Origin of the sequence: Nonomuraea salmonea, from assembly GCF_042428605.1 — a bacterium.
GTDB lineage: Bacteria > Actinomycetota > Actinomycetes > Streptosporangiales > Streptosporangiaceae > Nonomuraea > Nonomuraea salmonea.
Map to the genome: position 1 here is coordinate 54,474 of NZ_JBHMCF010000061.1, position 55,094 is coordinate 109,567.

54 protein-coding genes and 1 pseudogene (2 of these 55 cut by a window edge) are annotated in these 55,094 nt (G+C 73.3%); 22 read left to right on the forward strand and 33 right to left on the reverse strand.

Translation table 11 applies throughout. The features are described from left to right. A protein-coding gene (locus ACFFR3_RS47640; protein ID WP_379485333.1) for a MerR family transcriptional regulator crosses the window boundary here: on the reverse strand, positions 1 to 58 show its 5' portion. It extends 374 nt beyond the left edge of the window; the window shows 58 of its 432 coding nt (coding positions 1-58); its start codon is at positions 56 to 58; the stop codon falls past the left edge of the window. Positions 59 to 95: 37 nt separating this feature from the next. On the opposite strand from ACFFR3_RS47640, the pseudogene ACFFR3_RS47645 reads away from it, so the two are divergent. After that, positions 96 to 560: pseudogene (locus tag ACFFR3_RS47645) on the forward strand (class I SAM-dependent methyltransferase); the annotation flags it as partial. 57 nt (positions 561 to 617) lie between these two features. Here ACFFR3_RS47645 and ACFFR3_RS47650 read toward each other — a convergent pair. Continuing rightward, positions 618 to 1,739, reverse strand: coding sequence for a helix-turn-helix domain-containing protein (locus ACFFR3_RS47650; protein ID WP_379485334.1), 1,122 nt, complete (start codon positions 1,737 to 1,739; stop codon positions 618 to 620). Positions 1,740 to 1,835: 96 nt separating this feature from the next. Here ACFFR3_RS47650 and ACFFR3_RS47655 point away from each other — a divergent pair, with 96 nt between their 5' ends. Next, complete coding sequence (locus ACFFR3_RS47655) at positions 1,836 to 2,732, forward strand: alpha/beta hydrolase (protein WP_379485335.1); 897 nt, start codon at positions 1,836 to 1,838, stop codon at positions 2,730 to 2,732. Between the two features lie 159 nt (positions 2,733 to 2,891). Here ACFFR3_RS47655 and ACFFR3_RS47660 read toward each other — a convergent pair whose 3' ends face one another. Then, the gene (locus tag ACFFR3_RS47660; protein ID WP_379485336.1) at positions 2,892 to 3,875 is read right to left on the reverse strand and encodes a helix-turn-helix domain-containing protein; all 984 of its coding nucleotides are present in this window, start codon (positions 3,873 to 3,875) and stop codon (positions 2,892 to 2,894) included. Between the two features lie 72 nt (positions 3,876 to 3,947). Here ACFFR3_RS47660 and ACFFR3_RS47665 point away from each other — a divergent pair, with 72 nt between their 5' ends. Further along, positions 3,948 to 4,280, forward strand: a complete 333-nt coding sequence (locus tag ACFFR3_RS47665) for a cupin domain-containing protein (protein WP_364374748.1) — start codon at positions 3,948 to 3,950, stop codon at positions 4,278 to 4,280. Here ACFFR3_RS47665 and ACFFR3_RS47670 read toward each other — a convergent pair. Further along, positions 4,265 to 4,651 carry a nitroreductase family deazaflavin-dependent oxidoreductase gene (locus ACFFR3_RS47670; protein ID WP_345406002.1) on the reverse strand — a complete coding sequence of 129 codons (387 nt, stop codon included), beginning with the start codon at positions 4,649 to 4,651 and terminating at the stop codon, positions 4,265 to 4,267. The two genes, ACFFR3_RS47665 and ACFFR3_RS47670, sit on opposite strands and share 16 nt — an antisense overlap. Positions 4,652 to 4,747: 96 nt before the next feature. Here ACFFR3_RS47670 and ACFFR3_RS47675 point away from each other — a divergent pair, with 96 nt between their 5' ends. The 6 genes from ACFFR3_RS47675 to ACFFR3_RS47700 all read left to right on the forward strand — a co-directional run bounded on the left by ACFFR3_RS47675 (position 4,748) and on the right by ACFFR3_RS47700 (position 11,981). After that, positions 4,748 to 5,395, forward strand: a complete 648-nt coding sequence (locus ACFFR3_RS47675) for a TetR/AcrR family transcriptional regulator C-terminal domain-containing protein (protein ID WP_364374754.1) — start codon at positions 4,748 to 4,750, stop codon at positions 5,393 to 5,395. 36 nt (positions 5,396 to 5,431) lie between these two features. After that, positions 5,432 to 6,736: an aspartate aminotransferase family protein gene (locus tag ACFFR3_RS47680; protein ID WP_345406005.1), complete on the forward strand. Its 1,305-nt coding sequence runs from the start codon at positions 5,432 to 5,434 to the stop codon at positions 6,734 to 6,736. A 139-nt stretch (positions 6,737 to 6,875) separates the two neighbouring features. Beyond that, positions 6,876 to 8,204, forward strand: a complete 1,329-nt coding sequence (locus ACFFR3_RS47685) for a purine-cytosine permease family protein (protein WP_379485337.1) — start codon at positions 6,876 to 6,878, stop codon at positions 8,202 to 8,204. 35 nt (positions 8,205 to 8,239) lie between these two features. Further along, the gene (locus ACFFR3_RS47690) at positions 8,240 to 9,799 is read left to right on the forward strand and encodes a hydantoinase/oxoprolinase N-terminal domain-containing protein (RefSeq protein WP_379485338.1); all 1,560 of its coding nucleotides are present in this window, start codon (positions 8,240 to 8,242) and stop codon (positions 9,797 to 9,799) included. A 5-nt stretch (positions 9,800 to 9,804) separates the two neighbouring features. Continuing rightward, positions 9,805 to 10,869 (forward strand): S-methyl thiohydantoin desulfurase family protein, encoded by a 1,065-nt coding sequence (locus ACFFR3_RS47695; RefSeq protein WP_364374766.1) that lies wholly within the window; start codon positions 9,805 to 9,807, stop codon positions 10,867 to 10,869. Then, positions 10,866 to 11,981, forward strand: coding sequence for an S-methyl thiohydantoin desulfurase family protein (locus tag ACFFR3_RS47700; protein ID WP_345406020.1), 1,116 nt, complete (start codon positions 10,866 to 10,868; stop codon positions 11,979 to 11,981). Before ACFFR3_RS47695 ends, ACFFR3_RS47700 begins: the two co-directional genes overlap by 4 nt. On the opposite strand, the gene ACFFR3_RS47705 is transcribed toward ACFFR3_RS47700, so the two are convergent. Continuing rightward, positions 11,968 to 13,221, reverse strand: coding sequence for an MFS transporter (locus ACFFR3_RS47705; RefSeq protein WP_345406023.1), 1,254 nt, complete (start codon positions 13,219 to 13,221; stop codon positions 11,968 to 11,970). The two genes, ACFFR3_RS47700 and ACFFR3_RS47705, sit on opposite strands and share 14 nt — an antisense overlap. Further along, positions 13,218 to 13,820, reverse strand: a complete 603-nt coding sequence (locus ACFFR3_RS47710) for an ArsR/SmtB family transcription factor (RefSeq protein WP_345406026.1) — start codon at positions 13,818 to 13,820, stop codon at positions 13,218 to 13,220. Before ACFFR3_RS47710 ends, ACFFR3_RS47705 begins: the two co-directional genes overlap by 4 nt. A gap of 167 nt (positions 13,821 to 13,987) precedes the next feature. Between ACFFR3_RS47710 and ACFFR3_RS47715 the strand changes: the two genes are divergently transcribed. Beyond that, positions 13,988 to 15,058, forward strand: a complete 1,071-nt coding sequence (locus ACFFR3_RS47715; protein WP_379485339.1) for an S-methyl thiohydantoin desulfurase family protein — start codon at positions 13,988 to 13,990, stop codon at positions 15,056 to 15,058. Then, a complete protein-coding gene (locus tag ACFFR3_RS47720) occupies positions 15,055 to 16,647 on the forward strand; it encodes a PucR family transcriptional regulator (protein WP_379485340.1) in 1,593 nt (530 codons plus the stop codon). Before ACFFR3_RS47715 ends, ACFFR3_RS47720 begins: the two co-directional genes overlap by 4 nt. On the opposite strand, the gene ACFFR3_RS47725 is transcribed toward ACFFR3_RS47720, so the two are convergent. The 3 genes from ACFFR3_RS47725 to ACFFR3_RS47735 all read right to left on the reverse strand — a co-directional run bounded on the left by ACFFR3_RS47725 (position 16,628) and on the right by ACFFR3_RS47735 (position 20,934). Next, positions 16,628 to 17,455: an alpha/beta fold hydrolase gene (locus ACFFR3_RS47725; protein ID WP_379485341.1), complete on the reverse strand. Its 828-nt coding sequence runs from the start codon at positions 17,453 to 17,455 to the stop codon at positions 16,628 to 16,630. The two genes, ACFFR3_RS47720 and ACFFR3_RS47725, sit on opposite strands and share 20 nt — an antisense overlap. A gap of 133 nt (positions 17,456 to 17,588) precedes the next feature. Further along, positions 17,589 to 19,907, reverse strand: coding sequence for a M20/M25/M40 family metallo-hydrolase (locus ACFFR3_RS47730; RefSeq protein WP_379485342.1), 2,319 nt, complete (start codon positions 19,905 to 19,907; stop codon positions 17,589 to 17,591). A gap of 46 nt (positions 19,908 to 19,953) precedes the next feature. Next, entirely contained in the window at positions 19,954 to 20,934 is a 981-nt protein-coding gene (locus tag ACFFR3_RS47735; protein WP_379485343.1) for a helix-turn-helix transcriptional regulator, read from the reverse strand. A 95-nt stretch (positions 20,935 to 21,029) separates the two neighbouring features. On the opposite strand from ACFFR3_RS47735, the gene ACFFR3_RS47740 reads away from it, so the two are divergent. Beyond that, on the forward strand, positions 21,030 to 21,425 hold the full coding sequence (locus ACFFR3_RS47740) for a VOC family protein (RefSeq protein WP_364374792.1): 396 nt from the start codon (positions 21,030 to 21,032) through the stop codon (positions 21,423 to 21,425). 3 nt (positions 21,426 to 21,428) lie between these two features. On the opposite strand, the gene ACFFR3_RS47745 is transcribed toward ACFFR3_RS47740, so the two are convergent. Next, positions 21,429 to 22,046, reverse strand: a complete 618-nt coding sequence (locus ACFFR3_RS47745) for a TetR/AcrR family transcriptional regulator (RefSeq protein ID WP_345406049.1) — start codon at positions 22,044 to 22,046, stop codon at positions 21,429 to 21,431. Between the two features lie 101 nt (positions 22,047 to 22,147). Here ACFFR3_RS47745 and ACFFR3_RS47750 point away from each other — a divergent pair, with 101 nt between their 5' ends. Next, the gene (locus ACFFR3_RS47750; protein WP_345406052.1) at positions 22,148 to 22,861 is read left to right on the forward strand and encodes an SDR family oxidoreductase; all 714 of its coding nucleotides are present in this window, start codon (positions 22,148 to 22,150) and stop codon (positions 22,859 to 22,861) included. Here the strand turns inward: ACFFR3_RS47750 and ACFFR3_RS47755 are convergent. The 7 genes from ACFFR3_RS47755 to ACFFR3_RS47785 all read right to left on the reverse strand — a co-directional run bounded on the left by ACFFR3_RS47755 (position 22,830) and on the right by ACFFR3_RS47785 (position 32,147). Then, positions 22,830 to 26,276, reverse strand: a complete 3,447-nt coding sequence (locus tag ACFFR3_RS47755; protein WP_379485344.1) for a glycosyl hydrolase family 95 catalytic domain-containing protein — start codon at positions 26,274 to 26,276, stop codon at positions 22,830 to 22,832. The two genes, ACFFR3_RS47750 and ACFFR3_RS47755, sit on opposite strands and share 32 nt — an antisense overlap. A gap of 155 nt (positions 26,277 to 26,431) precedes the next feature. Beyond that, positions 26,432 to 27,688 (reverse strand): MFS transporter, encoded by a 1,257-nt coding sequence (locus ACFFR3_RS47760; RefSeq protein WP_379485345.1) that lies wholly within the window; start codon positions 27,686 to 27,688, stop codon positions 26,432 to 26,434. Continuing rightward, positions 27,685 to 28,242, reverse strand: coding sequence for a helix-turn-helix domain-containing protein (locus ACFFR3_RS47765; protein WP_345406061.1), 558 nt, complete (start codon positions 28,240 to 28,242; stop codon positions 27,685 to 27,687). The genes ACFFR3_RS47760 and ACFFR3_RS47765 overlap by 4 nt, the downstream gene beginning before the upstream one ends. A 60-nt stretch (positions 28,243 to 28,302) precedes the next feature. Then, positions 28,303 to 29,061 carry an NAD(P)-binding domain-containing protein gene (locus ACFFR3_RS47770; RefSeq protein ID WP_379485346.1) on the reverse strand — a complete coding sequence of 253 codons (759 nt, stop codon included), beginning with the start codon at positions 29,059 to 29,061 and terminating at the stop codon, positions 28,303 to 28,305. Between the two features lie 60 nt (positions 29,062 to 29,121). Then, positions 29,122 to 30,627 (reverse strand): tripartite tricarboxylate transporter permease, encoded by a 1,506-nt coding sequence (locus tag ACFFR3_RS47775; protein WP_364374806.1) that lies wholly within the window; start codon positions 30,625 to 30,627, stop codon positions 29,122 to 29,124. Positions 30,628 to 30,648: 21 nt separating this feature from the next. Beyond that, the gene (locus tag ACFFR3_RS47780) at positions 30,649 to 31,107 is read right to left on the reverse strand and encodes a tripartite tricarboxylate transporter TctB family protein (RefSeq protein ID WP_345406070.1); all 459 of its coding nucleotides are present in this window, start codon (positions 31,105 to 31,107) and stop codon (positions 30,649 to 30,651) included. 2 nt (positions 31,108 to 31,109) lie between these two features. Next, entirely contained in the window at positions 31,110 to 32,147 is a 1,038-nt protein-coding gene (locus tag ACFFR3_RS47785; RefSeq protein ID WP_345406073.1) for a tripartite tricarboxylate transporter substrate-binding protein, read from the reverse strand. A gap of 371 nt (positions 32,148 to 32,518) precedes the next feature. Between ACFFR3_RS47785 and ACFFR3_RS47790 the strand changes: the two genes are divergently transcribed. Together ACFFR3_RS47790 and ACFFR3_RS47795 are read left to right on the forward strand one after the other, a co-directional pair. Next, a complete protein-coding gene (locus tag ACFFR3_RS47790) occupies positions 32,519 to 32,971 on the forward strand; it encodes a hypothetical protein (protein ID WP_345406076.1) in 453 nt (150 codons plus the stop codon). A gap of 61 nt (positions 32,972 to 33,032) precedes the next feature. Then, positions 33,033 to 34,358 carry an MFS transporter gene (locus ACFFR3_RS47795; RefSeq protein ID WP_379485347.1) on the forward strand — a complete coding sequence of 442 codons (1,326 nt, stop codon included), beginning with the start codon at positions 33,033 to 33,035 and terminating at the stop codon, positions 34,356 to 34,358. A gap of 41 nt (positions 34,359 to 34,399) precedes the next feature. On the opposite strand, the gene ACFFR3_RS47800 is transcribed toward ACFFR3_RS47795, so the two are convergent. The 3 genes from ACFFR3_RS47800 to ACFFR3_RS47810 all read right to left on the reverse strand — a co-directional run bounded on the left by ACFFR3_RS47800 (position 34,400) and on the right by ACFFR3_RS47810 (position 36,683). Further along, the gene (locus ACFFR3_RS47800) at positions 34,400 to 35,128 is read right to left on the reverse strand and encodes an rRNA methyltransferase (RefSeq protein ID WP_345409855.1); all 729 of its coding nucleotides are present in this window, start codon (positions 35,126 to 35,128) and stop codon (positions 34,400 to 34,402) included. A gap of 70 nt (positions 35,129 to 35,198) precedes the next feature. Next, a complete protein-coding gene (locus ACFFR3_RS47805) occupies positions 35,199 to 36,056 on the reverse strand; it encodes a TrmH family RNA methyltransferase (protein ID WP_364374817.1) in 858 nt (285 codons plus the stop codon). A 69-nt stretch (positions 36,057 to 36,125) separates the two neighbouring features. Continuing rightward, positions 36,126 to 36,683, reverse strand: coding sequence for a TetR/AcrR family transcriptional regulator (locus ACFFR3_RS47810; protein WP_345406085.1), 558 nt, complete (start codon positions 36,681 to 36,683; stop codon positions 36,126 to 36,128). Between the two features lie 96 nt (positions 36,684 to 36,779). Between ACFFR3_RS47810 and ACFFR3_RS47815 the strand changes: the two genes are divergently transcribed. Continuing rightward, positions 36,780 to 37,673, forward strand: coding sequence for an SDR family oxidoreductase (locus tag ACFFR3_RS47815; RefSeq protein ID WP_379485348.1), 894 nt, complete (start codon positions 36,780 to 36,782; stop codon positions 37,671 to 37,673). On the opposite strand, the gene ACFFR3_RS47820 is transcribed toward ACFFR3_RS47815, so the two are convergent. From ACFFR3_RS47820 to ACFFR3_RS47835, 4 genes are all read right to left on the reverse strand, one after another. Continuing rightward, positions 37,670 to 38,314, reverse strand: coding sequence for an ABC-2 membrane transporter-related protein (locus ACFFR3_RS47820; RefSeq protein ID WP_379485349.1), 645 nt, complete (start codon positions 38,312 to 38,314; stop codon positions 37,670 to 37,672). The genes ACFFR3_RS47815 and ACFFR3_RS47820 overlap by 4 nt on opposite strands. Then, positions 38,311 to 39,006 (reverse strand): ATP-binding cassette domain-containing protein, encoded by a 696-nt coding sequence (locus tag ACFFR3_RS47825; RefSeq protein ID WP_345406088.1) that lies wholly within the window; start codon positions 39,004 to 39,006, stop codon positions 38,311 to 38,313. The genes ACFFR3_RS47820 and ACFFR3_RS47825 overlap by 4 nt, the downstream gene beginning before the upstream one ends. Then, a complete protein-coding gene (locus ACFFR3_RS47830; protein ID WP_345406091.1) occupies positions 39,003 to 39,230 on the reverse strand; it encodes a hypothetical protein in 228 nt (75 codons plus the stop codon). The genes ACFFR3_RS47825 and ACFFR3_RS47830 overlap by 4 nt, the downstream gene beginning before the upstream one ends. 237 nt (positions 39,231 to 39,467) lie before the next feature. Then, complete coding sequence (locus tag ACFFR3_RS47835; protein ID WP_364374832.1) at positions 39,468 to 40,310, reverse strand: helix-turn-helix transcriptional regulator; 843 nt, start codon at positions 40,308 to 40,310, stop codon at positions 39,468 to 39,470. A gap of 132 nt (positions 40,311 to 40,442) precedes the next feature. On the opposite strand from ACFFR3_RS47835, the gene ACFFR3_RS47840 reads away from it, so the two are divergent. Beyond that, the gene (locus tag ACFFR3_RS47840; protein ID WP_379485350.1) at positions 40,443 to 41,447 is read left to right on the forward strand and encodes an aldo/keto reductase; all 1,005 of its coding nucleotides are present in this window, start codon (positions 40,443 to 40,445) and stop codon (positions 41,445 to 41,447) included. Positions 41,448 to 41,452: 5 nt separating this feature from the next. Here the strand turns inward: ACFFR3_RS47840 and ACFFR3_RS47845 are convergent, their stop codons facing one another. Then, positions 41,453 to 42,916, reverse strand: a complete 1,464-nt coding sequence (locus tag ACFFR3_RS47845; protein WP_345406097.1) for a hypothetical protein — start codon at positions 42,914 to 42,916, stop codon at positions 41,453 to 41,455. A 172-nt stretch (positions 42,917 to 43,088) separates the two neighbouring features. Here ACFFR3_RS47845 and ACFFR3_RS47850 point away from each other — a divergent pair, with 172 nt between their 5' ends. Together ACFFR3_RS47850 and ACFFR3_RS47855 are read left to right on the forward strand one after the other, a co-directional pair. Continuing rightward, positions 43,089 to 44,432, forward strand: a complete 1,344-nt coding sequence (locus ACFFR3_RS47850; RefSeq protein ID WP_345406100.1) for a cytochrome ubiquinol oxidase subunit I — start codon at positions 43,089 to 43,091, stop codon at positions 44,430 to 44,432. After that, positions 44,425 to 45,639 (forward strand): cytochrome d ubiquinol oxidase subunit II, encoded by a 1,215-nt coding sequence (locus tag ACFFR3_RS47855; protein WP_345406103.1) that lies wholly within the window; start codon positions 44,425 to 44,427, stop codon positions 45,637 to 45,639. The genes ACFFR3_RS47850 and ACFFR3_RS47855 overlap by 8 nt, the downstream gene beginning before the upstream one ends. A gap of 1 nt (position 45,640) precedes the next feature. On the opposite strand, the gene ACFFR3_RS47860 is transcribed toward ACFFR3_RS47855, so the two are convergent. From ACFFR3_RS47860 to ACFFR3_RS47870, 3 genes are all read right to left on the reverse strand, one after another. Continuing rightward, a complete protein-coding gene (locus ACFFR3_RS47860; protein ID WP_379485351.1) occupies positions 45,641 to 47,380 on the reverse strand; it encodes a hypothetical protein in 1,740 nt (579 codons plus the stop codon). After that, positions 47,365 to 48,120, reverse strand: a complete 756-nt coding sequence (locus ACFFR3_RS47865; protein ID WP_364374847.1) for an ABC transporter ATP-binding protein — start codon at positions 48,118 to 48,120, stop codon at positions 47,365 to 47,367. Before ACFFR3_RS47865 ends, ACFFR3_RS47860 begins: the two co-directional genes overlap by 16 nt. A gap of 206 nt (positions 48,121 to 48,326) precedes the next feature. Then, positions 48,327 to 48,488: a hypothetical protein gene (locus ACFFR3_RS47870; protein WP_345406113.1), complete on the reverse strand. Its 162-nt coding sequence runs from the start codon at positions 48,486 to 48,488 to the stop codon at positions 48,327 to 48,329. Positions 48,489 to 48,574: 86 nt separating this feature from the next. Here ACFFR3_RS47870 and ACFFR3_RS47875 point away from each other — a divergent pair, with 86 nt between their 5' ends. Beyond that, entirely contained in the window at positions 48,575 to 48,829 is a 255-nt protein-coding gene (locus tag ACFFR3_RS47875) for a hypothetical protein (RefSeq protein ID WP_345406115.1), read from the forward strand. Between the two features lie 304 nt (positions 48,830 to 49,133). Here the strand turns inward: ACFFR3_RS47875 and ACFFR3_RS47880 are convergent, their stop codons facing one another. After that, positions 49,134 to 49,826 (reverse strand): restriction endonuclease, encoded by a 693-nt coding sequence (locus tag ACFFR3_RS47880; RefSeq protein ID WP_364374852.1) that lies wholly within the window; start codon positions 49,824 to 49,826, stop codon positions 49,134 to 49,136. 71 nt (positions 49,827 to 49,897) lie between these two features. After that, entirely contained in the window at positions 49,898 to 50,920 is a 1,023-nt protein-coding gene (locus tag ACFFR3_RS47885) for an LLM class flavin-dependent oxidoreductase (RefSeq protein WP_345406124.1), read from the reverse strand. A gap of 82 nt (positions 50,921 to 51,002) precedes the next feature. On the opposite strand from ACFFR3_RS47885, the gene ACFFR3_RS47890 reads away from it, so the two are divergent. After that, a complete protein-coding gene (locus tag ACFFR3_RS47890) occupies positions 51,003 to 51,581 on the forward strand; it encodes a TetR/AcrR family transcriptional regulator (RefSeq protein ID WP_364374855.1) in 579 nt (192 codons plus the stop codon). A 52-nt stretch (positions 51,582 to 51,633) separates the two neighbouring features. After that, positions 51,634 to 52,518, forward strand: coding sequence for an alpha/beta fold hydrolase (locus ACFFR3_RS47895; protein WP_364374858.1), 885 nt, complete (start codon positions 51,634 to 51,636; stop codon positions 52,516 to 52,518). Between the two features lie 2 nt (positions 52,519 to 52,520). On the opposite strand, the gene ACFFR3_RS47900 is transcribed toward ACFFR3_RS47895, so the two are convergent. The 3 genes in view from ACFFR3_RS47900 to ACFFR3_RS47910 are tightly spaced (at most 32 nt apart) and all read right to left on the reverse strand, a layout consistent with a single transcriptional unit that may run on beyond the window. Further along, positions 52,521 to 53,309, reverse strand: coding sequence for an SDR family oxidoreductase (locus ACFFR3_RS47900; RefSeq protein WP_345406131.1), 789 nt, complete (start codon positions 53,307 to 53,309; stop codon positions 52,521 to 52,523). Between the two features lie 2 nt (positions 53,310 to 53,311). Next, entirely contained in the window at positions 53,312 to 53,899 is a 588-nt protein-coding gene (locus ACFFR3_RS47905; protein WP_345406134.1) for a TetR/AcrR family transcriptional regulator, read from the reverse strand. 32 nt (positions 53,900 to 53,931) lie between these two features. Beyond that, positions 53,932 to 55,094, reverse strand: partial view of a serine hydrolase domain-containing protein gene (locus ACFFR3_RS47910; RefSeq protein WP_379485352.1) — the 3' portion only. Its footprint extends 442 nt past the window's final position; the window shows 1,163 of its 1,605 coding nt (coding positions 443-1,605); its start codon lies beyond the right edge, outside the window — the gene reads right to left on this strand; the stop codon is at positions 53,932 to 53,934.

The window sequence follows — 55,094 nt, forward strand, 5'->3', positions numbered from 1 at the left end:
CGGAGGTGGCGACGCCGGTGCGGGCCGCCAGTTCGCCGATGGTCAGGTGCTGAGGCATTTGACTTCAAGCGTACTTGAAGTTGTTGACTTCGTTCATGGCGACTTTCAGGGATCGGGTGATCGCGGCGCTGGTGAGTCAGGCGCATCGCCCTCGGGGTGTGGTCGGGTGGTTGGAGGGGGCGCTGTTCGCGTACCGGCCTTCCAACAGGCGGCGGAATCGGTGGGCGGTGTCGTTGCTGGACGTGCGGCCTGCCGATCGGGTGCTGGAGATCGGGTTCGGGCCTGGGGTGGCGATCGCGGAGTTCGCGCGTCGTGCCGGCCGGGTGTTCGGGGTCGATCATTCGGCGACGATGGCGCGGCAGGCGGCGCGGCGTAATGCCGCGGCCGTGCGTGCCGGCCGGGTGCGGCTCGTGGTGGCTTCGGTGGAGCGGTTGCCGGATTTCGGCGGGCCGCTCGATGTGGTCCTCGCTGTGAACAGCGTGGGGTTCTGGCCCGATCCGGTGGATCGGCTGCGGGAGCTGCGGGGGCTGCTGCGGCCGGGTGGGCGGATCGCGCTGGTCAGCCAGCCCCGGTGCCCGGGCGCGACTCGGGAGACGACGGCACGGGCGGCGCAGGAGCTACAGGGCTTGCTGGCTGAGGCCGGTTTCGTGGGGTTCCGGGTGGAGACCCTGGAGCTGCGTCCGCCGGTGGCCTGCGTCCTCGCCGCTGCCCCGGGTGGTGAGGAGGCGCCAGGTGGTGAGGGCCAGGTGGGCGCGCATCAGGCCGGTCGGGGTGGTGAGGTCGAGGCCGAGCGTCCGGCCGAGGTGGTCGAGGCGGCGGGCGACGCTGCTGTGGTGAAGGTGGAGGAGGTCGGCGGCGCGACGGAGTGAGCCGGTGGCGCAGTAGGCGTCGAGGGTTTCGAGATCTTCTGGGGCGAGGGCGGCGACGGCGGTGACGTCGGGGTTGTCGCGGGCGGCGGCTTCCGGGATGTGGGCGAGCAGGGCCACGACGCCGAGGTCGTCGTGGTGGGTGATGGGCCGGCGGTGGGTGGTGAAGCGGAGGGCGGTGCGGGCTTCGTGCCAGGCGCGGGCGGGGTCGGGGGCGGTGCCGATGCCGGCGCGTACGCCTGCGGGGAAGCGGGTGGGGTCGAGGGTGGTGGCGAGGATGGCGCCGACGCCGGCGAGGGGTGCGGCTTTGACCGGGCGGATGGGGCAGATGGCGGTGCCGACCTGGTCGAGGGGGAGTGCGGTGTGGACGGCGGCGACGTGGAGGCGCAGGCCGGGGGCGAAGCCGAGCAGGCGCAGGGCGCGGGCTCTGGCGGCTTCGTCGGTGTCGGCGCTGATGGCGAGTTCGACGAGGGCGGGGTCGGCCATGGTGGTGCGGGCGGGGCCGTAGCGTTCGACGACGGCGGCCGCGGCGATGGCGAGGCGGTCGAGGAGGAGGTCGTCGAGGGTGCGGGGGGTGTCGTGGCGTTCGAGCCAGCAGGTGCCGATCTCTTCGTCGTCGAGGAGGATGGGGGTGCTGGTGGACGGGGGCTGCGGCGGGCCGGTGATCTGCTTGCCGTCGGGGCCGAAGCGGATGGCCTGGCCGGTGCCGTGCAGGCGGAGGCCGGTGACGCATTCGGCGAGGCCGGCTGAGGCGCGGGTGAGTGCGGGCAGGTCGACGCGGCGGCGCATGAGGGTGTCGTAGAACATGACGACCCTGATGGCGCCTCCGGCTTGGGAGTCGAGCTGGGACAGCCGTACGGCGAGAGCCTCCACGTCTGCCAGGGTATGCGCCGTTCGGTGCGTGGGGCGGGGGTGATGTGCGACGGATGGCGGATGATGCGAAGGGGCGGGATCGCGAGGATGGCTGGCATGGATCCCGAACTCGAACCATTCATCCCGTTGTTTCCGCGGGCCGACCTGTCGGACCCGGTGGCGGAGCGGAAGAACTTCACGGCGCTGGCCACGTCGCTGCCCGCGCCCGATCTCAAGGACATGGAGGTGGCGGACCATACGGTGCCGGCCGATCCGGACGTTCCTGTGCGGGTCTATCGCCCGCGTGACGCGCAGGGCGGGATCGTGTGGCTGCACGGCGGCGGGTTCGTCATGGGCGACCTGGACACCGAGCATCCGTGGGCCGGGCGGGTGGCGGAGGGGTCGGGCGCGGTGGTGATCTCGGTGGGGTACCGGCTGGCGCCGGAGCATCCGTACCCGGCGGCGCTGGACGATGTGTGGGCGGTGCTGCGGTGGGCCGCCGAGCACGCGGGCGAGCTGGGGTTCGACCCTGAGCGGCTGGCGGTGGGCGGTCACAGCGCGGGGGCGTGCCTGGCGGCGGCGGTGTCGTTGCGGGCGCGGGACGAGCAGGGGCCGCCGATCCGGTTCCAGCTGCTGAACCAGCCGGGGCTGGATGATCGGCAGGAGACCTGGTCGGGGCGGACGTTCACCGAGACGCCCTGGATGAACCGGGACAAGGTGTCTGCGATCTGGCGGCACTATCTGGGTGGGGCGCCGGCCACGCCGTACGCGGCTCCGAGCCGGGCCGAGGATCTGGCGGGGTTGCCGGCGGCGTACATCGCGACGGCGGAGTTCGACCCGAACAGGGACGAGGCCATCGAGTACGGGCTGCGGCTGCTGCGGGCGGGGGTGCCGGTGGAGTTGCACCAGTGGGCGGGCACCTTCCACGGTTCGCAGGCGTTGCTGTCGGCCGAGGTGTCCCAGCGGCAGCTCGGCGAGGCGGCGGCGGTGCTGCGCCGGGCGCTGGCTCGCTGACGGTGGCTCGCTGACGCTGGCCGGCTGACGGTGCCGGCTGACTGTGACGGCTGACGGTGGCCGGCCGACGGTGGTGCTGCGCCGCGCTTCGGCTCGCTTGACGGTCGTGCCGGGCCGGCCGGAGGGCGTCTCAAGGGGCCGGCTCTTCGGCAGGGCCGGTCAAGGGGCCGGCTCTTCGGCAGGGGCCGGTCCCTTCGCGGTGCGGCCGCGGAAGGCGCGGCGGTAGGCGCCCGGGGTGGTGCCGAGTGCGGTGTGGAAGCGGCGGCGCAGGTTGGTGGCCGAGGAGAGCCCTGAGCGGCGGGCGACCGCGTCGAGCGGCAGGTCGCTGGTTTCGAGCAGGTCCTGGGCGGCGGCGATGCGCTGCGCGAGCAGCCACTGGCCTGGGCTGATGCCGAGCTGGTCGATGAAGCGACGGGTGAGCGTGCGGGCGGACTGGCCGGCGCGGGCGGCCATGGTCTCGACGGTGAGGGGTTCGGCGAGACGGGCGGTGGCCCAGTCGAGGAGGGGGGCGAGGGTGCCGTCGATCTGGGCGGGGCGGGGTGGGGCGGTGTATTGGAGCTGGCCGCCTTCGCGGTGGGGCGGCATGACCATGGCGCGGGCGATGTGGGCGGCGTGGCGGGCGCCTTGGTCGCGGCGTACGAGGTGGATGCACAGGTCGATGCCGGCTCCCGCGCCGGCGCTGGTGGCGAGGTCGCCGTGGTCGACGTACAGGACGTCGGGGTCGACGTGGACGTGCGGGAAGCGGGCGGCGAGTTCGGCGGTCAGGCCCCAGTGGGTGGTGGCGGTGCGTCCGTCGAGGAGACCGGCGTGGGCGAGGGCGAAGGCGCCGGAGCAGATGCTGACGAGGCGGGCGCCGCGCGCGTGGGCGCGGCGCAGCGCGTCGGTGACGGCGGGGGAGGGTGGGTCGGCGGGTGGCAGCCAGCCGGGGATGATCACGGTGTCGGTGTGGGTGAGGGCGTCGAGGCCGTCGGTGACGAGCATGTCGTAGCCGGCGCGGGTGGGGACGGGGCCGGGGTGTTCTGCGCAGACGCCGAAGGTGTACGCGGCGGGCAGCTCGGGCCGCTGGATGCCGAAGACCTGGGCGGCGCAGGCGAGCTCGAAGGTGGACTGTCCTGGGCGGACGAGGGCGGTGACGCGGTGCATGTCTGAAAAGTAGCGCGGGATGTCTTTTCTGACACTCGGCGGGGGCGGTGGGCGGCTGTCAGGGTGGTGGGCATGACGACACAGAAGGACATGCCGGGCTACGTGTGGTCCTCCGTGGAGGACGCCCCGGTGCGCGAGGTGTTCCCCGGCATCCGGTTGCGCCCGTTGTGGCGCGGTGCGGGCGGGGCGGGGGCGTACGTGCTGGAGATGGACGCCGGGTCCTGCTGGGAGGGCGTGGACGTGCACGATCCTGGGCCGGAGGAGGTGTTCGTGGTCTCCGGTGTTTTCAACGACGGTGAGCGGGACTATCCGGCGGGGACGTTCATCCATGCTCCGGCGGGTTCGTCGCACGTGCCGCAGTCGGCGCAGGGGTGCACGTTGTTCCTGTTCTATCCGGAGGGCTGAGTGTCGGCGGTGTCCATGCGGAGGAACTCGGTGATGCGCAGCAGCCGGGGTGCGCGTTGGGCGTTGTCGGGCAGGTCGGGGAACGCCTCGTCGCGGCCGACGATGCGCGGGGCGGTCAGGTCGATGTCCTTGCCGTCGGCGTGTAAGCGGGCGTGGCCGGTGGCGAGGATGTTGCGCACCCAGTCCGAGCGTGAGCCGTAGACGAGGATGAACAGGTAGCCGCCGGGGACGGGGAAGGCGTCGAGCGGGGTGCGGTAGGCGCGGCCGGAGGTGCGTCCGACGTGGGTGAGCACCGGGTAGCTGCCGCGGCGGATGGACATGGGGTTGAAGATGCGCTTGTTGACGTGTCCCCACCAGAGCGGCATGGGCATGGAGGTCTCCTCAGGCTTACGAGCGTAAGGCTACTTACAGGTGTAAGGTTGGCTTACGCTCGTAAGGCTGTCAATCCCCCCGTACCGGAGCCGCCCGTGTCACCACCGCTGAGCCGCGACCGCGTGCTGGAGGCCGCGATCAGGGTCGCCGATCGCGGTGGCGAGGCCGCCATCACGATGCGGCGGGTGGCGCAGGAGCTGGGGGTGGAGGCGATGTCGCTCTACCACCACGTGCCGAACAAGGAGGCCATGCTCGACGGCGTGGTGGACAAGGTGTTCGCCATGATCGAGCTGCCCTCCGGCGGCGGCGACTGGCGGGCGGCCATCCGGGCGCGGGCCGTGTCCGCGCGGGCGGTGCTGGGCCGGCACAGCTGGGCGCTGAGCCTGCTCGACTCCCGCCGCGACCCGGGCCCTGCGACGCTGAGTCACCACGACGCGGTGCTCGGGGTGCTGCGGGGGGCGGGCTTCTCGGTGGCGATGGCCGCGCACGCGGTCTCGGCGATCGACGCCTACGTCTACGGATTCGTGCTGCAGGAGTCGGTCCTGCCGGTCACGACCCCCGACGACAGGGAGGAGGTCGCCGGCAACATCCTGCAGGGTGAGGCCGCGGCGCAGTGGCCGCATCTCGCCGAGCTGATCGTGGAGCACGCGCTGCGGCCCGGCTACGACTACGCCGAGGAGTTCGGTTACGGCCTCGACCTCATCCTCGACGGCCTCGAAGAGCGGCGGCGCGCCGGCGGGTGATGGACGGGCCAGGTCCGCGTCCCTACCGTCGATCACATGGCACACCAGACGCCCCCCGACCGCCACCTCATCCGCTACAGCGGCCACGCCGCGTTCTCCCCCGACGTCATCGCCCGCGCGTCGGGCACCTCGGTGTTCACCGAGAGCGGCCGGGAGCTGCTCGACTTCACCTCAGGCCAGATGAGCGCCATCCTCGGCCACTCCCATCCCGAGATCGTCGCCACCGTACGCGAGCAGATCGCCCGCCTCGACCACCTGCACAGCGCCATGCTCAGCCGCCCGGTCGTGGACCTGGCGGCGCGGCTGGCCGCGAGCGTGCCCGACCCGCTGGACAAGGCGCTGCTGCTGACCACCGGCGCCGAGTCGAACGAGGCCGCCGTCCGGCTGGCCAAGCTGGTGACCGGCCGGCACGAGATCGTGTCGTTCGCCCGGTCGTGGCACGGCATGACGCAGGCCGCCGCGAACGCCACCTACAGCGCCGGCCGCAAGGGGTACGGCCCTGCCGCGCCGGGCAACTTCGCGCTGCCCGTGCCCGACCGGTTCCGTCCCGCCGTCGTGGACGCCTCGGGCGAGCTGGACTGGCGCCGCCAGCTCGACCTCGGCTTCGACCTCATCGACGCCCAGTCGGTCGGCAGCCTGGCGGCCTGCCTGGTGGAGCCGATCCTCAGCTCGGGCGGCGTGGTCGAGCCGCCACCCGGCTATCTGCCGGCGCTGGCGGACAAGTGCAGGGAGCGGGGGATGCTGCTGATCCTGGACGAGGCGCAGACGGGGCTGTGCCGTACCGGCGACTGGTACGCCTTCCAGCACGAGGGCGTCGTGCCCGACATCCTCACGCTGTCCAAGACGCTCGGCGCGGGGCTGCCGCTGGCGGCGGTGCTGACCAGCGCGGAGATCGAGCGGCGCGCCCACGAGCGGGGCTTTTTGTTCTTCACCACGCACGTCAGCGACCCGCTGCCGGCCGCCGTCGGCAACACCGTGCTGGACGTGCTGGAGCGCGACCGGCTGGACGAGCGCGCCCGCCGGCTGGGCAAGCTGCTGCGCGGCCACCTGGAGGAGCTGGCCACGCGGCACGAGGTGGTGGGCGACGTGCGCGGGCGCGGGCTGCTGCTCGGCATGGAGCTGGTGGGCGACGACCTGCTGGGGCCGGGTGGCGCGGACCGGCTCGGCGCTGAGGTGACCCGCCGCTGCTACGAGCTGGGCCTGCACATGAACATCGTGCAGCTGCCCGGCATGGGCGGCACGTTCCGCATCGCGCCGCCGCTGACCGCGAGCGAGGACGAGCTGAGCCGCGGCGCCGCCATCCTGGACGAGGCGCTCACCGGAGCCGCGCGTACGCTGTGAAGGAGCCCCGACGGCCGCGACCGTGCACTATGCACAGTCGCGGCCCGCCGGCTGTGGAATGTCCACACTGACAGCCCGGCTGGCGCTTCCTACCGTTGGCGTCCAACCACAGGTCTCGCTTGAGGTAAGGGAGGTCGGCATGGCCTCGGCCGTCGGTGTCGACGATTACGCGCTGTCCAGGGTGCCCAGCGGCGCCCGCTACTCCTGGTGGTCGGTGGCCGTGCAGCGGTTCGGCCAGATCTCGGCGCTCAGCCAGTTCCTGCTGGGCGCCACGCTCGGGTTCGGGATGGGGTTCTGGCAGGCGTTCCTGGCGCTGACGCTGGGCGCGGTCATCCTCGAGGTGGTGGCGGTGTTCGTCGGCGTGATCGGCGTGCGCGAAGGGCTGTCGACCTCCATGCTGGCCCGCTGGACCGGGTTCGGCAGGGCCGGGTCGGCGGTGATCGGCCTGGCGATCGGGATCAGCCTCATCGGCTGGTTCGGCATCCAGTCGGCGGTCTCGGCGCAGGGCCTGGCGAGCCTGGTGGGCGTGCTGCCCGAGTGGGGATGGTCGCTGGTGTTCGGGCTGCTGGTGACCGCGATCGTGCTGTGGGGGTTCGGGTCGATGGCCTGGACCGCGTACATCACGGTGCCGGCGTTCCTCATCCTGGTCGGCTGGTCGATCATCAGTGAGCTGTCGCGGCACGACGTGGGCGCGCTGGTCGCCTCGGCGCCGCCGGGCCCGCAGCTGACCCTGTTGCAGGGGACGACGCTGGTGGCGGGCGGGTTCATCGTGGGGGCGATCGTCACCCCTGACATGACCCGCTTCAACAGGAGCGTGGCCGACGTGGTCAAGCAGACGCTGGTGGGCGTCACGCTCGGCGAGTACGTCATCGGCATGGCCGGTGTGCTGCTGGCGCACGCGGTCGGCACCAGCGAGATCACCACGATCGTGACCTCGTCGGTCGGCTGGGTCGGCATCCTCGTCATCGTCGCCGGCACCATCAAGATCAACGACTGGAACCTGTACTCCTCCGGCCTCGGCCTGGTGAACTTCGTCGGCACCGTCCTGGGCAGGAAGGTGCACCGCGGCGCCGCGACCGCCGTCATCGGCCTGCTGGGCAGCGTGCTGGCCGCGGCCGGCATCCTCGACGCGTTCGTGGACTTCCTGACGGTGCTCGGCGTCGTCTTCCCGCCGATCGCCGGGATCATGGTGGCCGAGTACTTCGTGGTGCGGCGCTGGCGCGGCGAGCTGGAGCAGGCCAGGCGGCGCGGCGCGGTGCCGGAGTCGGCGCCCGACTGGGTGCCGGCGACGCTGCTGATCTGGCTGGCCGCGGCGCTGGTGGGCCGCTTCGTGGAGGTGGGGCTCGGCAGCATCAACTCGCTGGTGCTGGCCTTCGTGCTCTACGTGGTGGCCGGGAAGCTGGGCTGGGTGCGCGGCGTGGGCTCGCACCGCACGGCCGAGGCCGTACCCGCCGGTTCGGCCGTCTGACGATCACCAAGCAACGACACACAGGGGAGTTCTTCGTGCGCATCGGCATCGACGTGGGCGGCACCAACACCGACGCCGTCCTGCTGGACGGGCGGCAGGTGCTGGCCGCCGTCAAGACCGGCACCACCGCCGACGTCACCTCCGGCATCGTCAGCGCCCTGCGGGGGCTGCAGGAGCAGCGGGCGTTCGACCCGGCGGACGTGCGCGCGGTGATGATCGGCACCACGCACTTCATCAACGCGCTCGTCGAGGCCCGCCGCCTGGCGCCCACCGCGGCGCTGCGGCTCAGCCTGCCCGCCGGGGCGTCGCTGCCGCCGATGGTGGACTGGCCGCAGCGGCTCGTCGACGCGGTGTCGGGGCGCGCCTACCTGGTGCACGGCGGGCACGAGTTCGACGGCCGGCACATCGCCGAGCTGGACGAGGCCGAGGTGCGCAAGGCCGCCGACGACATGGGACAGGCCGGGGTGCGCAGCGTCGCGATCACGTCGGTGTTCTCGCCGGTCAACGCCGAGTTCGAGGAGCGCGCCGCCGCGATCATCGCCGAGCGGCTGCCGGAGGCGGCGGTCTCGCTGTCGCACGAGATCGGCCGGGTGGGGCTGCTGGAGCGGGAGAACGCCACCATCGTCAACGCCGCCCTGCGCGAGCTGGCCGCGCACATCGTGGACGGGCTGTCCGCCTCGGTCACCGGCGCCGGCATCACCGCGCCCCTCTACCTCAGCCAGAACGACGGCACGCTCATGGACGTCGACTTCGCCCGGCGCTACCCGGTGGCCACGTTCGCCTCAGGGCCGACGAACTCGATGCGCGGCGCGGCCGTGCTGTCCGGCCTCGACACCTGCGCGGTGGTCGACGTGGGCGGCACGACCAGCGACGTCGGGGTGCTGCGGCACGGTTTCCCCCGCGAGGCCACCACCGACGTCACCGTGGCCGGCATCAGGACGAACTTCCGCATGCCGGACGTGCTGTCGATCGGCATCGGCGGCGGCAGCCGGGTCCGCCACGACGGCGCGGTGAGCGTCGGCCCGGACAGCGTCGGCTACGAGCTGACCTCCAAGGCGCTGGTGTTCGGCGGCGACACCCTGACCGCCACCGACATCGCCGTGGCCGCCGGTCGCGCCGAGATCGGCGACCCCGCCCTGGTCGCCCACATCGGCAAAGAGCTGGCCGAGGCCGCGCTGCGGCGCATCGCCTCCGACGTGGCCGACGCGGTCGAGCGCATGCGCACCTCCGCCGAGCCGCTGCCCGTCGTCGCGGTCGGCGGCGGCTCGATGCTGCTGCCCGACGAGCTGGCCGGCTCCGGCACCGTGCACCGGCCGGGACACTACGCCGTCGCCAACGCCATCGGCGCCGCCATCGCGCAGATCGGCGGCGAGGTCGACCGCGTCTACGCCGTGGAGCCGGGCCGCCGCGACGCCGTCGTGGACGCCGCCAAGCAGGAGGCCGTGGACCGCGCGGTCGCGGCCGGCGCCTCGCCCTCCAGCGTGCAGATCGTGGACTTCGACGAGGTGCCGATCCCGTACCTGCCGGGCAACGCCACCCGCATCAGAGCCAAGGCCGTCGGCGAGCTCCAGCTCACCGATGCGAAGGGACGGTGACCCAGGTGACCACGATCACCGCGGCCGATCTGGGCGACCTCGCAGCCGGCGCCGCCATCCTCGGCACCGGAGGCGGCGGCGACCCGCACATCGGCCGGCTGCTGGCCGCCTCCGCCGTCGCCGCGCACGGCCCCGTCGAGCTGTGCCCGCTGCAGGAGCTGCCGCCGGACGCGTCCGTGCTGCCCGTCGCGATGATGGGCGCGCCGACCGTGATGGTGGAGAAGCTGCCCTCGACCGAGCAGGTGGCCAAGGCCACCGAGGCGCTGTCGGGCTACCTCGGGCGCGGCGTCACCCACATCGCCTGCATCGAGGCCGGCGGCGTCAACTCGCTCATCCCCGTCGTCGCCGCCGCCCAGCTCGGGCTGCCGCTGGTGGACGGCGACGGCATGGGGCGCGCCTTCCCCGAGCTGCAGATGGTGCTGCCCACCCTGTACGGCGTCTCCACCACCCCCATGTCGGTCGCCGACGAGAAGGGCAACAAGGTCGTCCTGGACACCGCCGACAACCACTGGGCCGAGCGCCTGGCCCGCTCGGCCACCATCGACATGGGCTGCTCGACGATGATCGCCCTGTACGGCATGACCGGCGCGCAGGCCCGCGACTCGCTCGTGCCGGGCACGCTGAGCCTGTGCGCCGAGCTGGGCGCGCTGGTGCGCCGATCCCGCCACGGCGACCCGGTGGGGGCGGTGGCGGCGCGGCTGGGCGGGCGGCGGCTGTTCACCGGCAAGGTGATCGACGTCGAACGCCGCACCACGACCGGCTTCGCCCGCGGCACTGCCACCCTGTCGGGCATGGACGGCGACGCGGGGCGCGAGCTGGTGCTGCGTTTCCAGAACGAGTACCTGGTCGCCGAGCTGGACGGCGAGGTGCGCGGCACCGTACCGGACCTGATCTGCACCCTCGACCGCGACAGCGGCGAGGCCGTCACCACGGAGGCGCTGCGCTTCGGGCAGCGCGTCAGCGTCATCATCGCCCCGTGCGATCCGCGCTGGCACAGCGAGGCGGGGCTGGCGCTGGCCGGGCCGCGTTACTTCGGCTACGACCTCGACCCGGTGGGGGTGGGGCGGTGAGCTGGCTGCTGACCGAGGACGACCTGCCCGACCTGGCCCGCGGCGCGGCCCTGCTGGGCACGGGCGGCGGCGGCGACCCGTACGTGGGGCGGCTGCTGGTGCGGCAGGCGATCCGCGAGCACGGCCCGATCACCGTGCTCGACCCCGGCGACCTCGCCGACGACACCCTCGTCATCCCCACCGCGCAGATGGGCGCGCCGACCGTCGTGCACGAGAAGCTGCCGCGCGGCACCGAGCCGGTCGCCGCGCTGCGCGCCCTCGAACGCCACCTCGGCCGCCCGGCCGGGGCGACCATGCCGATCGAGTGCGGCGGCATCAACTCGATGATCCCGCTGGTGGTGGCCGCCGTCACGGGGCTGCCCGTCGTGGACGCCGACGGCATGGGACGCGCCTTCCCCGAGCTGCAGATGGAGACCTTCGGCGTGTACGGGGTGCCGGGCTCGCCCATGGCGGTGGCGGGGGAGCGGGGCGAGAGCACGATCATCGACACCGGCGCCGACAACCGGCGCATGGAGTGGCTGGCCAGAGGCGTGACCGTGCGGCTGGGCGGGGTGGCGCACATCGCCGAGTACGCCATGACCGGAGCGGAGGTCAAGCGGACGGCCGTGCCGCGCACGCTGTCGCTGGCCTTGGCCATCGGCCGGGCGATCCGGCAGGCCAGGCAGGCCGGCGCCGACCCCGTCGCCGCGCTCGCCGGCGCCCTGTCGGGCACCCTGTACGCGCACCTGCGGGTGCTGTTCCGCGGCAAGGTGTCGGACGTGGAGCGGCGCACGGAGGCGGGCTTCGCGCGCGGGCGGGCGACGGCGGTGTCGTTCGACGGGCGGCACGAGCTGGAGCTGGCTTTCCAGAACGAGCACCTGGTGGCGCTGGTGGACGGCGAGGTGCGGTGCGTGGTGCCCGACCTGGTGTGCGTGCTGGAGTCGGAGCTGGCCGAGCCGATCACCACCGAGAACCTGCGCTACGGGCAGCGGGTGACCGTCGTCGGCATCTCCACGCCCGCTCTCATGCGCACGCCTGAGGCGCTGGAGGTGTTCGGGCCGGCCGCGTTCGGGCTGCCGCACCCGTTCACCCCTGTCGAGGAGTGCAACCCGGTCACCGTCAGCCGACCGTGACCGGCACGGCTTCAGGACGGGCGTCGGCGAGGGCCGCTTCGACGCGGCGGTTGCTGGTCATGGTCGCGGTGACGGCGGTCATGGTGAGCAGCAGGCCGGCGGCGGCGTACAGCGGGGTGCGCAGGTCGTAGGCGGTGGCCAGCCAGCCGCCGAGCACGGCGCCGAGCGGGGCGGCGCACATGGCGAGCATGCGGGAGGTGGAGGCGACGCGGCCCATCAGGTGGGCCGGGACGATGGCCTGCCGCAGCGAGGGCGCGAGCACCATGGTGGCGCCCATGCCCGCCCCGCAGACGGCGAGCGCCAGCCCGGCCACGTACGCGTTCGGCGCCGCGGCGAGACCGAGGATGGCCAGCCCTTCGATGGCGGCGGTGCAGGTCAGCGCGGTCCCGGTGCCCAGGAGCCGGCCGAGGAACGTGGCGATGCCGGCCCCGAGCAGGCCGCCGGCCGCTTCGGCGGTCAGCAGCAGGCCGAACCCGAACGTACCGATGCCGAGACGCTCGTGGGCGAACAGGGCCAGCACGGTCTCCACGGCGAGGAAGGCGACGTTCCCGACGGCGGGCCGCAGCGCGAGCCCGAGCAGCAGCCGATCCTTGAACACGTAGGACGCGCCCGCCCGCGCCTGGCGCAGCAGCGATTCACGGGCGCCGGCGACCGGCCGCGGCACCGCGGGCAGCGACCGCACCAGCACCGCCGACACCGCGAACGACACCGCGTCGGCGACCAGCGGCACCGACCGTCCGAGCGCCAGCAGGGCACTGCCCGCCGGCGGCCCGGCGAACCCGGACGCCGCGGTCTGGGCGCCGCGCAGGCGCGCGTTGGCCCGCTCCAGCCGGGCCGGGTCGCGGCCGAGCAGATCCGGCAGGTACGCCGTGGCGGCCGTGTCGAAGAACAACCCGCCCAGCGCCAGCAGGAACGCCACCACCGCCAGCAGCGGAACGGTCAGCACGTCGAACGCCGCGGCGACGGCCGGGACGGCCAGCAGCGCGGCACGCCCGGCATCCGTGATCCACATCGTGCGCCGGCGATCCCACCGGTCCACCAGCGCCCCGCCGAGCACCCCGAACAGGACCCACGGCAGCGTCCCCGCGGCCGTGACGACGGCCAGCGCCATCGGATCCCGGGTCAGCGTCAACGCCAGCAGTGGCAGCGCGGCATGCGTCACACCGTCGCCCAGCGACGACACCGTCTGCGCCGTCCACAACCGCCCGAACCCGGCCGGCAAGCTCACCTTCGCCGTCATTCCGCACTCTCCTCAGCCCGCTCAACCTGTTCGTCCTCTTCGGCCCGCTCAGGCCGGTCGCCCTCCTCATCCAGCCCGGCCCGCTCTGGCTGGGCCGGGTGGAACAGCGCGAAGACGAGCGACGTGTCGGGAAGGGACGGGTCCGACAGCGCCCGGTACTCGTCCGCCAGCGCCTCGAGGCGGGCACCCAGCTCCGCGAACTGCTCGTCGGTGAGCCGCAGGTGCGCCATCCGCACGTGCCGCTCGCCGTCGGCGGGGGACGCCTCCAGGTCGGCCACCGCGTTGCGCAGCAGCACGTCCGGCTGTCCCTGTCCCGGGTCCGGCAGCCGGATCGAGCGGGCGGCCATCGCGTAGTAGCGCTCGGTGACCCCGCGCACCTTCCGCGTCCGCACCACCTTCACCAGGCCGGCCCGCTCCAGGAGCCGTACGTGGTAGCTGGAACTGCCCTTGGCCAGGCCCACCCGCTGGGCGATCTGGGTGATCGTGGCCGGCTCGAAGCGGAGCACGGCCATGATCCGGTGACGCGTGAGGTTGGAGACGGCGCGGAGCTGCTCGTCGGTGGTGACGTGAAAGGTCTCAGGAAGATCGTCGGTGGACACGAGTCAATGGTCAACGACTCTTGACCATTGCGCAAGTCGTTCAGCGCGGTGATTTCGGCGCCACCCCGACGGAGTTACGGTCATTCCCGCTTCGACCTGCGTCTTCCGCCGCCCCGGCCGGCCGGCGAATGGCACGGCGGGCCGGTCCGGTGCGGCAAGCTGGACAGATGCGCATCGAGCCGCCGGACGTGCCGGCGCTGGAGCGGGGCGTGGCGGTGCTGGGCTCCAGTGGTGGCGGGGACACCCGTACCGCCGCGCTGCTGCTGCGCCGCCGCCTGGCCGCGGGCGCGGAGGTCGTCGTGCACGCCCTGGACGCGCTGCCGCCGCAGGCGTACGTCGTGCCTGTGGGGGTCGTCGGGGCGACGCCGGTGTTCAACGAGAAGCTGCCGGGCGGGCAGGAGTTCGCCGCCGCCGTGGCCGCGGTCGAGCGGTGGGCCGGCGTGCGGGCGGGCGCCGTCGCCTCCCTGGAGATCGGCGGGCTGAACGGCATGCTGCCGCTGGCCTGGCACCTGGGCCTGCCGGTCGTGGACGCCGACCTGACCGGGCGCGGCGTGCCCCGGCTCGACCAGCTCTCGCTCAACGCCTGCGGCCGCCCGGTCACCCCCGTCGCGCTGGCCGAGCCGGGCGGGCAGGTGCTCGTGCAGGCCACCGGCACGGCGGCCGACCTGGAGCGTACGGTGCGGGCGTTCCTGCCGAGCGCGGGCGGCTGGGCGGCGCTGGCGCTGGCCCCGGTCCCGGCGTACGAGCTGGCCTGCTGCAGCGTCGTCGGGTCGGTGTCGGCGGCGCTGGAGCTGGGACGGCGGCTGCTCGCGCTCGGTGAGTCGCCCGCCCCCGGCCGGCTGGGCGAGGCGGGCGGGCGGGTGCTGGCGCTGGGCCGGGTGATCGAGGTGGTCCGCAGGCCGGGGCCGCGCCTGCACGGCCGCGCCGGGTTCTCGCGCGGTGGTGTCACGGTGGCCGATCACGCCACGGGGGCGCTGCTGCGGCTGGAGATGGAGAACGAATACCTGCTCGCTTTGCGCGACGGCCGGGTCGTCGCCTCGACGCCCGACGTGCTGGCGGTGCTCGACCGGCGCACCGTGACGCCGATCTCCGGCGACGCCGTGCGGGCGGGGATGGAGGTCATGGTGCTGCAGGTGCCGATCGCGCCGTTCTGGACGGATCCGGGGCGGATCGCCTTGGTCGCGCCTCGCGCGTACGGGATCGACTGCGAGCCCGTCCTGCTGGGAGGCCGGCGATGACCACCGTACGCAGGCTGCTGGCCCTGCCCGAGTGGACCGGCGCGGTACAGGTGCTGGCCGGCGAGGCGGGACTGGACGCCACGGCACGGACCGTCCGCCCCCTCGCCGACCCCGGCGCCTACACCCCCGCCGGTCCTGGCGAGGTGGTGATGGTGAGCACACCGGTCGATCCGGGCGACTGGCGCCTGGACGCCCTGCTCCGCCGCGTGGTGGACGCGGAGGGGGCGGCGGTCCTGGTGACCGCGGCCACCCCGCCCGCGGATCGGCCGGCCGACGCAACACCCGGCGAGACACCCGGCGGGATGGCCGGCGGGATGGCCGGCGGGGTGGCGTATGGGACCCTGCGGTTGGCTGATCGGCTGGGGGTGCCCTTGCTCGGTGCCGCGGCCGACCCGCTCGACCTGCTGGTGGCGGCGCGGATGATGCTGGCGGAGCCGGAGATCGACCGGGCGCGGCTGGTGCTGTCGGCGCATCGCGCCTTCGACGAGCGGACGCTCGCGCCCGAGGGCGTCGTGGCCCGGCTGGGCGAGCTGCTGAACGCGCCCGCCGCGCTGCTGGACGAGCGGGGCCAGCCGCTGGCCGGGCAGGTGCGTGAGCCGGAGGCGGTGCGGGCGCAGGAGGTGGTGCCGCAGCGGGTCCCGCTCGGCGACGGGGTGCTGCTGGCGCATCCGGCGGCGCTGCCGGGAGCGCCGCGGCCGGCGTTCTGGCTGGTGGTGGAGTTGCGGGGGACGGCGGCGGCGCGGGCGGACGTGGTGCCGGCGGCGCTGTCGGTGGCGGCCTCGGCGGTGCAGCGCTGGCTGCTCAGCCACCGGCTGGAGCTGGAACGGGACGCGCGCTCACGTTCGGCGCTGCTGGGCGACCTGCTCCGGCTGGACGGCGAGCCGTCGGCGCAGCTGCGCAGGCGGGCGGCCGACGCGGGCTGGCAGCTCGGCGGCTGGCACGTCGGCCTGCGCATCGGGGCGCCGCCGGGGCTGGACACGGTGGCGTCCACGGCGCAGGTCACCCGCGTGCTGCGCGGCGAGGGTGTGCACGCGGTGGTCGTCGAGCACGGCGACGGCTGGACGGGGTGGACCACGTTCGCGCAGGAGCCCACCGCCGCCCGCGTGCACGCCCTCGCCGACACCCTGCGCGCCGCGAACCGGGCCCTGCGCCGCTCGGCCGGCGCCCACATGGGGGTGGGCCGCCCGCACCCCGGCACGAGCGGCCTGATCAGCACGGTCGCGGAGGCCGCCGACGCCGCCCGGCTGGCCGCCACCCGTCCTGAGGCGGGCTTCTTCCTGCAGGTGGACCAGCTCGGGATGGCGCAGCTGCTGCTGGAGTGGGCGCGTACCGACACCTTCGAACCGGCCGCCCGCGCGCTGCTCGCGCCCCTGCACGACCAGCCGGGCGACCTCATCCGCACGCTGTCGGCCTACCTGGACGCCGAGTCCTCGATCGCGGAGACGGCGGCGGTGCTGGGGGTGCACCGCAACACGGTGGCCGCCCGCATCCAGCGGGTGGAGCGGCTGCTGGGCATCGACCTGCGCCACCGCGACGAACGTCTCGCCCTGCACCTGGCCTGCCGCACGGTCAGCCGGCCCGCCGGCTGAGCACCTCCTTCAGGCGGGCGGCGAAGGCGCGCGGATGCGTGAGGTTGCCGTTGTGGCCGCCGGGGAACTCGGCCGGCTCGGTGCCGAGCAGGGCGGCCAGCTCCTGGGCGCAGCGGCGGTCGAAGGCGGCGGGCGGGGTGGTGCGGCCGACGGCGGGCACGATGCGGGCGCCGGTGGAGGCCAGGTCGCCGGTCGGGAAGGTGTCGCCGATGACGGCGGTGACGTCGTGTTCGAGGAAGAAGCCGAAGTCGGCGACCCTCTGGGGGGTCATGGGGTGCGGGGTCCGGCCGGGTTCGGCGTCGGGGGCGGCGGGGTCGATGCCCAGGGCCTCGGTGATGGCCTTGAGCGCGGGGGTGAGTCCTTCGCGGCGGTAGAGCCGCTGGATGCCGGCGAGCTCGGCGAGGTGGCGGGTGCGCTCGGCCGGTGGGAGGAGGCCGGGGGACACCGGTTCGTGGGCGATGAGGGTGGCGATCTGGCCGGGGTGGTCGAGGGCCAGGTGGAGGCCGATGGCGGCGCCCATGCTGCAGCCGAGGATCGCCGCCGGCCGGTCGGTGAGCGCGGCCAGCAGGTGGTGGACGTCGTCGGCGTGCTGCCTCAAGGGGACGGGGCGGGGGCGGTCGAGGGCGCTGCGGGACAGGCCGCGCCGGTCATAGGTGATGACGGTGTAGCTGTCGAGGAGGTGATCGGCCAGGTCGGTGCTGCGGCGGGCGTCGCCCTCGCCGCTTTGGGAGATGAGCAGGGCGGGCCCGGCGCCGCGCACCTCGTAGTGCAGCGTGGCGCCGGGGACGGGCAGGTGGCCGGTGGTCATGGTGGTCCTCTTCGTTGGAAGTGCGAAGACCGACCATAATCCATCAAACTTGATATATCAAAAATGATCGATTGTCGGGGGCGGCCGGGCGGCTCCGGCTCCGCCTGACGTCCCCTGGACGGCTGAGCGGGTGCTAAGCGTTTCTGGACAGCGTGTAGGTGCGGGTGACGGCGGTGAGGTCGCCGTCCTCTCTCGTGGCGGCCACCAGATCCGCGGGCCGGGGGACGAAGCCGGGCACGGCGGGCAGGCCGTCGGTTTCCGAGATGACGGTGAGGCGGATCCGGTCCTGGCCCTGCGTACGTACGGTGAACGTGGCGCCGCGGGCGGGGATGCCGCGCAAGCGGATCTCCGAGGGCCAGGTGCCGGTGCGCGTGCCGGTCACGGCCGCGGTGGCCGAGCCGAAGGCGCCGGCGGTGGCGGTGACGTGGGTGATCGGCTGGTCGAGGCGCAGGGTGACGGAGCGGGCGCCTTTGGCGGGGGTGACGTGCAGCTTGAGCGTGGTGCCGCGGTGCGCCAGGACGTCGGCTCGCGGGGCGCCGGTGGTGATGGCGGGTGCGGGGCCGGTGCGCAGGGCGCCGCGCCCGTAGCCGGGCGGGAGCGCCGAGGTGTCGCGGCCGGTCACGTAGCGGCTGGTCCAGGGGGCGGGGTCGGTGTCGGCGCTGACCCAGTGAGCGGTGCGGGTGTCGGCGTCCATGACGTACGCGAGGTGGGTGCGCCCGGGGTGCTCGGCGTCGAAGCCGTCCGTGGCGAGCCCGGTGGCGGCCAGGGCGGCGGCGAGGACGACGGCGGTGAGGGGGACGGCCAGGACGGTGGCGCGCTTGGAGCGGGTGAGGAACAGGTCGGCGATCGGTACGGCGGTCAGCAGGAACAGGGCGAGCACGAGGGCGGGGACGCCCGCGAGAGCGAGTCCCATGCCGTCGAAGACGTCGCCGGCCAGCGCGGGCAGGAGCATGGCGGCGGTGGCGGGGCCGGCCAGGGCCAGGAGCATGCGTGACCAGCCGGGGGCGCGGCGCAGCAGCAGGGCGGCGAGCCAGCCGAGTGCGCCGAGCAGGGCCGGGAGGGTGAACAGGAAAGCCGCTCCTGGGGCGAGCCAGGCGCAGAGCAGGCCGAGCGCGGCGAGCCAGAGGAGCCCGGCGATGGCGGTCGCGGCGCTGCCGAGGGCGCGGCGCAGGGCGAGGTGCCAGCCGAGGACGGCCGCTGCGGACAGCGCGGCGACGGCCGCCTGGTAGGGGCGTGGATGGTGGAGGAGCCCGCCCATGAGGTCGTAGGCGGGCCGCCAGGTGGCGAGGAGCGCCCAGAGTCCTTGGGCGAGGGCGGCGGAGAGGATGAGCGGAAGGAGCGCCGAGACGGCGGCCACGAGGAGGCGGGGCAGGGTCAGCAGCCGCCGGGTGCGGGCCGGCAGGGCCAGGGCGGCGACCGCGAGGAGGGCGAGCACGGCCAGCGGCCAGGTGAGCTGCCCCGGGTAGGTGATCATGACGCCGAGGGCGCGGAAGTAGGTGGCGTCGTGGCCGGAGCCGAGGGCGCGCAGGTCGGTGCCGCCCAGGGCGCGGGTGAGGGCGAGCATGGTGGAGCCGTGGTGCTGGAGGCTGCCGGGGTTGAGGTTCGCGATGGTGTCGGTGGCGGTGTGGTAATGCGAGGAGTTCTGGATGTAGGCGAAGTTCATGCCGGTGTAGCCGGCCTGGGTGAGCGGGGTGAAGTCGGTGTTGTTGGGCAGCAGCCGGTAGACCTGCACCATGGCGGAGCTGCCGCGCGGCGCGGGGGCGGCGCCGGCGAAGGTGTCGACGAGGCGGGCGTTGCCGGGCGTGGTCTCGAACATCAGGGACGGGCCGCCGGTGCCGCGGGCCTCCCAGTTGAGCAGGACGCCGCCCGCCTTGCCGAGCGGGTGTTCGCGGACGAAGGCCTCGGCGCCGAGCACGCCGTCCTCCTCGCCGTCGGTGATGAGCAGGACGACGTCGTTGCGTGGCCGAGGGCCGGTGCGCAGCGCGCGGACGGTCTCCAGCATGGCGGCCACGGCGGCGGCGTCGTCGGAGGCGCCCGGCCCCATGGCGGCGGAGTCGTAGTGGGCGGCGATGAGCACGGTGCCGGTGGAGCCGGTGCCGGGCAGGCGGGCGATGATGTTGTCGACCTGGCCGAACGTGGCCAGCCCCGCCGCGGAGCGGGCGCCGACGGCGTGCTGGACCTCGACGTCCAGCCCTGCGGCGCGCAGCTGGGAGGTGAGGTAGGTCCTGGCTCTGGCGGAGGCGGCGCTGCCGATGGGGCGGGGTTCGGTCGCGAACTTCTCGAGGTGGGCACGGGCGCGTTCGGCGCTGAACCGGTCGGCCGGCGCACTGGCCGGCACAGGCTGCATGGTGCTGTCCGCCATGGCCGTCAGCGCGATCACTGCGGCGAGGACGAGGAGGGCGGCGATCCCGGCCACACGTGGCCGTGGCGCGTCGAACAACGTTCCGATCATGGTGAGGAACGGTAGGCCGGGGCCCTCGCCTGGCGGAATGAGGTGCTTACCCGGGCCGGCCTGTGGTTTTCCGCAGGGCCGACCGGGTGAGGCGGTCGGCGAGCGCGACGACGAGGTCGCGGAGCTCGGCGGGCTGCTCGACGGCGAAGGGCAGGTCGAGTGCGGCCAGGACGGGAGGCAACCGGTCGAGGTGGTCGGCGTGGAGCTCGACGCGGGACCAGCCGTCCTGCGGGGGTTCGGTGACGAGGGCGAAGCCGGGCGGCAGGCGGGTGTGGATCTGGGCGGCGGTGCCGTGGATGTGCAGGATGACGTGGTGCCGGTGAGGGGCGGTGGCGAGCCTGGTGAGCAGGTCTTGGGCCGGGTCCTGGAGGCCGGCGGGCGGGGTGAAGGTGCCGGGCCGGGTGGTGGCCTGGGTGATGCGGTCGAGGCGGAACGTGCGCTCTTCGCCGATGGCGGGGTCGGTGCCGGTGACGTACCACTTGCGGTTGTGGGTGACGAGGCCGTGGGGGTGGAGGGTGCGTTCGCTGCGGTGGCCGTCGGCGGCGGTGTAGCGGATGGTGACGGGGCGGTGGTGGCTGACGGCGTCGGCGACGGTGAGCAGAACGCCGGTGTCGGGCGCTGCGTCGGGTGCGGCGGCGGGCCGGGCAGGGGTGGTGAAGGCGAGCGTGCCGAGGAGGGTGTCGAGCCGGTCGGCGAGGCGTCTGGGCAGGACGCGGCGGATCTTGACGGTGGCGGTCTCCGAGGCCGTGCCGGTGCCCTGTGCGGTGATGAGGCCGAGCAGGACGGCCAGCGCCTCCTCATCGGTGAGCATGAGAGGCGGCAGGCGGTAGCCGGGGGTGAGGCGGTAGCCGCCGTGGCGGCCGCGGACCGATTCGACCGGGATGTCGAGGTCGATGAGGTGGTCGATGTAGCGGCGCACGGTGCGTTCGTTGACGCCGAGGCGGTCGGCCAGCTCGGTGACGGTGCGGGTGCCGCCCGCCTGGAGCAGCTCCAGGAGGGTGAGGACGCGGGTGGTGGGTCGCGGCATGTTCTCAAGTCTGCTGCAGATACCGGGCGGATTCTGCCCGGTATCAGGTCTAGCTTGTAGGGCGTTCGCGATCGACTGATCAGCAGGGAGTTGTCATGGATTTCATCTCGACCCGGATCATCACCGCCGACGTGGCACGGCTGGTGGGTTTCTACGAGCACGTCACGGGGGTGCGGGCGGCGTGGGCGAACGAGGAGTTCGCCGAGCTCAGGACGGCCACGGGGACGCTGGCGATCGGCGGGGTGCCCACGGTCGCGTTGTTCGCCCCCGGCTCGGCGCGCCCGGCCGAGAACCGCAGCGTCATCGTCGAGTTCCTGGTGGACGACGTGGACGCGACGTTCAAGGGCCTGCCTGAGGACGCCGACGTGGTGAACGAGCCGAAGACGATGCCGTGGGGCAACCGTTCGCTGCTCGTCCGGGACCCCGACGGCAACCTGGTGAACTTCTTCACCCCGGTCACCGACGCCGCCCGGCAGCGGTTCGGCCGGTAGCGGTCAGGGGGTGGCGAGGCGGCGGGCGGCGTGGACGACGGCGGCGCGGCGGCGGGCGGCCTCGGCGCCGTCATCGGGGTCGTCGCCGGAGTCGCCGGGGCTGCCGGGGCTGCCGGTGAGCATGCGGGCGATCTGCGGGGCCGCCGACCAGTAGCTGGTTAGGGACATGACCAGGAACATCAGGTGGGCGGGGTCGAGGGTGGCGTCGATGCGGCCGGCCCGCTGGGCGGCGGCGATGGCGGCGGCCTTGTCGGCATAAAGGGTGGTGCGGGCGAGCTCGTCGGGGATGGCGCCGGTGTCGGCGAGCCCCTCCCACAGGACGAGGCGGGCGAGGTCGGGGTGGGCGCGCTGGTAGTCGTAGGCGCGTCCGGCGAACTCGCCGACGTCGTCGGGGCCGGTGATGTCCAGCGGCACGGCGGCGGCCAGAGCGTCGACCTCGCCGCGGACGATGGTGGCGAACAGGGCGGTCTTGTCGCCGTAGTAGTTGTAGACGCGTTCGCGGTTGACCTGGGCGCGCCTGGCGATGCGGTCGATGGTGGTGCCGTCGGGGCCGTGGGCGGCGAATTCGGCCAGCGCTGCCTGGTAGATGCGGTGTTTGGTGCCTTCGACGTCCCATGCCATGGGGTTCATGATAGTTCCAACACGCGTGTTGCTTTTGGCGCGCGGGCGGGGTTATGGTCGGCGTATCGCCAACACGAGTGTTGGAGTTTGGGGGATCACGCATGACCGCGAAGACCGTACTGATCACCGGCGCCACCAGCGGCGTCGGCGCCCACGCCGCGCGGCTGCTGCTGGAGCGCGGCCACCACGTGGCCGTCACCGGCCGCAACGAGGCGCGGATGAAGACGTTCCTGGAGGAGACCGGTCATCCCGACCGGCTGCTCGGCCTCATCGCCGACGCCGCCGACTGGCAGGACACCCGGCGGGCGGTGGCCGCGACCGTGGAGCGGTTCGGCGCGCTGCACGGCGCGGTGGCCAACGCCGCGTTCACCTCGGCCGACCACGTCCACGGCGGGCGCGTCCCGCTGGCCGAGGGCGACCCCGAACTGTGGCCGCCCATGGTGCTCACCAACGTGCTCGGCCCCGCCCTGCTGGCCAGAGCCGCCCTGACCCACCTGGAGGCGAGCCGAGGGCGGCTGGTGCTGGTCGGCAGCGTGGTCGGGGTGAAGAACAGCCCGGGCAACCTCTACTCGGCCACCAAGTGGGCGGTGACCGGGCTGGCGGAGAACCTGCGCCTGCACGCCACCCACCGCGGCGTCGGCGTCACCCTGGTCAACCCCGGCATCATCGACACGCCGTTCTGGATGGACGGCGAGGTGCCGCCGTTCGCGCTGCCGCCCGGCCCGGTGGCCGAGGCGATCTGCCACGCGCTCGGCCAGCCGGACGGGGTGGACCTCAACACGATCACCGTCCGGCCGATCGGCCAGCCGGCGTGATCAGCTCACGCCAGTTCCCCACCTCCTGAGCGGTCAGGGCGCGAGCGATGATCGCGGCCCGGTCGACGCCGCCGGTCAGGCGCTGGCCGCCGTTCTGGTCGGCGCCGAACCGCAGCGGCCTGGCGGTGCAGCCCGCGATGCCCCCGGAGGTGCCGCCGGAGGTGACCTGGCCGGTGGCGGCGCGCTCGCCGTCCACATAGAGGGTCAGCGCGCCGGTGCGGTCCAAGGTGACCACCACGTCCAGCCACCGGCCGGTGGGCAGGGCCGCGTCCAGGGTGACGCCGGCGCCGGCGCCGATGAAGCGGACCTTGCCCTCGGGCGTGAGGTCGATGAGCACGCCGTCGGTGCCCGGGTCGCCGGACGGCTGCGAGTCGAACAACCGCCGGTAGCCGCTGCCGCCCACCTTCACCTCGGCGGCGAAAGTGGCCTCGCGCAGCAGGCCGAGCGTGGTGGGCTCGGTGGTCAGGTAGGTGCTCCCGTCCAGCAGCAGGCCGCTGCCCGACGGCGCGGTGGCGTCGTAGGCCGGGTCCCCGCCGGCGATCTTGGCATGGCGGCCGTTGCCCGAGGCGTCCTCGACGGTGGCGCCCTCCCGGGGATCCCAGGCCACCACGGCCGAGCCGGCGGGAGCCGGGGCGCAGGGGTCGAGGGCGAGGACGGCCGTGGCGGCGCCCTTCCACGAGCCGCCGGTGACCGTCGCGGACAGCACGGCGGTGCGGCCGCCGTCGGCGGGGCCCGGCGTGACGGTGAACGCGGCGGTCCGCTTCCCGCCGCCCGGCACGCCCGGCAGGCTGCGGGTGCCCGGCGTGACCGTCCAGCCGCTCGGGGCGGTCAGCGTGACCTCGGCGGCCGGTACGGCCCGCCGCCCCGGCGCCTGCACGCTCACCCCGGCCTCGAAGGCGACGCCGGGCTGGGCGGAGGCGGGCGCCTCCAGGGAGACGGCCACCTCGTTGCGCAGCGTGTAGCTCTGCCCCGCGCGGGCGTCGAAGGTGAGGGTGTCGCCCTCGCGGCGGGCGTTCACCTCGCGGCCACGCCCGTCCACCAGCCGGTAACGGCCCTCGACGACCGCGCTCTTGAGCCTCAGCCGGCCGGTCCTGCCCGGATGCAGGGTGACCGTGGCCGGGGCGCCGCCGGACCAGGTGGCGTCCACGGTGACGTCGCCGCGGGCGCGCAGGCCGCGCACCGAGCCGTCCTTCCACGCCGACGGCAGCGCGGGCAGGACGTGCAGCACGTCATGCTGGCTCTGCAGCAGCATCTCGGCCATGCCCGAGGTCGCGCCGAAGTTGCCGTCGATCTGGAACGGCGGATGGGTGTCCCACAGGTTGTCCAGCGTGGAGCCCTTCAGCTGCTCGGCCAGCATGGTGTGGGCGTGGTCGCCGTCCAGCAGCCGCGCCCAGAAGTTGATCTTCCAGGCCTTGGACCAGCCGGTGCCGCCGTCGCCGCGCGCCTTGAGCGATACCTTGGCCGCCTCGGCCTCCTTCGAGCCCGGCTCGATGCCGTTGCCGGGGTGCAGCGCGTACAGGTGCGAGACGTGCCGGTGGGTGTCGGCCGGGGAGTCCCAGTCGCTCTTCCACTCCTGCAACTGGCCCCACGAGCCGATGCGCAGGCCCGGGTCGAGCTTCTTCAGCGCGGCGCGCGCCTCGGCCCTGAACTCCTCGTCCACGCCGAGCTTCTCGGCGGCGGCCACGGCGTTGCCGAGCACCTCGCCGACGATCTGCTGCGACATCGCGGCGCCCGCGGAGAAGTCGCCGTGCTCGGGGGAGTAGCTGGGGGAGACCACCAGGCTGCCGTCGCGCGGGTCGGTGTGCAGGAAGTCCAGCCAGAACTCCGCCGCCCCCTTGATCACCGGGTACGCCCGCTCGCGCAGGTAGGTCACGTCGCCGGTGAAGCGGTAGGTGTCGTACAGGTGCTGGGTGGTCCAGGCGGCGGCCTCCGGGAACCAGAACGCGGTCGCCCAGTCGTGCACCCCGGTGAAGCCGAACGGGTTGGTCTCGTTGCCGACCACCCAGCCGCCCGCCCCGTAGATGCCGCGGGCGCTCTCGCGGCCGGGCGGCATCAGCGCGGTGATGTAGCGGTCGTACGGCGCGGTCGTCTCGTGCAGATTGGTCTGCTCGGCTAGCCAGTAGTTCATCTGCAGGTTGATGTTGACGTGGTAGTCGGCCGACCAGGGCGGGCTGGTGGAGTGGTTCCACACGCCCTGCAGATTGGCGGGCAGCACGTCGTTCTCGCGGGAGGAGGAGATGAGCAGGTAGCGGCCGTAGGCGAAGAACAGCTTCTCCAGTGCCCGGTCGGCGGGGTCTGCGCCGCCGGTGTAGTTCCTGCGCAGCTCGTCGGTCGGTACGGCGGGCATCGTCCCGCCGAGGTCGAGGCGGACCCGGTCGAACAGGGCCCGGTAGTCGGCGACGTGGGCGCGGCGCAGCGCGGCGTACCCGGCGCCGTCGGCCTCATTCACGGCCTCATTCACGGCCTCATTCACGGCCTTGTCCACTGCCTTGTCCACTGCCTTGTCCACGGCCGCGGTCACCCGTTCGTGCGGGTCCTCGCCGCGGTAGGAGGGGTAGGCGTCGGCGTAGTCGGTGCCGGCCGACAGCACCAGCACCGCGCTGTCGGCGCCCTCGACCCGAACGGCGTCGCCCTGGTCGCTGCGGGTGCCGCCGGTCGTGATCACCTGCACCTGCGCCTCGAAGCGCATGCCGTTGTCCGCCAGCCGGCCCCGGATGGTGAGCCGGCCGCCCGCGGCGGTGACGGTCTTGTCGTCGCGCGGCGAGGTGTGGCGTAGCGTGAACGACACCTGGCCGGGCCGGTCGGCGCCCAGCCGGGCGACGATGACGTTGCCGGGGTTGGAGGCGAAGTACTCGCGCTGGTGCCGGACACCGCCCGCGGTGTAGGCGACGCGGGCCACCGCCTCGGACAGGTCCAGCTCGCGCCGGTAGTCGCTCGCCTCGGCGGCGGGCAGATCGAGGTGCAGGTCGCCGAAGGTCTGGTAGGCGCCGAAGCCGGTCTTGCGCTGGCCGAGCTTGGCGGCGACCTGCTCGGGGGACATCTTCCCCTCGCGGTCGATCTGCTCCTGGACCTCGGCGATCGCGCCCGGGCGCGGGCCGGACCAGTTGCCGAAGTCGTAGCCGGGTGAGCCGGGGCCACCGGTCCACAGCGTCTTCTCGTTGAACTGGATGCGCTCCGACGACACCCCGCCGAAGATCATCGCGCCCAGGGGGCCGTTGCCGATGGGCAGGGCCTGGGTCTCCCAGTCGGTGGCGGGCTCGTCGTACCAGAGGGTCAAGTCATCGGGTGTCTGCACGGTGCTCGCTTCGGGTGCGGGGCCGGCGTGCGCGGCCGCCGGCAGTGCCTGTGGCCACAGCAGCAGCGACAACGCGGTGACGAGTGCGGTGGCGTGTCGTCGTAACGGGGGGTGTGCCACGCGGGGTCCTCCGATCACATGCGGGCTTCCCCGAAGAGATAACACCGGTAACGCGCTCGTCACAAGGGCGGCATCCGATGTTTCACCCCCGGAAGACCCGCCACGTGGGCGGTGACCTGCGCGGTTACCGAGGTCGCCGCTGCAGAGATCCGATGTCAGGAGGATGCGTACGCGGCGGCTTCGCGCCCCTCATCCAGGCCGGCCTCGCCTCGCCCGAGCCGCCGGCTCGAGGGCGTGGTCAGAGCCAGCGCGCAGAGCAGCAGGATCGCACCTGCCGCGATCATCACCCACCGGTAGTCGACGACGGCCACGAGCGCGGCGCCCGCCGCGATGGAGGCCATCTGCGGCACGGTGACGGCGACGTTGCTAGCGGCGGCGGCGCGTCCCTGCAGCCGGGCGGGCGTGAGCCGCTGCCGGGTGGTCACCATCGCGACGGACAACCAGGGGATCGCGACGCCCGCCGCGAACAGCGCGCCCACCGCGACGGGCAGCAGGGGGACGCCGGCCAGGTCGGCGGTCATCGCCAGACCGGCGGAGCCGAGCAGCGCGAGCGCGACCGCGATCATGGCCACCGGTCCCAGGCGGCGCAGCACCGGCGCGGCGATCAGGCCGCCCAGCACGCTGCCCGCCCCCTGGACGGTCATCAGCACCCCGAAGAACGCGGCGTCCATCCCCAGGCCCTTGTCCACGAGCTCGAACAAGGACGAGTCGAAGACGCCGACGACGCCGAAGGCCGCCGCGCTCACCACCACCATGCGCCACAGCAGCGGGACGCTCCGCAGATGGAGGAGACCGGCGACCGTCTCCCGCCGCCTGCTGTGCTCCGGCCGGCGGGGCTCCGGGGCGGACTCGCGTACCTGGACGGTGCGGAGCACGAGCGCCGTGAGGATGAGGCAGGCGGCGACCCCGACGGCGAGCGCGCCGCCGCCCCAAGCGGCGTACAGGGCGCTGCCGAGGACGGGGGAGAAGATGCGCAGCCCCTGGTCGATCGTGGTCAGCAGGCCGTTGGCCGTGTCGAGGTGGCGGGCCGGCAGCATGTCGCGTACCAGGCCGGTCTGGGCGGCGGAGTTGACCAGGCCCAGCGCGCCGTACGCGAAGGCGACGCCGTACAGCAGCCACAGCTGCCCGGCCGTCTGCACGGCGAGCAGCGTCATGGCGACGGCGGCGCCCGCGAGGTTCGCCCAGATCAGTAAGGGTTTGCGGTGCACCTTGTCGGCGAGCAGCCCGATGAGCGGGAAGAGCACCACCGGGGCGGCCAGGGCGAGGAAGACCAGGCCGGCGGCGCTGCTGCTGCCCGACAGGTCCTTGGCCCACACCCCCAGCGTGAGGTAGAGGGCGCTGTCGGCGAGGTTGCCGATGGTCCAGCCGCCGAGCAGCCGCCGGAACGGCGGGTCGGCCAGCGCGGCCCTCACTGCTCCTCCTGCTCGGGCAGGAGGTAGGCGTTGTGGAAGATCCGGACGGGACGTCCCTCCGCGGGGCGCGCGTCCGGTTCCTGCCAGCGCCCGACGTACGGCTTGATCAGCTGGGCGAAGGCGTGCCCGAGCTGTTCGGCCTCCTGCGGTGTCAGCCAGAGCGTGGCGCCCCAGCCCGGCAGCCTGCCCTTCCACTCCTCCGGCACTTTCGCGGTGACGGCGGCCTTCATCCGTGCGGTCTCCCACTCGAGGAAGGCCTGGCTCAGCTCGGAGGCGGCGGAGCGGCCGTCCTCGTCCGGCTGCTCGGCGTCCCAGGTCTGCTCGATGTCGACGAGCCGCCAGGGGCGATCGCGCCTGCTCTGGCCAGGCGCGCGCTCGATGTAGCCGAACTTGGCCAGGACCCGCAGGTGGAAGGAGCAGTTGGACGGGCTCTCCGCCACGAGCTCGGCCAGCCGGGCGGCCGTCGCGGGGCCTTCGATGGCGAGCAGTTCGAGCAGCCGGATGCGCAGAGGGTGGGCGAGCGCACGCATCGCCTTCGGATCCTTGATCTCCACGTCGCCACGCTATATTCGAAAGAACTGTTTCGCAATAGCTCTTTCGAATCGGCCCGGGCGTCAGGTGAGGTCGGTCAGGAGGGCGTCGAGGGCCTCGCGGAGGGCGGTGGCGTTGGCGGGGGAGAACCACGTCGTGCGGATGCGCTCATTGGTGCCGCCCGGCGTCTCGTGATCGGCGGCCAACCGCTCGAGCGAGCGGGTCTCGTCGGACAGGGAGCGGCCGAGGTCGGCGAACAGGCCCCGTACGTAGCGCTCTGCCTGATCGGGCGCGATGCCGTGGCCGGACGCCCAGGAGCTGAGCGTGGCCAGGTAGGCGTAGTGGGTGGTGAGCGTGGACGTCAGCGCAGAGAAGACGTTGAAGGCGTCCTCGTCGTCCACCGGCAGCGCCCCGCCCAGCCGGTCGAACAGCGCGTCGGCCACCGGGTGCGGCGGGCAGGTGACGGTGACCGAGCGGCGCTCGCGCACGGCGGGCAGCGGGATGGCGCGCACCAGCGGCGCATCGGTGGCGAGCAGCCGGCGCAGCTCGGCGAGGGAGACGCCGGCCATCAGGCTGACGACGACCGTGCCGGCGGCGACGGCCAGACCGGCCAGGGCCTGCCGGTCCTGGGGGCGCACGGCGACGATCAGCACGTCGCAGCCGTCGGCCACCTCCTGGTTGCCGCCGCACACGCGCACGGTGCCGTGGCGGGCGGCCAGTTCGGCGGCCGTGGCCGCGCCGCGCGGCGACAGCAGCACCTCGGGCGGCGGGCCGTCCCCCTCCAGCAGGCCGGTGACGATGGCCCGGGCGATCTCGCCGACGCCGATGATGCCGATGCGCACTACTGCTCCTCGCGGTACGGGTGATGGGTGAGGACCATCATCGCGTACGCTCGGCCGGGGTCAGTCGTCGTCGGTGAAGACCACCTCGCGGCGGCGGCGGATCGCCGGCAGCACCGCCACCACCAGCGCCAGCACCGTCAGGGCCAGCAGGGTCGCCGAGATCGGGCGGGTCACGAACACCGACGCGTCGCCGCGCGAGATGATCAGCGCGCGGCGCAGGTTCTCCTCCAGCAGCGGGCCGAGCACGAAGCCGAGCAGCAGCGGCGCCGGCTCGCAGCCGCACTTGATGAGGACGTAGCCGAGCAGGCCGAACAGCACGATCGCGTACACGTCGAAGGCGTTGAAGCCCAGCGAGTACGTCCCGATCGCCGCGAACAGCACGATCATCGGGAACAGCACCTGGTACGGGATCCGCAACATCCGCACCCACATGCCGATCAGCGGCAGGTTCAGCAGCACCAGCAGCACGTTGCCGATCCACATCGAGGCGATCAGCCCCCAGAACAGCGCCGGCTCCTCGACGATGACGTTCGGGCCCGGCGTGATGCCGTGCACGATGAACGCCCCCACCATCAGCGCCATCACCGGATGCGCGGGCAGCCCCAGCGTCAGCAGCGGGATGAACGAGGTCTGCGCGGCGGCGTTGTTGGCCGACTCCGGTCCCGCCACGCCCTCGATGGCGCCGTGCCCGAACTCCTCCCGCCGCCGCGAGATCCGCTTCTCCACCGCATAAGAGGTGAACGAGGCCAGCACGTGCCCGCCGCCCGGCAGCACGCCCAGCGCCGACCCCAGGCCGGTGCCGCGCAGGATCGGGCCGGCGATGCGCCGCCAGTCCTCCCGGGTCGGCCACAGGTGCCGCACCCGCGACACGATCGCGGTACGGGCCTGCCCGCTCTCCAGGTTGCGCAGGATCTCGGCCACGCCGAACATGCCGACGGCCACCGAGACGAAGTCGATCCCCCCGTACAGCTCGCGCTGGCCGAGCACGAACCGGGGGGTGCCGGTGTAGAGGTCCTGGCCGACCGTGCCCAGCAGGACGCCGAGCGCGATCATCGCCAGCGCCTTGAGCGCCGTGCCGCGGGCCAGCGCGATCGAGACGATGAGGCCGAGCAGCACCAGCGAGAAGTACTCCGCGGGCCCGAACTGCAGCGCCACCCTGGCCAGCGGCGGCGCGGCGACGGCCAGCACGACGGTGGCGACCGTGCCGGCGATGAACGACCCGATCGCGGCCGTGGCCAGCGCCGGGCCCGCGCGGCCCTGCCGGGCCATCTCGTGGCCGTCGAGCGCGGTGACCGCCGCCGACGACTCGCCCGGCAGGTTGATGAGGATGGCGGTGGTCGAGCCGCCGTACTGGGCGCCGTAGTAGATGCCGGCCAGCATGATCAGCGCGGTGACCGGCTCGAACGTGAACGTGATCGGCAGCAGCATCGCCACCGTCGCCGTCGGCCCGATGCCGGGCAGCACGCCGACGGCGGTGCCGAGCAGCACGCCGACGAAGCAGTAGAGGACGTTCTGGATGAGGAGGGCCGTGGAGAAGCCCAGCGCGAGATTGTCGAGAAGGTCCATACCCCAAGATCCGGTTGCGCGTCAGGCGCCCAGCCACGGGCCCACGAGCGGGATCCGCAGCTGCAGTCCGACGACGAAGATGAGGGTGGCGGCCACCGTCAGACCGGCCGCCACCGCGACGGCCGTCAGCAGCCGTACGCGGCCGGCCAGCGCGGTCAGCAGCGCGGTCACCGCCGCCGTGGGCACGAAGCCGAGCCCGCGTACGGTGAAGCCGAAGAACACCAGCGCGATCGTGATGGCGGCGATGGCCCGCCACGGCACGCCGCCGAAGGCGATCACCTCGCCCGCGATCAGGCCCTTGACCACGATCGCCAGGCCGAGACCGGCCACGATGACGCCGACCAGCAGCGGGAAGGCGCCGGGCCCCATCCGCAGCGGGCTGCCCAGCTCGTAGCCGAGCGCGCCCGCCGCGAACACGGCGCCGATGACGACGAAGATCGCGCCGGCCAGGACGTCCGGCCAGGAGCGTCGTGCCCGCATGCTCAGCCGGCCTTGACGCCCGCGTCGGCGATGACCTTGGCCCAGGTGCCGAGCTGCTCCTGCAGCTTCGTCCTGTGCGCCTCAGGGGTGGCGTCCTCGGCGGGGACGGGCGCGGTGCCGAGCTTGGCCATCTGGTCGATGACCTTCTGGTCGGCCAGCGCCGTCTTCAACGCCTCCGACAGCTTGCTCACCACGTCGGGCGGGGTGCCCTTCGGGGCGTAGAGGCCGTGCCAGACGCTGACCTCGAGCTGCGGCAGCCCGGCCTCGGCCGTGGTGGGCACGTCCGGCAGGCTGCCGACCCGCTCGGGGGTGGTGACGGCGTACACCTTCACCTCTTTGGCGGAGATCTGGCCGCTGGTGTTGGTGGTCTGGTCGCACATGAAGTCGACCTGCCCGCCGACCAGGTCCGTCAGCGCCGGGCCGGTGCCCTCGTACGGGACCTCCTGCAGCTTGACGCCCGCGGCCGTCTGGAACAGCAGCCCGCACAGGTGGGAGGCGGCGCCGATGCCGGCGTTGGCCAGCGTCACCTTGCTCGCGTTGGCCTTCACGTACGTCACCAGGTCCTGCAGCGTGGCGGGCTCGAAGTCCTTGCGCGCCACCACCGTCATCGGCACCTCGGTGACCAGCCCGACCATCTCGAAGCTCTCCAGCGGCTGGTAGCCGAGATCCTGGTAGAGGGCGGGCGCGGTGGACATGCCGATGTGGTGCATGAGCACGGTGTAGCCGTCGGGTTCGGCGCGCGCCACCTCGCCCGCGCCGACCGTGCCGCCGGCGCCCTCCACGTTCTGCACGACGATCTTGCCGCCGAGCTTGGCGCCCATCGGTTCGGCGATCATGCGGGTGACGGTGTCGGTCGGCCCGCCCGCGCTGAACGGCACCACGAACGTGATCGTGCGGTCGGGGTAGGCACCGCCGCCGCCGCTCGCCGTGCCGCCCGTGCCTCCCGCGCCGCCGTTCCCGGCGCAGGCGGAGACGAGCGCCGCCGCGCCGATCACCGCGATCGCCCGCGCGGCGGTCCGGTACCTGCTGGTCCATGTCATATCGCGACCTCCTCGTCAGCGCATGCCCGTGGGTCGTGTGCGTGCGCGGCCCCGCAGGCTCCTGCGAGGACGCGTCCAGGGGGTGGAGAGGAATGGTTTGTTGAATGCGCCGGATGGGAGAAGAATCGCAAGATTAACGGTTCAACACAAGCGTTGATTTAGGACGTGCCGTGAGCCGCCGGCGGCGCCTTGACGGCGACATCATCCCCGGCGGCGCCCGGCCAGGCAATACGGGCCGTGAAACGATCCGGAAACGACTTCCGGCAATGTCGGCACGGGATTGTGCGGCGCCGCGAACTCTGACAGGCTGCCGAAAGACGCCGACCCGTGGCCGCCTTTCGCCCCGGGGCCCGAAGGGGGACGCAAGGACGATGCCGCGCCCGTACGAAGCCGAGCCCGCGGCGCCGGCCGGGCCCGCGCCACGGCGGGTCGGCGGCCTGCTGGCCGCCTACGTCGTCGCCCACGGCATCCTCATCGTGCACGGGCTCGGGCTGGCGCTGGCCGCCGTCATCGTCAACGCCAACCCCGCGCTCGGCGGCCTCAGCGAGCCCGCGCCGTGGGGCTCCATCATCTTCTACGTCGTCAGCAACGTCTTCCTCGCCGCATACAGCGTCGTGGTGATGCGGCTCATCCTCAACAAACGCAAGTCCGCCGTCGTCAACAACGCCGTCTGGGCCATTTCCACGGTCGTCTTCCTGCTCATCTGGTATTTCCTCGGCATGAAGTCACCGATCGGCGTCGTCATCGATTCGCTGCCCGGCATCGTGGGCATGGCCTATCTCGCGCGGTCGCGCCGGGTGCAAGAAACCCTCGTCCTTTCCTGAGCCCGGCCCCCCGGAAAATGCGTTGCCCCCGCTCAGGGCCGGATCGTAGGGTTGTGCGCTCGTGGTCACAGTGATGGAACGCGTGCTGCCCGCACGCCTCGGCACAGGTTTCCGATGGTTGCTGGCCTCGAGCTGGCTGACGAATCTCGGCGACGGGCTCGCCGCCGCGGCCGGGCCGCTGCTGATCGCCACGCTCACCCGTGACCCGCTGCTCATCTCCCTGTCGGCCCTGGTCAGCTGGGCGCCGCCGCTGCTGTTCGGCCTGTACGCGGGCGTGCTGTCCGACCGGCACGACCGGCGCACGATCGTCCTCGCCGCCAACGCCGCCCGCGCGGTGGTGCTGGCCGTGCTCGTGGTGTTGCTGCTGACCGGCACCCTCACCGTGACGACGGCGCTCATCGCGCTGTCGCTGCGGTCGGTCGCCGAGGTGTTCGCCGACAACGCCACCTCCACGCTGACGCCCATGCTGGTCGCCCGCGACGACCTGACCGTCGCCAACGCCCGCCTGGGCACCGGGTTCATCACGCTCAACCAGCTCGCCGGGCCGCCCGTCGGCGCGGCGCTGATCGGGCTCGGCCTGACCTGGCCGTTCGCCGGGCAGCTGCTGCTGGTGCTGGCCGGGATGGTGCTGGTCTCGCGGGTCACGCTGCCACCCCACGGCCACCGCGCCCGCACCCTCGACACTGAACCAGGCCCCGCGGCCGACCCCGCGGCCGACCCTGCGGTCGACGCTGAAGCCGATACCGCGGCCGGCCCTCTGGCAGGCGCCGATGCCCGGTCCGGGGGTGGCGTCGTGCGCGAGCTCCTCGACGCCTTCCGGTGGACGATCAGGCACGCCGCCGTCCGCACCCTCGCGCTCACCATCCTGATCTTCAACTTCACCTTCGGCGCCGCCTGGTCCGTGCTCGTCCTCTACACCCAGGAGCAGCTCGGCCTGGGCCCCATCGGCTTCGGCCTGATGACCACCATCAGCGGGATCGGCGGCCTCATCGGCACCAGCCTGTACGGCGCCATCACCCGCAGGGTGAGCCTCGGCGCGCTGATGCGGATCGGGCTCGTCATCGAGACCCTCACCCACCTCGGCCTGGCCCTGACCCACTCGCCGTGGGTCGCCGGCGGCATCTTCCTCGTCTTCGGCGCGCACGCCTTCATCTGGGGCACCACGTCGGTCACCGTCCGCCAGCGCGCCGTCCCCCAGGAGCTGCAGGGCCGGGTGGGCAGTGTCAACACCATCTGCGTCTACTTCGGCCTGGTCGTCGGCTCGCTCATCGGCGGCACCCTGGCCACTCACCTGGGGGTGGCGGCGCCGTTCTGGTTCGCCTTCGCCGGGTCGGCGGCGTTCGTGGTGCTGCTGTGGCGGCAGCTCCTGCACATCGCCCACGACTGAGCGGACGGGCCGCGTTCTCAGGCGTGGTCTCAGGCGCGTTCTCAGGCGCGGAACAGCGCGACGGCGCGGGTGCCGATCTTGAAGGAGGTGTCCGGGCGGCGGCCACCGTCCATGGGCACCTTGCGGCCTCGTACTGTCACCGCGAGCACACCGCCCCGCGGCAGCACAGCGGTCAGCGCCTCCACCATGCCGGGGACGCCCGCCGCCGCGCCAGGGCCGCCCCAGTGGGTCTGCTCGCCGTAGGGGACGTCAGTGATCGCGATGTCGGGCGCGCAGGAGCCGAGCGCCTGCCTGAGCCGGCCGGCGTCGAACACGTCCGCCTGGCGGGCCGCGTACGGGACGTCGCCGCCGCCGGTCTCGAGACCGGCGGCGAGCCGGTCGGCGGCCTGGGCCGCGTCACCGTACGCCGGCTTGCCGAACCGGGCGGAGCGCTCGCGCAGGTCGGCGGCACGAGAGGCCAGCCCGGACCCGCTCAGCAGGGCGAGGTTGCGCCCGGCCAGATCGACCGCCCGAGGGTCGAGGTCGGAGGCCAGCACCGAGGCGATGACCGGCCGGTGCAGCAGCGCCGTCACGGTCAGCAGATAACCGCTGCCGCAGCACGGGTCCCACAGCGTGGCCGGATGCCTGTCGCCGCGCAGGTCCAGCGCCCGCTGAAAGATCTCGCTCGCCAGCCGGACCGGGAACGCGGGAAACCCCGGCGCGGAATGCAGCACCGACCCGCTGGCCAGATCCTGGTAGTCGCGCGCAACGGTCGCATACCGGTAACTCATAGGGACGACCGGCTCTCCCCGCCTCGGCACGCGCGGGACCGCCCGACCTCGCCGCGGCGCCGGCGGGAGGTCATGCGGGGCCGGTCCCGCCGGTGCGCCGCTGGCGGGCGGCCTCGTACAGGGTGACGGTGGCGGCGCTGGCGGCGTTGAGCGAGCTGGCGGCGCCGGCCATCGGGATGCGCGCCATGATGTCGCACGCCTGCCGCCACCCCGCGCTCAGCCCGCTGGTCTCGTTGCCGATGACCAGCAGGGTCGGGCCGGTCAGGTCGAGGTCGGCGAGGTCGCGCTCGCCCTTCTCGTCGGTGCCCACCACCGTGAGCGGCAGCCCCCGGGCGCGCAGGTCGTCCACCCAGGCGAGCACCTCGCGGTGCGAGGAGCAGCGCACGACCGGCAGCGCCAGCAGCGATCCGGTGGAGGCCCGCACCGAGCGGGGATCGTAGGGGTCGGCGGCGTGCCCGGTGACGATCAGCCCGGTGCCGCCGAACGCGTCCAGCGACCGGGCCATCGTGCCGATGTTGCCGGGGTTGTTGGGCCGGTCGAACACCGCGCCCAGGAAGGCGGGCCCGACCTTGATGCGCGACAGGTCGTCGTCGGGCAGTTCGGCGACCGCGATCAGCTCGGGAACGTCCTCGTCCTTCTCGCCCAGCTGCCGCAGCAGTTCGGGGGCGGTGGCCACCCGCTCGGCCCCGGCCGCCTCCAGCATCTCCCTGGCCCAGCCCGACAGCGGCCGCTCGGCGTCGAACAGCAGCGCCCGCACCGGCCAGCCGAACTCGACCGCCAGGCTGATCGGCCGTACGCCCTGGACGACGAACTCCCTGGCCCGCTGCCGCTTGTTCCGGTTGCCCAGCAGGGCCTGCCACTGCTGAAAGCGCGCATTCGCCCGCGTGATGCGTACATGCGCCGGCACCGGCTGCCCCCGATCGATCACGCCGTACAGGATAGGAGCAGTTCCACCCGGTACGGCAACTCGATGACCGGACGGCCGGGCGTGCGGGTGTCAGCGCAGGACGGTGCGCAGCTCGCCGAGGACGTCCTGCATGATGGCGTCGAGCGGGCGCTCCTCGTCGATCCAGCGCAGGAACGCGACCCCGAACACCGTGATGCCCGACTGCGCGGCCAGCGTGGCGGCCGGCTCGCCGACGCCACGCGCGCGCAGCGCCTCGGCGATCGTGGCGGCCAGCGACGCCAGCTTGTGCCGCTCGCGCTCCTGCAGGGCGGGGTTGCGGTCGATGACGTCCTGGCGGGTGCGCGACAGGGAGCGGCGCTCGTCGGGGAACGACGACGACACCGCACGCAGGGCGGCGCTCACCATCTCCAGCGGCGACGCCTGCTCGGGCGCGGCCGCCACGCCCTCGAGGAACGCCTTCTCCAGCAGGTCCTGGCCGTGGAAGAGGGCCTCGCGCTTGTCCTTGAAGTGGCGGAAGAACGTGCGCTCGGTCAGCCCGACCGCCTGCGCGATCTCCGCGGCCGTCGTCTCCTCGTAGCCGCGGGTGGCGAACAGCTCGAGCGCCGCACGCTGCAGTCGTTCGGGGGTTCCCGGTTCCCAACGCACCATGCGCCCGAGTCTAGTGATGACAGCGACCGACATGAGGGTTAAGCTATGTCAGTCACTGACGTCAGTCGCTGACATGACTTTGCGAGGAGTACACCCATGCACGTTTTCGTCACCGGAGCCACCGGCTGGATCGGCTCGGCCGTCGTCGACGACCTGCTCGCCGCCGGGCACAAGGTCACCGGCCTGGCCAGGTCCGACGCCTCCGCCGCCGCGCTGGAGGCCAAGGGCGCCCACGTCCACCGCGGCGACCTCGACGACCTCGACGGCCTGCGCGCCGGCGCCGAGGCGGCCGAGGCCGTCATCCACCTGGCCAACAAGCACGACTGGAGCGACCTGGCCGGCACCAACGCCGCCGAGCGCGCCGCCGTCCAGACCCTCTGCGACACCCTCGAAGGCAGCGACCGGCCGTTCCTGCTCGCCTCCGGCATCGCCGGCTTCACCGACGGGGTGCTCACCGAGGACGTCCCCTCGCCCTTCCACGGCCCCGACTCGCCGCGCGGCGGCACCGAGAACCTCGCCTTGGGGTACGCCGAACGCGGCGTCCGCGCGGTGAGCCTGCGCTTCGCCCCCACCGTCCACGGCACCGGCGACCACGGCTTCATCTCCGTCATCGCCGGCGTCGCGCGCGACAAGGGCGTCTCCGGCTACCCGGGCGACGGCGCCAACCGCTGGTCCGCCGTCCACGTCTCCGACGCCGCCCGCCTGGTCACGCTCGCACTCGACAAGGCGCCCGCGGGCAGCCGCGTCCACGCCATCGCCGAGCAGGGCGTCACCACCCGCGAGATCGCCGAAGCCATCGGCCGCGTCTTCGGCCTGCCGGTCTCCTCCATCGACCCGGACGACGTCCCCGGCCACTTCGGCTGGATCGCCGCCTTCTTCTCTGGCCACTTCACCGCGTCCAGCGCCATCACCCAGGACCTCCTCGGCTGGCACCCCACCGGCCCGACCCTCATCGAGGACCTGAACGCGGGAGCATACGGCCGGGGCTAGAACCGGGCACGAGCCCGGATCACCACGTACGTCACCCCGACCAGCGCCATGGCAAGCACCAGGTGCACGGCGGTCTCGGCCCACTGCAACGGCCAGAACGGCAGCTCCGACCGCGCACGCAAGGCCCGCGCCACCAGCTGCCCGGCCCCCACCAGCAGCACCGACAGCGGCATCGCGATCCGGGTGTGCCGGGTGGCCGCACCGAGCGCGACACCGAGCGCCAGCGCCAGCAGCGACCTGCCGAACGGGACCGGCCCGTGACTCTCGTAGTACGGCCACGCCATGACCTCACCCCCCACCTCCGGCAGGAACCAGCCCAGCATCCCGGCCAGGACGGCGTTCGCCGCCACGGCCCCGGCCGCCGCCACCGCGACGACGGCCAGCAGCCAGCGCCCCCGCGACACGCTCTGCGTCCAGGCCAGCTTGTGGGTGCCGGCCTCGAACTCGCGGGCGACCAGCGGCGCACCCCAGATCAGGCAGATCGCACCGGCCAGGAAGCCCGACAGCTGGAAGGTGAGCCCGGCCAGGCCCGGTTCCAGCCGCTCGGCCGCCACGCCGGCGCCGTACAGCACGAGCAGCGCCGCGATGGCGGCGGCCTGGGCCCGCTGCCCGCGCCAGGCCACCCACAGCAGCCCGCTCACCGGGCCTCCTCGGGGTTGCGCAGGTAGTGCAGCACGAGGTCCTCCAGGCCGGTCGCGGGGTGGTCGCGCAGCAGGTCGCCGAAGCCGCCGCACAAACGCACGCGGCCGGCGCCCAGCAGGATCAGGTGATCGCACACCTCGGCCAGGTCGGCCAGGATGTGCGAGGACAGCAGCACGGTGGCGGGCAGGTCGCGGACCACGCTCATCACCTCCATGCGGGTCAGCGGGTCCAGCTCGGCCAGCGGCTCGTCCAGCACCACCAGCCCGGCCCGCTTGCCGACGGCCAGCGCCAGCGCGACCAGCGTGCGCCGGCCGCCGGACAGCCGGTCCACGCGCTCGCGCGAGCCGATGCCGTGCCCGGCCAGCAGCGACCGGGCGGCGGCGCCGTCCCAGCGGGGGTTGGTGGCGGCGCCGAAGCGCAGCAGGTCGGCGACGCTCCAGCGGCGGTAGAGCGGCTTGTCCTGCGCCACGAACGCGACCGCCGCCGGCTCCAGCGGCCCGCCGAAGATCTCGATCCGGCCGGTGGTGGGCTCCAGCAGGCCCGACACCAGGTTCAGCAGTGTCGACTTGCCCGCTCCGTTGGGCCCGACCAGCGCCGCCCTGGCCCCCTCCGGCACCGTGACGCTCGCCTCCCGCAGCGCCCACCGCCGCCCATGACGTCTGCCCAGGTCGTGCGTCTCCAGCGCGTTCACCGCTCCTCCCGTTCGGTCAGCTCGTGCAGGCGGCGCAGTAGTGCCAGGGCCGGCCAGGCGGCGATCAGCCGGTCCGTGGCGAACAGCGCCACCCTCCGCGTCACCAGCCGGCCGCCGTACCAGGCCGGCAGCGCCGCCACCGCCCGTGCCCGGCCGGCGCGCGACCGCGCCGGCCGGTCCGTCACGTCCCGCGCCGGCAGGCGCGGCTCCTCGGTCTCGGTCATCTCGTCCTTCCGTCACCCAGCACAGTCGGGCGAGCGGCATGAACGGTTCGCGCCGGGTGAGGATCCGGCGGCGTGGTCAGGTCGGCGTGGACGTCGTTGGCCGCCGCCGGCGACCCCGGCAGGCCCGCCTACCGGCCGGACGAGCGGCTCACCCGCACTTTCGCACCCACCCTTGCCCCCGTTCGCGCACGAGACGTCCAGACGCCTCCGGGCCGGCTCCGTTCGACCTCTGAGCGGTCAGGGGCGGGTCAGGTCCTGCAAGCCGACCACGCGCAGCAGCTGCAGCCGCTCGTGTGCCTCGGTGCCCGGACGGGCGGTGTGCACGATCAGCCGCTGGTCGTGCTCGGGGCTCAGCATCACCTCGCAGTCCAGCTCCAACAGGCCGACCACCGGGTGGGCGAAGAGCTTGGTGTCGCTGCGGCGCACCGCTACCTCATGATCGCCCCATAGCGCGGCGAACTCCGTGCTGCGGGCGCACAACCGGCGCGCCAGCTCGGCCGCCCGCGCGTTGCCAGGGCGGCGGGCGCAGGTGGCGCGCAGATCCGCCACCGCCGTCCGCGCCGCCCGCTCCCGCTCCTCTGGCGGGAACAGCTCACGCGCGGCGGGCACGGCGAAGAAGCGCCAGATGAGGTTGCGCTCAGCCTCCGGCAGGGCGGACACGTCGCCGTGCAGCGCCTTGCCCATCGCGTTCTGCGCCAGCACGTCGCCCAGATCGTTGACCACCTGCGCCGGCGTGTCCACCAGCCGGTCGAGGATGAGCAGCAGGCCTGGACGCACATGCTCGGTGGCCGGACGGTCGCGTGGCGGCTCCTCGCCGGCCAGGAAGAACAGGTGGTCACGCTCGTCTCGCGACAGCCGCAGCGCGCGGGCCACGGCGGCGAGCATCTGGCGCGACGGCCGCGACCCCCTGGCCTGCTCCAGACGCGTGTAGTGGTCGGTGGACATGCCGGCCAGCTGCGCCACCTCCTCGCGGCGCAGCCCCGGCGTGCGGCGCCGCGCGCCTCGCGACAGGCCCACGTCGGCGGGCATCAGCCGGGTACGGCGATGGCGCAGGAAGTCGGCCAGCTCAGCTCTGTCCACCCCTCCACCATGCCCGATGCCGTGGTGGCGTAGCCAGGGACGGCACGTCCCCGGATAAGGACGTCTCTTCCGCCGCCGCCCGACCCGCCCCAAAGTGGATCCCGGTTCATCCACCGGAAGAAAAGGTTCGTCATGCAGTACCGCACGCTCGGCCGTACCGGCATCAAGGTCAGCTCGTACGGGCTCGGTGCCCTGATGTTCGCCACCTCCGTCGGCAACCCGGATCCGGCCGAGTCCGCCCGCGTCATCCACAAGGCGCTCGACGCCGGCATCAACCTCATCGACACCGCCGACGCCTACGGCGACTCCGAGGAGGTCGTCGGCGGAGCGCTCAAGGGGCGGCGCGATGACGTCGTGCTCGCGACCAAGTACGGCCGCCCCATGGGCGAGGACCCCAACCGGCAAGGGGCCTCCCGCCGCTGGATCCGCACCGCCGTCGAGAACTCCCTGCGCCGCCTCGGCACCGACCACATCGACCTCTATCAGCTGCACGTCCCCGACCCCTGCACCCCCATCGAGGAGACGCTGTCGGCGCTCACCGACCTCATCCGCGAGGGCAAGATCCGCGCGATCGGCACCTCCAACATGCCCGCCTCCGACCTGGTCGAGGCCCAGTGGGTGGCCGAGCGGCGCGGCCTGGCCCGCTTCCACACCGAGCAGCCGCCGTACTCGCTGCTCAACCGCGCCGCCGAACGCGAGGTGCTGCCCGTCGCGCAGCGCCACCACCTGGGCGTCCTGGTGTGGGGGCCGCTCGGGCAGGGCCTGCTGACCGGCCGCGTCCGCCGCGGCCGGCCCAACGAGCTGCGCCGCGCCGGCATCTTCAAGCACCTCAACGACGAGCGCCGCATCGAGGCGGCCGAGCGGTTCGCCGAGCTGGCCGGCGAGGTCGGCCTGCCGCTCCACCACCTGGCGCTGGCGTTCGTGACCGCACACCCCGGGGTGAGCGCCGCGATGGTCGGCGCGCGCACCATGGCCCACCTCGACGACCTGCTCGCCGGCCTGGACGTACGGCTCAGCGCCGACGTGCTCGACCGCATCGACGAGATCGTCCCGCCCGGCACCGACGTCGGCAGGCTCGACCAGGCGTACCAGCCGCCCGCCCTCCAGCAGCCGTCCTTGCGCCGCCGCGCCGCCTGAGCCGGTCAGGGTCGCTGGCGGGCCAAGAGCGCACCGAGAGCCGCGGCGATGAGGGGGAGGCCGATCACGATCGCCGCGATCGTGAGCCAGGGCGTCTCGAACGGGACCCGCGGCGGGTCCTCCCACGAGGTGCTCGCCGTCAACGGCCACAGCAGCGACATCCCGGCGGTACAACCGGCGACCGCGCCGAGCACCGTGCCGCACACGGCGGTCACTCCCGCGCGGGCGGCGCCGAACCACCGGAACGCGATGCCGGTCCGCCGCATGACGCGGGCCTGGCGGACGTCGGCCGCCGCGCCGACCCCGGCCGCCAGCGCGCACGCGATCGCGGCGACGAGCGACGCGGCGGCGAAGGGCGCCCAGCCCATGGGCGCCTGGAAGCCGCGCTCGACGTGGATCTCGGCCAGCTCGTCGTCGAGCGCGTCGTCGAGACGCCGCTGCTCGCCGGGCGTGGCCCGGTGGACGGCGGGGTCGACGAACAGCTCGCTCGTGGCCAGGGAGTAGCCGAGGTCGCGGACGACTTCCGAGGGGACGAAGATCGTCTCCACGCCCGGTTCCGTGGCCCGCATGAGGAGCGCGGGGACGGTCTTGGTCTGCGTGCTCTCGTCGTTCTGGCCGAGCTTGTAGCCGATGTCCACCGAGCCGACCGGCACGTCGGCTGACGTGATCACCACCGGCGTGCCCTCGTCGTAGGGCGTCGACGGGTCGCCTGTGAGGTAGCGCAGGAGCTTCTCGTCACCGATGGCCAGGGTCGGGAAGAAGGCGTCCTCAGGAATCTCTACGTTCTTCGCTTCGGCGTTGAAGTACCAGCCGATGTCCGCGATGACCTCGCTCTGGATGATCGGCACGCCCGGCAGTGCCCGCTCCATCGCCGCTCGGACGGTGGCCGTGTCGGCGTCCGAGAAGGGTCCCAGCACCGGAGGATTCGACCGGACCAGCAAGGTGCCCGGCTTGCCCAGGGGGACGTACTCGGCTCTGCTCTGCGTCGTCTGGCCGGCCACGACCACCGTGAGCCCGATGCCGGCGGCGGTGGCCATCATGGTCAGCGTGATGGCCACCGCCGCCACCGCTCGGCGCTGGGCCAGGTCGCGGACGGCCAGGCGTAAGGGGACCGGCAACCGTTCCGCCGGTGGGCCGAGGAGCTCCAGAAGCCGCGAAGGCAGCGAGCCGAGACCGGCGACGAGCAGGCCCGCACCGAGGAGGGTCATCACCAGCATCCCGGCGAACTCCATGATTCCGTAGCGCGAATCCTCACGCGCCAGCCACGCGCCGAGCCCCATGGCGGCGACGCCCGCCGACGAGACGATCAGCCCCAGGGTGACGGCCCTGCGGCGGATCCGCTCGTGGCGGTGACGCGGAGCGGAGAACAGCGCGGCAGGAACGGCCAGCGTGGCGATCATCAGCGGAAGAGCCACGAGGAGGACGTACATCATCACCGTGGTGAGATGAAGAGCAAGATCGAAAGACATGGCGGAATGGTAGTGGCGGACCGGCCAAAGGCCGGGCAGGCGTCTCCGACCGCCGGGGCCACCCATCCGGCCGGCCTGGACCCGCCACCCCGACCGGCGAGTCTCACGGACGGTGACGAAAGGCTGCTTATAGTGTCGATCTCCGGGGTCCGGACAGGGGTGAAGGGACGACATGAGCGGCACGATCACAGTGCTGGGCGCGATCGACCAGGAGTACCTGTTCCAGGCGCGGCAGATGCAGGCGCTGTCGCTCGCCGTGCACATCCCGCTGGTGTGCTTCGGCATCGCCTTCCCCGCCATGGTGCTGTTCTGCGAGTGGCGCCACCTGCGTAGCGGCGACCCGCTGTATCGCACGCTGGCCCGGCGGTGGGCCAAGGTGATGCTGGCGCTGTTCGCGATCGGCGTGGTCACCGGGACGATCCTCAGCTTCGAGCTGGGCCTGCTGTGGCCCGCCTGGATGGCGGGCTTCGGCGAGGTGTTCGGGCTGGGGTTCACGCTGGAGGGCTTCTCGTTCTTCACCGAGGCGATCTTCATCGCGATCTACGTGTACGGCTGGGACCGGCTGCGCCCGCTGCCGCACTTCCTGTCCGGCATCCCCGTGGCGCTCGCGGGCGTCGCAGGCTCGCTGTTCGTCATCTCCGTCAACGGCTGGATGAACCACCCGGCCGGCTTCACCCTGCGCGACGGCCGGGTGGTCGATGCCAGGCCGTGGGAGGCGCTGTTCGGCAACGGGTTCTTCTGGCACGAGTTCGTCCACATGTACGTCGCCGCGTTCGTCGTCGCCGGTTTCCTGGTCGCCGTCCCCTACGCGTGGGGCTTCCTGCGCGGCCGCCGCGACCGCTACCGGCGTACCGCGCTGACGATCGCGCTGTCGGCGGCGGCGGTCGCCGCGCCCGTGCAGGTGATCGTCGGCGACTGGGCCGCCCGCGAGGTCGCCCAGCACCAGCCCGTCAAGCTGGCCGCGCTGGAGGGGCTCGGCCGCACCACCAGCGGCGCCCCCGAGCACCTGCTCGGCTGGTACGACGGCGAGGAGGTCAGGTACGGCGTCGCCATCCCGCGCCTGCTGTCGCTGCTGGCCTTCCACGACCCCGACGCCACCGTGACCGGCCTGAACGCCGTGCCGGTGGCCGACCAGCCGCCGGTCAACGTCGTACGGCTGGCCTTCCAGGCCATGGTCGGCATCGGCCTGCTACTCAGCCTGCTCAGCGTCATCCACCTCTACACCAGGCTGCGGCACGGCCGATTGCCCCGCTCCCGCTGGTTCCATCGCGCGGTCGTGGCCGCGGGCCCGCTGGCGGTGGTCGCGCTCATCTGCGGCTGGGTCACCACCGAGGTCGGCCGCCAGCCCTGGATCGTGTACGGCGTCATGCGCACGAGTCAGGCCGTCACCGGCGCGCCCGGCATCCCGCTCGGCTACGGCACCCTCATCGTGGTCTACCTGGGGCTGGCCGGCGGCGTCGCGTGGCTGCTGCACCGCTTCAGCCGCGTCCCGATCGAGGCGGACCACCGTGACTGAGCTGCCGATGATCTTCATCCTGGCCGGTCTGGCCGCCTACACCGTGCTCGCCGGCGCGGACTTCGGCGCCGGCCTCTGGACGCTGCTGGCCGGCCGGGGCGAGACCGGGCACCGGGCGATGCGGCACCACGCCAGGCACGCGATGGGGCCGGTGTGGGAGGCCAACCACGTCTGGCTGATCTTCGTGCTGGTGGTGTGCTGGACGGCGTACCCGGTGGCGTTCGGGTCGATCACCTCGACGCTGGCGGTGCCGTTGTTCGCCGCCGCGGTCGGCATCATCCTGCGCGGCGCCGCGTACGCGCTGCGCGGCCGGCTCGAAGGCGCGCCCGGCGAGCGGCCGATCGAGTACCTGTTCGCGCTCTCCTCGATCCTGACCCCGTTCGCGCTGGGCACGGTCGCGGGCGCGATCGCCACGGGACGCGTCCCGGTGGGCAACGCCGCGGGCGACCTGGTCACCAGCTGGCTGAACCCCACCTCGCTGCTCATCGGCGCGCTCGCCGTCGCCGCCGGCGGCTACCTGGCCGCCGTCTACCTCGCCGCCGACGCCCGCAGGGCCGGCTCGCCCCGCCTGGAGCACGACTTCCGCGTCCGCGCGCTCGCGGCGGGCGGCTGCGCAGGCGCGCTGGCGCTGGCCGGCCTCATCGTGGCCCGCTTCGACGCGCCCGCGCTGTTCACCGGGCTGACCACCGGGTGGGGCGCCGTCATGGTCGCTCTTTCCGGGCTGGCCGGCATCGCGACTCTGCTGCTGGTGTGGCGCGAACGCTTCGAGCCGGCCCGCGCGTCGGCCGCGCTCGCGGTGGCGGCGGTCATCGCCGGGTGGGCGCTGGCGCAGCGGCCCCGCTTCCTGCCCGGCCTCACGCTCGACCAGGCCGCCGCGGGGACGCCGACGCTGCGGGCGATCGTCGTCGCGGTCGCGGCGGGCGCGGTCGTGCTGCTGCCCTCGCTGATCCTGCTGTTCCGGCTGTTCCTGCGCGGCGACCTCGACCACGGCGCCCCGGGAGAGGCCGAGCGCCGTACCGGGTTCGCCGCCGAGCGCCGTGCGGGCCGCCGCCGGCTCGGCGGGTTCGCCGTCGTCACCCTGGTCGCGGGCCTGGCCCTGGCCCTCCTCGCCGAGCCCGGCCTGCTGCTCGGGCTCGGCGTCGGGTGTCTCATCGCGGGCGCGGTGGCGACGTTCGCCCTCGCCACCGCGGAGCCGGAACGGCCGTGAGTCAGCGCGGGTCCCGCCGGGTCACGGCGGGCCTGACGGCCCAGTAGCCCGCGCCGTACATGGCCAGCCCGAGCAGGATGAAGCCGCCCGCCACGGGGTAGCGCAGCCCAGGCTCCATGTACGTCGCCAGGAACCAGCTGTGGCGCACCGTGCCGCCGGCCACGAAGGAGGCGGCGACGATGCCCTGGGGCACCAGCGGGACGGCGCCGAGGCCGAAGCACCACCCCGCGATCGTCCTGCGGGTCATGGACAGCCCCTCGAAGCGGGACGTCATGCTCGCGCGCGCCCGGCGGCCGGTCCGCATGACGTCGAGCAGCTCGGTGCCGCGCGAGCGCAGCCGCCACTCCGCCAGCCGGCCGAACCCCCACCAGCACAGCACCCCGGTCACGACACCGACGGCCAGGCCGGCCCACCCGTACCAGTAGGCCACCAGCCCGGCCGGCAGCCCGGCGAGCAGGACCAGCACGAGCATCAGGTAGGCCAGCCCGGTCAGCCCGCCGTCGTCCTCGCTGATGCGCAGCGGGTTGCCCGCGCGGCGGTGCGGATCGGTGCCGGGCACCAGCAGGTGCACCGACACCAGCGGCACCAGTCCCGCCGCGCCGCCGAGCAGCGCGGGCAGCAGCGCCAGCACGAGCGGCCACGGCCCGCCGGCCACGGCGGTGAACGCCACGGTCAGCACGATCGCCACCGGCGCGTGCGCCGCCAGCCAGGCCAGCTGACGGCCCCGCACGTCGCTGACGCCGGGCATCATCAACGTCAGCCACAGCGCGGTGCCGTCGGTGCCGTAGACGTTGGCGGTCATGGCCGCCGCCATCACGACGAAGATCGGCCCCGCGTACGGCAGCAGGTCGTACCAGCCGAGCAGCAGCGGGCTGGCGGCGAAGCAGACGCCGTAGGACAGGGCGAAGGTCAGCTGGTGGTTGCGCACCAGGTCGCGCGACCACGTACGCAGCTCCTTGGCGACGACGGCGCCGGTCGCGCCGCCTGCCGTCATCGGCCGCCTGGCCCGCCCCGACCGCCGCACGGCGCCGGCCCGCTCACCGAGCAGCGCGGCCCACGCGCCCAGCAGCAGCACCACCAGCACGGCCAGCGCCACGAGCGCCCACCACCGGCCCTGGACGGCCAGCAGCCCCCACCCGGAGGGCATGTACCACACCGCGGCGGGCACGCCGGTCTCGTCGAAGAGCACCATGAACACCCAGACCTGCCCGAGCGCCGCCAGGACCGCGCCGTTGAGCAGTCCCGAGGCGATCGCGCCAGGACGCGTCCGCACTGCCAGGCCGACCAGCGCCACGATCACCTTCGACAGCAGCACGATCACCGCCAGCTGCAACGCCATCGCCGGCACCGCCACCAGCGCGTTCGCCACGCCGAGCCGCGCTCCCACCACCACGAGCCCGGTCAGGGCGACCAGGCTGACCAGCGGCGCGATCCCGACGAAGGCCGCCACCAGCAGGCCGCCCGCCAGCCGGCGCGGCGGCAGGCCGAGCAGCGAGAAGTACTCCGGACGCAACGTCTCGTCCCCGCCGCCCATGAAGACAGGGCCGAGGATCCAGCCGAGCAGCCACGCCGCGTAGGCGGCGGCCAGCAGGTCGAGGTCGGTGAGGGCAAGGTAGACCGTGCCCGCCGCGAGCAGCAGGCCGAGCGTCGCGCCCGTGCCGGCCGTCTGGGCCCGCTGGCCGCGCAGCTCGTGCCGCAGCAGGGCGACCTTCATGCGGGCCATGGTCAGCTCGACAGCCACGACAACTCCTTGACGCCGTCGCCCGGGTCGCCGACGAGCTCGACGAAGGTGTCCTCCAGCGTGCGCGCGCCGCGCACCTCCTGCAGCGTGCCGGCCGCCGCCACCCGGCCCTTGTCGATCACCGCGACGCGGTCGCACAGCTGCTCGACCAGCGCCATCACGTGGCTGGACAGCACGATCGAGCCGCCGCCCGCCACGAAGCCGCGCAGGATCGTCTTGATCGTGGCGGCCGAGACCGGGTCCACGGCCTCGAAGGGCTCGTCGAGCACCAGCAGCCGCGGCGCGTGCAGCAGCGCCGTCGCCAGCCCGATCTTCTTGCGCATGCCGGTCGAGTATTCGATGATCAGCGTTTTGTCCGCGCCGTCCAGCTCCAGCACGTCCAGCAGGTCGCCGGTTCGCCGCGCCACCACGTCCTTGTCCAGGCCGCGTAACAGGCCGAGGTACGTCAGCACCTCACGCCCCGTCAGCCGCTCGGGCATGGCCAGCCCGTCGGGCAGCACCCCGACGAGGGCCTTGGCCCGCTCAGGCTCCGACCAGACGTCCTGGCCGAAGATGCGGGCGCCACCGGCGTCGGGCCGCAGCAGGCCGACCGCCATGGACAAGGTGGTGGTCTTCCCCGCGCCGTTCTGGCCGACCAGGCCGAAGAACGAGCCGGGCGGGACGGTGAGGTCGATGGCGTCGACGGCGAGGGTGTCGCCGAAGCGCTTGGTCAGCCCGCTGATCTCGAGGGCCGGCGTCATGGTGTTCTCCGGGGGGTGAGGAGGCGTGGCCGGCGTGACCACGTGGTCGCTCTCGGCCATGGACGGCTGCCGGTGGCCTGGCGGGGACGTCGACGTGATGCCGGCGCACGCCGCCTCCCCTCGTGAACGCACAGCCACCCGATGGCGAGAACATGATCCTATGCGGTCGAGCAGGAGAAACTCGATCCCTCAGCGGCGGCTCCTGCTCACCACGACAGGGCGCCGGCGTCCTCCATGAACGTGCCGGCGAAGTGGCGGCCGGTGACGCCGCTGTCGCTGCTCACGTCCAGCGGCACGCCGAACGCGTCCGTCATGCCGACGATCCTGCCGAGCGCCCGCTCGGCGTCGCCCTCACCGCCGTCGGTCATCAGGTGCTGCCGCGTGAGGGACGTACCGCGTTCGACCCCGTCACCGCCGCACCCGCCGCGCCGCCGCAGGGCCGGGGGAGCGGCTGGTGCCGGTCGCCAAGGCCGGCACCTCCAGCGACGTGCTGAGCCGGCTTCTCGACGCGCACGCGGCGGAACCCGGCGCGGCCGAGGCCGAGGTGGTGCTGTGCGGCATCGGCGAGCAGCCCCGCCACCTGCGCGACGACCCTGCCGACGTGGCGCTCATGCACCGGCCCTACGCGTCGCCGCACGCCTCCAGGAGGCCGGATAGGCCGCCCACGGGAGTCCGTGAAAGCGAGGGGGCTGCCGACTATACCCACTGACACAGCCCACCTCGTCGAGAGGCGATCGATGACCAGGCCCCCCACGTGACGGCCCCCGTCAGCTGGACGACTCCACCGAGCTGCTGCTCAAGTACGGGTCGTTCCGCGGGCTGGGGCCGGGCACTCCCTTGGCGCAGCTCGTCGTCCACTCGGCGGGCTGGACCGACGAACAGCCCCACCACGACTGACCGTCCAACGACCGACCGCCCCCAGGCTGACCGCCCCAGGCCTGACGCCCCCAGGCTGACCGCCTCACGACCGACGGCCCGCAGCCCGCCACGCCGCAGCCCTCGCGCGCGTCCGTTCACCCCGCAGGGGTCTCGTCGCCGGTCGGTTGCAGGCCCTTGGCCGGGCGGGTGCCGGGCAGCAACGGGGCCTTGCCCAGGAGCCAGTCGGCCAGGTGGTCGCGTTCGACGAGGATCAGGGGCTCGCGCGCGCCTAACGCCTCCTGCCTGGCCTGGCGGGTGAGGGTGCTGGTGGTGACCAGGACGCCTTTGTGGCCGGCGAAGGTGTTGGCCAGCGCGCCCAGGAAGTTGCGCACGTCGGGCGCGCCGACCGTCTTGGCGTACCGCTTGCACTGGACGGCGATCCGGCCGTGTCCGGGGGCGACGGCGGTGATGTCGACCCCGCCGTCGCCGGCGCCGCCGCGCTCGCGGACCTGGCGGAACCCGTCGGCGATCATCCGCTCGGCGACGAGGTGCTCGAACGCGCGCCCCGTCATGCGATCGACGCGCTCAAGCTCGGCGTTGGCGGCCAGGAAGCGCCGCCGTTCCGCCTCGATCATCCGGTGCCGCAGCACCAGCCCGCCGACGAACAGCACCGCCAGCAGGCCCCCGATCGCGACGGCCCACCCGGGATGCTCCCGGGCGAACCACACGACCGCGACGCCCACCGCGCCGGCCGCCGCGATCGACCCCTGCCGCCGCCCCGCGCCCCGCTTCCTTCGCTTGGAGCCCCTCGCCATGACGCCTCCCCGCATCAGCACCAGCACCAGCACAAGGCGATTGTGCGCGGCGGGACCGACAGAAAGCAGGGCTCACTCGCCGCGGGCCGGGCTCGTCTTCGCCCTCAGCGCCAGCCGAGCGCCGGGGCGACGTGGGTCAGCAGGGAGGACAGCAGGTGGGCGTTGTAGTCGACGCCGAGCTGGCTGGGCACGGTCAGCAGGAGCGTGTCGGCGGCGGCGATCGCCTCGTCGCCGGCCAGCTCCTTGACCAGCACGTCGGGCTCGGCGGCGTACGTGCGCCCGAAGATGGCCCTGGTGGTGGCGTCGATGAAGCCGACCTGGTCGGAGCTGGTGCGCTCGTGCCCGAAGTACGCGCGGTCGGTGTCGTTCACGATCGGCATGATCGACCGGCTCACCGACACGCGCGGCTCGCCCTCGTGCCCTGCCTCCTTCCACGCCTCACGGTAGGCCTGGATCTGCTCGGCCTGCTGGACGTGGAACGGCTTGCCGTTCTCGTCGTCCTTGAGCGTGGAGCTCATGAGGTGCATGCCGAGCCCGGCGGCCCAGCGCGCGGTGGCGTTCGAGCTGGAGCCCCACCAGATGCGCCGCCGCAGCCCCTCGGAGTGCGGTTCGAGGCGCAGCAGGCCGGGCGGGTTGGGGAACATCGGCCGCGGGTTCGGCTCGGCGAACCCCTCTCCCTCCAGCACCTTCAGGAAGACCTCGGCGTGCTTGCGGGCCATGTCCGCCTCGGTCTCGCCCTCGGCCGGGGCGTAGCCGAAGTAGCGCCAGCCGTCGATGACCTGCTCGGGTGATCCGCGGCTGATGCCGAGCTGCAGTCGCCCGCCCGCGATCAGGTCGGCGGCGCCCGCGTCTTCCGCCATGTAGAGCGGGTTCTCGTAGCGCATGTCGATGACGCCCGTGCCGATCTCGATCCGGCTGGTCCGCGCGCCGACGGCGGCCAGCAGCGGGAACGGGCTGGCGAGCTGCTGGGCGAAGTGATGCACCCGGAAGTAGGCGCCGTCGGCACCGAGCTCCTCGGCGGCCACCGCCAGCTCGATGGACTGCAGCAGGGTGTCGGACGCGCTGCGCGCCTTCGAATACGGCGACTCCGACCAATGCCCGAAGCTCAGAAAGCCGATCTTCTTCATGCAGGCTTCAACCTTCCCCTGGTCAAAGACATTCCTGTTAGCATATTTGAACGATCGATCCAGATAGGCTACGGTGGATCCCATGGCAAGGACCAGGGGGTTCGACACCGACGCGGTGGTGGCCCGGGCGATGGACCTGTTCTGGACGCGGGGATACGAGGCCACCTCCATCCGCGACCTGACCCGGCACCTCGGGCTGGGGCAGGGCTCGATCTACGCCGCCTTCGGCGACAAGGACGGCCTCTACCGGGCCGCGCTTGAGCACTATCGCATCACGTACGCGACCGCCGCGCTGCGCACGCTCGAACGCGAGTCCGACGTCCGCGCGGCCGTCCGCGCGCTGCTGACCGAGCGGGTCCGCGTCGCCGTCGAGGGCGGCGGCCGGGGCTGCCTGCTCATCAACGCCGCGACCGAGCGCCTGCCGCACGACCAGCCGACCGGGCGCATCGTCCGCGACGTGCTGGCCGCCAACCAGGAGGCGCTGGCCACCCTGTTGCGGGCGGCGGCGGAGCGCGGCGAGCTGGCGTCGCGGCACGACCCAGAAACTCTCGCGGCTTTCCTGGTGACGTTCCTCAACGGGCTGCTGGTCGGCTCGAAGGTGACCCCCGACGCCCGTGCCCTTGAGCCACTCGTGGAGGTCGCCCTGGGCGTCCTCGAGTGAGTTTTTTCTGCCCTGAATCTGTAACATACGATCCAGAAAGGCTTCATCGACGATGATGTACGACCACCGCGGCGACCCCGTCCGTACGGGCCGCGCCCCCGCCAACGGCACGAGCCTGCACTACCGCACCGCGGGATCAGGCCCCGCCGTGGTGCTCCTGCACGGCGTGCCCAAGACGGGTTACCACTGGCGTCACCTCGTCCCGAAGCTGACGCCCCACCACACCGTCGTCGTCCCCGACCTGCGCGGGCTCGGCGACTCCGCCCGCCCCGCCGGCGGCTACGACTCCGCCACCATGAGCGACGACATCGCCGCCCTCATGGCCCACCTCGGCCACGACGCCTACGCGGTGATCGGCGAGGACTGGGGAGCGGTGATCGGCTACCAGCTCGCCGCCCGGCACCGCGACCAGGTCACCTCCCTGGTCTTCGCCGAGGCGCTGTTCCCCGGGTACGGCTTCGAGGACCACACGGCGCTCACCCCCGAGAACGTCGCCAGTGGCCTGCACCTGTGGCACCTCGGCTTCTACTTCCAGCCCGACGTGCCCGAGATGCTGATCGCCGGGCACGAGCGCGAGCTGATCACGTACATGATCAAGAACGAGCGCAGTCGGCCCGACAGCGCCACCCCCGACGCCATCGAGGAGTACGTGCGCTGCTATTCCATGCCCGGCGGCATCCGCGCGATGCTCGCGATCTACCGGGCCATGCTCGTGGACGCCGAGCAGAACCGGCAGGCGGCGCGGCGCAGGCTCGACATCCCGGTGCTGGCGCTCGGCGGCTCCGCCTTCATCGGCGAGCGGAACGAGACCCAGCTGCGAATGTTCGCCGACGACGTCACCGGACATGTCTTCGACGCCGGGCACGACCTCGCCGAGGAGGTCCCCGACGAGATGGCCGAGGTGGTGCTGCCCTTCCTGGCCCCGGCGGGGCGGTGACGTCAGCTCCAGTGACGGTCCCCGAGCAGCGTCGCCTCGGCGCCGCCGTCGGCGAAGACGATCTGGCCGGTGACGAACCTGTTGGCCGGCCCGGCGAGCCAGCAGATCAGCTCGGCGACCCACTCGGGCCGCCCGGGGAAGCCGCCGTACGGCTGCGGCGCCACGGCCTGCACGGCGCGGCGCACCTCGTCGTTCTCCGTGATGTACGCGGCGGCGGGCGTGTCCACGACGCCCGGCGCGACGGCGTTGAGCGCGATGCCGGACCCCGCCCACGCGGGTGCGGGCGCGGCCCTGCGCACCCAGCCGTTCAGCGCCCGCTTGGCGATGCCGTAGGCGCCGGACGGGCCGCCCATGTCCGGCTCGGCACGCAGCAGGGCGAGCGCGGCGTCCTCGTCCCCGTCGAGGCACGCCTTCATGATGCGCCCGTCCGCGGGCTCCAGTGAGGACGTGGACGACACCGCCACGGCCCTGGGCGCCGCGCTGCGCGCCAGCAGCGGGCGCAGCCCTTCGAGCGTCGCGACGGCGCCGAAGAAGTTCGTCTCCAGCAGCCCCGTCTTACCGCCGCCCGCCACGGCGAGCACGGCGTCGATCGGCCCGCGCGCGCTCACCTGCTCGACCAGTGACCGCCGCCCCTCGGGGGTGGACAGGTCGGCGCGGACGCCGGCGCCGTCGAGGTCGCAGCCGATCACGGTGGCGCCGCGCTCGCGCAGCAGGGCCGCGGTCGCTGCGCCGATGCCCGACGCCGAGCCGGTGACGACGTACGTCCGCCCGGCATGCTCTGTGGTGGTCATCGTCAGGCCTTTCCGTTCTGCCGGGTGCTGCGGTCGAAGTGCTCCACCAGTTCGTTCGCGCAGAGGCCGGGGTCCACGCCGTCGGCGATGAGCGGCGCCACGCCGTCAATCGAGGCCCGCAGCGCCGCCGCCATGATCCGTGTGTCGAACGGGCGGAAGGCGCCGGTCTGCTGTCCCATGTCGAGCAGGCGGGCCAGCCGCTCCTGGGAGTGGACGTCGTGGCGCTCGTAGTCGCTCAGGCCGCCGTTGAGCAGGATCTGCCGCAGTGCCTCCACCTCCTGGGGGTGGTCGGCGATGAACCGCACGTTCGCCCTGATGACGGCGGCGAGCAGCTCGCGGGCGCCGGTCACGCCGTCCAGCGCGGCCAGCATGTAGCGCTCGCTGTCGGCCACGATCTGGTCGGCCACGGCCGCGAGCAGCTCGTCCTTGCCGGAGAAGTGGTAGGTGATCAGCCGCTTGCTGCTGAGCCCGGCCTCGGTGCGGATCGCCTCGAAGGTGGTCGCCCGGTAGCCGCGCCCGGCCAGCAGGGTGATGGCGGTGCGGGTGATCTGCTCCTTGCGCGCCGCTGTCGCCGCCCGGTGCTTATCCATGCGGATAAAGTTATCCCTCCGGATAACGTGCGTCAAACAGCCGGCAGCCCCACGGCGTTGGCGGCGTCCGCCTCGAAGTACTCCGTGGTGGCGTAGGGGCCGACGTGCCGCTCGACGAAGCTCCTGACGCCGTCCACGGAGTCGTGGACGATGACGTTCACCGCCTTCGTGCCGTCGGTGCCGGCGACCGCTACCGTCCACGCGGCGCCGCGCGGGAGCTGCCCGTACGCCGACTTCAGTGCGTCCCAGAACCGGTCGGCGTCGCTGACCGTGGAGACCGCCACGACGTGCACGCCCGCGCCCTTGTCCGGCGCGCGCGGGAAGACCCGGCAGTCCGCGTGCAGGTACTGCGGGACGCCGTCGCGGACGTCGAACAGGGCGATGGTCCAGGGGTCTTCGACCGGGTCGATGACCAGGAACTGCGTGTCGTCGACGGGGAGCAGCTCGCAGATGCGCTGCTCGGGCTCGGCGGTGAGCGCCGGGTGCACCGTGTACGTCAGGCGCGGCCGCCCGTCCTCCGCCGAGAGGGTGTAGCGGGTGCCGGGGCGCTCGTAGACGCCTTCGTACCGTGACGGGCTTTCCGTCGTCGGACGGGGCAGCTCCGGGATGGCGGGGCCGCCCAGCTCGGGGAGGATGGCGTCGCACACCTCCCTGAAGAACGCCTCCCGCGGACCGGCGTTGGTCAGCAGCACCAGGGCGAGGCCCGCGTCCGGGATCATGCGCAGCCGGGCGCTGTGGCCGACGGTGCTGCCGTCGTGTCCGTAGACCGTCCGGCCGTGCCAGTCGCTCACCATGAGGCCGAGCGCCCATTCCGGCCCGAAGCCGTACGCGTCGGGCACGGGGACACGTGACTCCAGCATCGTCGTGATGGCCTGCTCCGACAGGACGCGGGTGCCGTCCGGCGCCCTGCCGCCGTCGAGCAGGACGTGCGCCATCGTCAGCACGTCCCTGGCGGTCGAGCTGATGCCGCCGCCGGGGCCGAACGCGCGCGGCAGCCGGGGCACGGGCGAGATCACGGGGCCGTCGGGGCCGACCAGGTGGCCCGTCGAGGCGCGGTCCGGGTCGGCCGGCCCGGTGCTGGTGCCGGTCAGGCCCAGGGGGGCGAAGAGGCGGCGCCGCATGACGGCGTCCCACCGCTCGCCGTCGATGACCTCCATGACGCGGGCGAGGATCGCGTACCCGAGGGCCGCGCTGT

Coding starts and splice junctions, on each gene's coding strand:
- ACFFR3_RS47655 (WP_379485335.1), top strand. CDS start 1,836: ATGGATCCCGAACTCGAACCATTCATCCCGTTGTTTCCGCGGGCCGAC.
- ACFFR3_RS47660 (WP_379485336.1), bottom strand. CDS start 3,875: ATGCACCGCGTCACCGCCCTCGTCCGCCCAGGACAGTCCACCTTCGAG.
- ACFFR3_RS47665 (WP_364374748.1), top strand. CDS start 3,948: ATGACGACACAGAAGGACATGCCGGGCTACGTGTGGTCCTCCGTGGAG.
- ACFFR3_RS47670 (WP_345406002.1), bottom strand. CDS start 4,651: ATGCCCATGCCGCTCTGGTGGGGACACGTCAACAAGCGCATCTTCAAC.
- ACFFR3_RS47680 (WP_345406005.1), top strand. CDS start 5,432: ATGGCACACCAGACGCCCCCCGACCGCCACCTCATCCGCTACAGCGGC.
- ACFFR3_RS47685 (WP_379485337.1), top strand. CDS start 6,876: ATGGCCTCGGCCGTCGGTGTCGACGATTACGCGCTGTCCAGGGTGCCC.
- ACFFR3_RS47705 (WP_345406023.1), bottom strand. CDS start 13,221: ATGACGGCGAAGGTGAGCTTGCCGGCCGGGTTCGGGCGGTTGTGGACG.
- ACFFR3_RS47715 (WP_379485339.1), top strand. CDS start 13,988: ATGCGCATCGAGCCGCCGGACGTGCCGGCGCTGGAGCGGGGCGTGGCG.
- ACFFR3_RS47720 (WP_379485340.1), top strand. CDS start 15,055: ATGACCACCGTACGCAGGCTGCTGGCCCTGCCCGAGTGGACCGGCGCG.
- ACFFR3_RS47725 (WP_379485341.1), bottom strand. CDS start 17,455: ATGACCACCGGCCACCTGCCCGTCCCCGGCGCCACGCTGCACTACGAG.
- ACFFR3_RS47730 (WP_379485342.1), bottom strand. CDS start 19,907: ATGATCGGAACGTTGTTCGACGCGCCACGGCCACGTGTGGCCGGGATC.
- ACFFR3_RS47735 (WP_379485343.1), bottom strand. CDS start 20,934: ATGCCGCGACCCACCACCCGCGTCCTCACCCTCCTGGAGCTGCTCCAG.
- ACFFR3_RS47740 (WP_364374792.1), top strand. CDS start 21,030: ATGGATTTCATCTCGACCCGGATCATCACCGCCGACGTGGCACGGCTG.
- ACFFR3_RS47745 (WP_345406049.1), bottom strand. CDS start 22,046: ATGGCATGGGACGTCGAAGGCACCAAACACCGCATCTACCAGGCAGCG.
- ACFFR3_RS47750 (WP_345406052.1), top strand. CDS start 22,148: ATGACCGCGAAGACCGTACTGATCACCGGCGCCACCAGCGGCGTCGGC.
- ACFFR3_RS47775 (WP_364374806.1), bottom strand. CDS start 30,627: ATGGACCTTCTCGACAATCTCGCGCTGGGCTTCTCCACGGCCCTCCTC.
- ACFFR3_RS47780 (WP_345406070.1), bottom strand. CDS start 31,107: ATGCGGGCACGACGCTCCTGGCCGGACGTCCTGGCCGGCGCGATCTTC.
- ACFFR3_RS47785 (WP_345406073.1), bottom strand. CDS start 32,147: ATGACATGGACCAGCAGGTACCGGACCGCCGCGCGGGCGATCGCGGTG.
- ACFFR3_RS47790 (WP_345406076.1), top strand. CDS start 32,519: ATGCCGCGCCCGTACGAAGCCGAGCCCGCGGCGCCGGCCGGGCCCGCG.
- ACFFR3_RS47800 (WP_345409855.1), bottom strand. CDS start 35,128: ATGAGTTACCGGTATGCGACCGTTGCGCGCGACTACCAGGATCTGGCC.
- ACFFR3_RS47810 (WP_345406085.1), bottom strand. CDS start 36,683: ATGGTGCGTTGGGAACCGGGAACCCCCGAACGACTGCAGCGTGCGGCG.
- ACFFR3_RS47815 (WP_379485348.1), top strand. CDS start 36,780: ATGCACGTTTTCGTCACCGGAGCCACCGGCTGGATCGGCTCGGCCGTC.
- ACFFR3_RS47830 (WP_345406091.1), bottom strand. CDS start 39,230: ATGACCGAGACCGAGGAGCCGCGCCTGCCGGCGCGGGACGTGACGGAC.
- ACFFR3_RS47840 (WP_379485350.1), top strand. CDS start 40,443: ATGCAGTACCGCACGCTCGGCCGTACCGGCATCAAGGTCAGCTCGTAC.
- ACFFR3_RS47845 (WP_345406097.1), bottom strand. CDS start 42,916: ATGTCTTTCGATCTTGCTCTTCATCTCACCACGGTGATGATGTACGTC.
- ACFFR3_RS47850 (WP_345406100.1), top strand. CDS start 43,089: ATGAGCGGCACGATCACAGTGCTGGGCGCGATCGACCAGGAGTACCTG.
- ACFFR3_RS47865 (WP_364374847.1), bottom strand. CDS start 48,120: ATGACGCCGGCCCTCGAGATCAGCGGGCTGACCAAGCGCTTCGGCGAC.
- ACFFR3_RS47870 (WP_345406113.1), bottom strand. CDS start 48,488: ATGACCGACGGCGGTGAGGGCGACGCCGAGCGGGCGCTCGGCAGGATC.
- ACFFR3_RS47885 (WP_345406124.1), bottom strand. CDS start 50,920: ATGAAGAAGATCGGCTTTCTGAGCTTCGGGCATTGGTCGGAGTCGCCG.
- ACFFR3_RS47890 (WP_364374855.1), top strand. CDS start 51,003: ATGGCAAGGACCAGGGGGTTCGACACCGACGCGGTGGTGGCCCGGGCG.
- ACFFR3_RS47895 (WP_364374858.1), top strand. CDS start 51,634: ATGATGTACGACCACCGCGGCGACCCCGTCCGTACGGGCCGCGCCCCC.
- ACFFR3_RS47900 (WP_345406131.1), bottom strand. CDS start 53,309: ATGACCACCACAGAGCATGCCGGGCGGACGTACGTCGTCACCGGCTCG.
- ACFFR3_RS47905 (WP_345406134.1), bottom strand. CDS start 53,899: ATGGATAAGCACCGGGCGGCGACAGCGGCGCGCAAGGAGCAGATCACC.